Source organism: Micromonospora cabrerizensis (genome assembly GCF_022230955.1).
Lineage (GTDB): Bacteria > Actinomycetota > Actinomycetes > Mycobacteriales > Micromonosporaceae > Micromonospora > Micromonospora cabrerizensis.
Genome location: NZ_JAKKFI010000106.1, coordinates 1 through 56,469, shown reverse-complemented (window position 1 = coordinate 56,469; position 56,469 = coordinate 1). Strand labels below are relative to the sequence as shown.

At 73.4% G+C, this 56,469-nt stretch carries 52 protein-coding genes, 1 pseudogene and 1 riboswitch (1 of these 54 only partly in view); of the genes and pseudogenes, 21 read left to right on the top strand and 32 right to left on the bottom strand.

Going from position 1 to position 56,469, the window contains the following annotated elements; all coding sequences use genetic code 11:
• A protein-coding gene (locus tag LADH09A_RS28110; protein WP_238648689.1) for an AfsR/SARP family transcriptional regulator crosses the window boundary here: on the top strand, positions 1–599 show its 3' portion. 166 nt of this gene lie to the left of the window's left edge; the window shows 599 of its 765 coding nt (coding positions 167–765); the start codon falls outside the window, past its left edge; its stop codon occupies positions 597–599.
• Positions 600–847: 248 nt separating this feature from the next.
• Here LADH09A_RS28110 and LADH09A_RS28105 read toward each other — a convergent pair whose 3' ends face one another.
• The 8 genes from LADH09A_RS28105 to LADH09A_RS28070 all read right to left on the bottom strand — a co-directional run bounded on the left by LADH09A_RS28105 (position 848) and on the right by LADH09A_RS28070 (position 11,722).
• Positions 848–2,341, bottom strand: coding sequence for an FAD-binding oxidoreductase (locus LADH09A_RS28105; RefSeq protein WP_238648688.1), 1,494 nt, complete (start codon positions 2,339–2,341; stop codon positions 848–850).
• Between the two features lie 202 nt (positions 2,342–2,543).
• The gene (locus LADH09A_RS28100) at positions 2,544–3,269 is read right to left on the bottom strand and encodes an HD domain-containing protein (protein ID WP_238648687.1); all 726 of its coding nucleotides are present in this window, start codon (positions 3,267–3,269) and stop codon (positions 2,544–2,546) included.
• An 82-nt stretch (positions 3,270–3,351) separates the two neighbouring features.
• A complete protein-coding gene (locus LADH09A_RS28095; protein WP_238648686.1) occupies positions 3,352–4,707 on the bottom strand; it encodes a pectate lyase family protein in 1,356 nt (451 codons plus the stop codon).
• A gap of 213 nt (positions 4,708–4,920) precedes the next feature.
• Complete coding sequence (locus LADH09A_RS28090) at positions 4,921–6,096, bottom strand: Gfo/Idh/MocA family protein (protein ID WP_238648685.1); 1,176 nt, start codon at positions 6,094–6,096, stop codon at positions 4,921–4,923.
• 54 nt (positions 6,097–6,150) lie between these two features.
• Entirely contained in the window at positions 6,151–7,644 is a 1,494-nt protein-coding gene (locus LADH09A_RS28085; RefSeq protein WP_238648684.1) for a mannitol dehydrogenase family protein, read from the bottom strand.
• Complete coding sequence (locus tag LADH09A_RS28080) at positions 7,635–8,939, bottom strand: enolase C-terminal domain-like protein (protein ID WP_238648683.1); 1,305 nt, start codon at positions 8,937–8,939, stop codon at positions 7,635–7,637. Before LADH09A_RS28080 ends, LADH09A_RS28085 begins: the two co-directional genes overlap by 10 nt.
• On the bottom strand, positions 8,936–10,369 hold the full coding sequence (uxaC, locus tag LADH09A_RS28075) for a glucuronate isomerase (protein WP_238648682.1): 1,434 nt from the start codon (positions 10,367–10,369) through the stop codon (positions 8,936–8,938). Before uxaC ends, LADH09A_RS28080 begins: the two co-directional genes overlap by 4 nt.
• 24 nt (positions 10,370–10,393) lie before the next feature.
• On the bottom strand, positions 10,394–11,722 hold the full coding sequence (locus LADH09A_RS28070; RefSeq protein WP_238648680.1) for a Gfo/Idh/MocA family protein: 1,329 nt from the start codon (positions 11,720–11,722) through the stop codon (positions 10,394–10,396).
• A 237-nt stretch (positions 11,723–11,959) separates the two neighbouring features.
• Between LADH09A_RS28070 and LADH09A_RS28065 the strand changes: the two genes are divergently transcribed.
• The 6 genes from LADH09A_RS28065 to LADH09A_RS28040 all read left to right on the top strand — a co-directional run bounded on the left by LADH09A_RS28065 (position 11,960) and on the right by LADH09A_RS28040 (position 18,074).
• Positions 11,960–13,090 (top strand): LacI family DNA-binding transcriptional regulator, encoded by a 1,131-nt coding sequence (locus LADH09A_RS28065; protein WP_238648679.1) that lies wholly within the window; start codon positions 11,960–11,962, stop codon positions 13,088–13,090.
• Positions 13,091–13,109: 19 nt separating this feature from the next.
• The gene (locus tag LADH09A_RS28060; RefSeq protein WP_238648678.1) at positions 13,110–14,462 is read left to right on the top strand and encodes an ABC transporter substrate-binding protein; all 1,353 of its coding nucleotides are present in this window, start codon (positions 13,110–13,112) and stop codon (positions 14,460–14,462) included.
• 76 nt (positions 14,463–14,538) lie between these two features.
• Entirely contained in the window at positions 14,539–15,522 is a 984-nt protein-coding gene (locus LADH09A_RS28055; protein ID WP_238648700.1) for a carbohydrate ABC transporter permease, read from the top strand.
• Positions 15,522–16,421: a carbohydrate ABC transporter permease gene (locus LADH09A_RS28050; RefSeq protein WP_238648677.1), complete on the top strand. Its 900-nt coding sequence runs from the start codon at positions 15,522–15,524 to the stop codon at positions 16,419–16,421. Before LADH09A_RS28055 ends, LADH09A_RS28050 begins: the two co-directional genes overlap by 1 nt.
• A complete protein-coding gene (locus LADH09A_RS28045) occupies positions 16,405–17,055 on the top strand; it encodes a hypothetical protein (RefSeq protein ID WP_238648676.1) in 651 nt (216 codons plus the stop codon). The genes LADH09A_RS28050 and LADH09A_RS28045 overlap by 17 nt, the downstream gene beginning before the upstream one ends.
• On the top strand, positions 17,052–18,074 hold the full coding sequence (locus LADH09A_RS28040; RefSeq protein ID WP_238648675.1) for a DUF6807 domain-containing protein: 1,023 nt from the start codon (positions 17,052–17,054) through the stop codon (positions 18,072–18,074). Before LADH09A_RS28045 ends, LADH09A_RS28040 begins: the two co-directional genes overlap by 4 nt.
• A 51-nt stretch (positions 18,075–18,125) precedes the next feature.
• On the opposite strand, the gene LADH09A_RS28035 is transcribed toward LADH09A_RS28040, so the two are convergent.
• From LADH09A_RS28035 to LADH09A_RS27960, 16 genes are all read right to left on the bottom strand, one after another.
• Complete coding sequence (locus LADH09A_RS28035) at positions 18,126–18,890, bottom strand: hypothetical protein (RefSeq protein ID WP_238648673.1); 765 nt, start codon at positions 18,888–18,890, stop codon at positions 18,126–18,128.
• A 39-nt stretch (positions 18,891–18,929) separates the two neighbouring features.
• A complete protein-coding gene (locus LADH09A_RS28030) occupies positions 18,930–19,391 on the bottom strand; it encodes a hypothetical protein (RefSeq protein WP_238648671.1) in 462 nt (153 codons plus the stop codon).
• Complete coding sequence (locus LADH09A_RS28025; protein ID WP_238648670.1) at positions 19,388–20,314, bottom strand: carbohydrate-binding protein; 927 nt, start codon at positions 20,312–20,314, stop codon at positions 19,388–19,390. Before LADH09A_RS28025 ends, LADH09A_RS28030 begins: the two co-directional genes overlap by 4 nt.
• Positions 20,311–20,826 carry a phage tail protein gene (locus LADH09A_RS28020; RefSeq protein ID WP_238648669.1) on the bottom strand — a complete coding sequence of 172 codons (516 nt, stop codon included), beginning with the start codon at positions 20,824–20,826 and terminating at the stop codon, positions 20,311–20,313. The genes LADH09A_RS28025 and LADH09A_RS28020 overlap by 4 nt, the downstream gene beginning before the upstream one ends.
• Positions 20,807–23,437, bottom strand: coding sequence for a putative baseplate assembly protein (locus LADH09A_RS28015; protein WP_238648668.1), 2,631 nt, complete (start codon positions 23,435–23,437; stop codon positions 20,807–20,809). Before LADH09A_RS28015 ends, LADH09A_RS28020 begins: the two co-directional genes overlap by 20 nt.
• Positions 23,434–23,868, bottom strand: coding sequence for a GPW/gp25 family protein (locus LADH09A_RS28010; RefSeq protein WP_238648667.1), 435 nt, complete (start codon positions 23,866–23,868; stop codon positions 23,434–23,436). The genes LADH09A_RS28015 and LADH09A_RS28010 overlap by 4 nt, the downstream gene beginning before the upstream one ends.
• Positions 23,865–24,203, bottom strand: a complete 339-nt coding sequence (locus LADH09A_RS28005; protein WP_238648666.1) for a hypothetical protein — start codon at positions 24,201–24,203, stop codon at positions 23,865–23,867. The genes LADH09A_RS28010 and LADH09A_RS28005 overlap by 4 nt, the downstream gene beginning before the upstream one ends.
• Positions 24,203–25,795 (bottom strand): contractile injection system protein, VgrG/Pvc8 family, encoded by a 1,593-nt coding sequence (locus tag LADH09A_RS28000; protein WP_238648665.1) that lies wholly within the window; start codon positions 25,793–25,795, stop codon positions 24,203–24,205. Before LADH09A_RS28000 ends, LADH09A_RS28005 begins: the two co-directional genes overlap by 1 nt.
• Complete coding sequence (locus LADH09A_RS27995) at positions 25,792–26,673, bottom strand: CIS tube protein (RefSeq protein WP_238648664.1); 882 nt, start codon at positions 26,671–26,673, stop codon at positions 25,792–25,794. Before LADH09A_RS27995 ends, LADH09A_RS28000 begins: the two co-directional genes overlap by 4 nt.
• Positions 26,673–28,238 carry a hypothetical protein gene (locus LADH09A_RS27990; protein ID WP_238648662.1) on the bottom strand — a complete coding sequence of 522 codons (1,566 nt, stop codon included), beginning with the start codon at positions 28,236–28,238 and terminating at the stop codon, positions 26,673–26,675. The genes LADH09A_RS27995 and LADH09A_RS27990 overlap by 1 nt, the downstream gene beginning before the upstream one ends.
• On the bottom strand, positions 28,213–28,695 hold the full coding sequence (locus tag LADH09A_RS27985; RefSeq protein WP_179779319.1) for a phage tail protein: 483 nt from the start codon (positions 28,693–28,695) through the stop codon (positions 28,213–28,215). Before LADH09A_RS27985 ends, LADH09A_RS27990 begins: the two co-directional genes overlap by 26 nt.
• 1 nt (position 28,696) lies before the next feature.
• Positions 28,697–29,956 carry a phage tail sheath family protein gene (locus LADH09A_RS27980; RefSeq protein WP_238648660.1) on the bottom strand — a complete coding sequence of 420 codons (1,260 nt, stop codon included), beginning with the start codon at positions 29,954–29,956 and terminating at the stop codon, positions 28,697–28,699.
• 23 nt (positions 29,957–29,979) lie between these two features.
• Entirely contained in the window at positions 29,980–30,678 is a 699-nt protein-coding gene (locus tag LADH09A_RS27975; protein ID WP_238648659.1) for a carboxypeptidase-like regulatory domain-containing protein, read from the bottom strand.
• Entirely contained in the window at positions 30,675–31,283 is a 609-nt protein-coding gene (locus tag LADH09A_RS27970; RefSeq protein WP_238648658.1) for a glycine zipper family protein, read from the bottom strand. The genes LADH09A_RS27975 and LADH09A_RS27970 overlap by 4 nt, the downstream gene beginning before the upstream one ends.
• 13 nt (positions 31,284–31,296) lie before the next feature.
• Entirely contained in the window at positions 31,297–31,632 is a 336-nt protein-coding gene (locus LADH09A_RS27965) for a hypothetical protein (RefSeq protein WP_030327513.1), read from the bottom strand.
• A gap of 146 nt (positions 31,633–31,778) precedes the next feature.
• Positions 31,779–32,567, bottom strand: coding sequence for an LppM family (lipo)protein (locus LADH09A_RS27960; RefSeq protein WP_238648657.1), 789 nt, complete (start codon positions 32,565–32,567; stop codon positions 31,779–31,781).
• A gap of 170 nt (positions 32,568–32,737) precedes the next feature.
• Between LADH09A_RS27960 and LADH09A_RS27955 the strand changes: the two genes are divergently transcribed.
• Complete coding sequence (locus LADH09A_RS27955; RefSeq protein ID WP_238648656.1) at positions 32,738–33,205, top strand: NUDIX hydrolase; 468 nt, start codon at positions 32,738–32,740, stop codon at positions 33,203–33,205.
• Here the strand turns inward: LADH09A_RS27955 and LADH09A_RS27950 are convergent.
• Positions 33,175–34,338 (bottom strand): FAD-dependent monooxygenase, encoded by a 1,164-nt coding sequence (locus LADH09A_RS27950; RefSeq protein WP_238648655.1) that lies wholly within the window; start codon positions 34,336–34,338, stop codon positions 33,175–33,177. The two genes, LADH09A_RS27955 and LADH09A_RS27950, sit on opposite strands and share 31 nt — an antisense overlap.
• Positions 34,339–34,405: 67 nt before the next feature.
• On the opposite strand from LADH09A_RS27950, the gene LADH09A_RS27945 reads away from it, so the two are divergent.
• On the top strand, positions 34,406–35,035 hold the full coding sequence (locus tag LADH09A_RS27945; RefSeq protein ID WP_238648654.1) for a TetR/AcrR family transcriptional regulator: 630 nt from the start codon (positions 34,406–34,408) through the stop codon (positions 35,033–35,035).
• 341 nt (positions 35,036–35,376) lie between these two features.
• Complete coding sequence (locus LADH09A_RS27940) at positions 35,377–36,501, top strand: FUSC family protein (RefSeq protein ID WP_238648653.1); 1,125 nt, start codon at positions 35,377–35,379, stop codon at positions 36,499–36,501.
• Positions 36,502–36,690: 189 nt separating this feature from the next.
• Here the strand turns inward: LADH09A_RS27940 and LADH09A_RS27935 are convergent, their stop codons facing one another.
• Positions 36,691–37,389, bottom strand: coding sequence for an alpha/beta hydrolase (locus LADH09A_RS27935; RefSeq protein WP_238648651.1), 699 nt, complete (start codon positions 37,387–37,389; stop codon positions 36,691–36,693).
• A 100-nt stretch (positions 37,390–37,489) separates the two neighbouring features.
• Positions 37,490–38,476 (bottom strand): LacI family DNA-binding transcriptional regulator, encoded by a 987-nt coding sequence (locus LADH09A_RS27930; protein WP_238648650.1) that lies wholly within the window; start codon positions 38,474–38,476, stop codon positions 37,490–37,492.
• Positions 38,477–38,636: 160 nt separating this feature from the next.
• Between LADH09A_RS27930 and LADH09A_RS27925 the strand changes: the two genes are divergently transcribed.
• Both LADH09A_RS27925 and LADH09A_RS27920 read left to right on the top strand, forming a co-directional pair.
• Positions 38,637–39,866 (top strand): MFS transporter, encoded by a 1,230-nt coding sequence (locus tag LADH09A_RS27925; RefSeq protein ID WP_238648649.1) that lies wholly within the window; start codon positions 38,637–38,639, stop codon positions 39,864–39,866.
• A gap of 127 nt (positions 39,867–39,993) precedes the next feature.
• Entirely contained in the window at positions 39,994–40,890 is an 897-nt protein-coding gene (locus tag LADH09A_RS27920; RefSeq protein WP_238648648.1) for an aldo/keto reductase, read from the top strand.
• A gap of 110 nt (positions 40,891–41,000) precedes the next feature.
• Here the strand turns inward: LADH09A_RS27920 and LADH09A_RS27915 are convergent, their stop codons facing one another.
• Genes LADH09A_RS27915 through LADH09A_RS27900 form a run of 4 tightly spaced genes read right to left on the bottom strand, consistent with a single transcriptional unit; the run spans position 41,001 to position 43,611 of the window.
• Positions 41,001–41,666 (bottom strand): hypothetical protein, encoded by a 666-nt coding sequence (locus LADH09A_RS27915; RefSeq protein WP_238648647.1) that lies wholly within the window; start codon positions 41,664–41,666, stop codon positions 41,001–41,003.
• Between the two features lie 23 nt (positions 41,667–41,689).
• Positions 41,690–42,271, bottom strand: a complete 582-nt coding sequence (locus tag LADH09A_RS27910; RefSeq protein ID WP_238648646.1) for a hypothetical protein — start codon at positions 42,269–42,271, stop codon at positions 41,690–41,692.
• Positions 42,272–42,296: 25 nt separating this feature from the next.
• Positions 42,297–43,007 (bottom strand): hypothetical protein, encoded by a 711-nt coding sequence (locus LADH09A_RS27905; RefSeq protein ID WP_238648645.1) that lies wholly within the window; start codon positions 43,005–43,007, stop codon positions 42,297–42,299.
• A complete protein-coding gene (locus LADH09A_RS27900) occupies positions 43,000–43,611 on the bottom strand; it encodes an RNA polymerase sigma factor (protein WP_372492365.1) in 612 nt (203 codons plus the stop codon). Before LADH09A_RS27900 ends, LADH09A_RS27905 begins: the two co-directional genes overlap by 8 nt.
• A 100-nt stretch (positions 43,612–43,711) precedes the next feature.
• Between LADH09A_RS27900 and LADH09A_RS27895 the strand changes: the two genes are divergently transcribed.
• Positions 43,712–44,047: a hypothetical protein gene (locus LADH09A_RS27895; protein ID WP_238648644.1), complete on the top strand. Its 336-nt coding sequence runs from the start codon at positions 43,712–43,714 to the stop codon at positions 44,045–44,047.
• An 11-nt stretch (positions 44,048–44,058) separates the two neighbouring features.
• Here the strand turns inward: LADH09A_RS27895 and LADH09A_RS27890 are convergent, their stop codons facing one another.
• A complete protein-coding gene (locus LADH09A_RS27890) occupies positions 44,059–44,682 on the bottom strand; it encodes an MBL fold metallo-hydrolase (RefSeq protein WP_238648643.1) in 624 nt (207 codons plus the stop codon).
• Positions 44,683–45,090: 408 nt separating this feature from the next.
• Positions 45,091–45,267: riboswitch (cobalamin riboswitch) on the top strand.
• A 25-nt stretch (positions 45,268–45,292) separates the two neighbouring features.
• On the opposite strand from LADH09A_RS27890, the gene LADH09A_RS27885 reads away from it, so the two are divergent.
• The 8 genes and pseudogenes from LADH09A_RS27885 (at position 45,293) to LADH09A_RS27850 (ending at position 56,332) form a co-directional block, all read left to right on the top strand.
• The gene (locus tag LADH09A_RS27885; protein ID WP_238648641.1) at positions 45,293–45,442 is read left to right on the top strand and encodes a hypothetical protein; all 150 of its coding nucleotides are present in this window, start codon (positions 45,293–45,295) and stop codon (positions 45,440–45,442) included.
• 133 nt (positions 45,443–45,575) lie between these two features.
• Positions 45,576–49,244, top strand: coding sequence for a cobaltochelatase subunit CobN (cobN, locus tag LADH09A_RS27880; RefSeq protein ID WP_238648639.1), 3,669 nt, complete (start codon positions 45,576–45,578; stop codon positions 49,242–49,244).
• Positions 49,241–51,540: pseudogene (locus tag LADH09A_RS27875) on the top strand (VWA domain-containing protein). The gene cobN and the pseudogene LADH09A_RS27875 overlap by 4 nt, the downstream one beginning before the upstream one ends.
• Before the next feature lie 56 nt (positions 51,541–51,596).
• Positions 51,597–52,208, top strand: coding sequence for a cob(I)yrinic acid a,c-diamide adenosyltransferase (cobO, locus tag LADH09A_RS27870; RefSeq protein ID WP_238648638.1), 612 nt, complete (start codon positions 51,597–51,599; stop codon positions 52,206–52,208).
• Positions 52,202–53,566, top strand: a complete 1,365-nt coding sequence (locus tag LADH09A_RS27865; protein WP_238648637.1) for a cobyrinic acid a,c-diamide synthase CobB — start codon at positions 52,202–52,204, stop codon at positions 53,564–53,566. The genes cobO and LADH09A_RS27865 overlap by 7 nt, the downstream gene beginning before the upstream one ends.
• Positions 53,563–54,342, top strand: coding sequence for a precorrin-2 C(20)-methyltransferase (gene cobI / locus LADH09A_RS27860; protein WP_238648636.1), 780 nt, complete (start codon positions 53,563–53,565; stop codon positions 54,340–54,342). Before LADH09A_RS27865 ends, cobI begins: the two co-directional genes overlap by 4 nt.
• On the top strand, positions 54,339–55,184 hold the full coding sequence (gene cobM, locus LADH09A_RS27855) for a precorrin-4 C(11)-methyltransferase (protein WP_238648635.1): 846 nt from the start codon (positions 54,339–54,341) through the stop codon (positions 55,182–55,184). Before cobI ends, cobM begins: the two co-directional genes overlap by 4 nt.
• Positions 55,181–56,332, top strand: a complete 1,152-nt coding sequence (locus tag LADH09A_RS27850) for a cobalt-precorrin-5B (C(1))-methyltransferase (RefSeq protein WP_238648634.1) — start codon at positions 55,181–55,183, stop codon at positions 56,330–56,332. The genes cobM and LADH09A_RS27850 overlap by 4 nt, the downstream gene beginning before the upstream one ends.
• Positions 56,333–56,469 lie beyond the last annotated feature (137 nt).

The following is a 56,469-nucleotide window of genomic DNA, read 5'->3' as shown; positions in this document are numbered from 1 at the left end:
GCGTACGCCAGCGGTGTGCCCGCTCGGAGGCCGCCGGCACGCTCTGGCCCGGCTCGCACGAGGAACGGGCCCGGGCCAACCTGCGCACCATGCTCTGGCGGCTGCACCGGGTGACCCCGGAGCCCCTGGTGGACGAGGACGACCGGCTGGCCCTGGCGGCCGGGGTGACCAGCGACGTGGCGACCCTGGGCGCGGCGGCCACCGCCCTGCTGGCCGGCGGGTCACCGGTCGACGTCGGCCCCGGCGTGCCGGCGCTGGCGACCGGTGAGCTGCTGCCCGGCTGGTACGACGACTGGGTGCTGACCGAGCGGGAACGGTTGCGCCAGACCCAGCTGTACGCGTTGGAGGCGCTCGCCGAGCGGCTCACCACGCAGGGCCGCTACAGCGAGGCGGTGCAGGTGGCGTTGACCGCTGTGCAGTTGGAGCCGCTGCGGGAGAGCGCCACCCGCACGTTGATCGCCGTGCACCTGGCGGAGCGCAACATCAACGAGGCGGTACGGCGGTTCGAGCTGTTCCGCGCCGACCTGGGTCGGGAGCTGGGCGTCGCACCGACCCCCTGGCTGGAGCGTCTGGTTCGCGCCGGCCTGCACCCTGCGTGACCGTCCCCTTCCCGTGACAGGCCGGCCGCAGGGGCCATCCCGGCGTCCTCCCAGGTCACACTCCACCCAGGCCGACCGCACGGCACCCCGGACATCCGTCCTTTGCTCTGCACCCACGGGTGCGACGCTCACGGACTGTAGGCGGTGCGTCCATGGGTGCAGAGCAAAGGGAGTGCCTGGGGTGGGGCGGGGAGAGCCAGCCGAGTGGTTGGTACGCCCCGCGCCGCTGGTCGGGCCGGTCAGATGGGTCAGTGGGTCGCGGGCGGGATGCTCTGCTCGTACTGGAAGACGTTGTAGGGGTCGTACTTCGCCTTGATCTTGCGCAGTCGCGGGAAGTTGCGCCCCCAGTAGGCCTCCTCCCACTCCGCCATTCCGATGTTCGGCACGTTGACGTAGGCGCCGTCCACGTAGGGCCGCAGGGCCTGGCTGAACTCGGCGATCCAGGCCTGGGCGATCGGGGTGATGGCGTCGTCGCTGTCGGGCTCGCCGCGAGTGCCCCAGCCGGTGCCGGGCTCGGAGTAGAAGAGCGCGGACCGGTGCGGGAAGGCCGCGCCGCCGAAGGGCTCCTGTCGTTGGGCTCCGGACCCGAAAGCCTGTGCGAAGAAGTTGGTGTCCGGTGTCGGAGACTTCTCCATGAACTCGCGGACGATACTGATCGCCTTCGCCGGGAACGGCTCCCTGGTGAACTGTGAGAAGAACTTCCACTTCGCCGGCTCTTCGTCGTTCGGGATCTGGAAACCGGCGTACGTCTCGCCCCAGCCGCCGATCTGCACGGTGACCTCGGGTTTGCCGATCGAGAGGAGCGGCTCCAGCAGGCTCCTCGCCTCGGCCTCCGAACCCTCGGCGAGCACCGCGAACAGCAGGATCTCGTCCGGGTGGACCTCGACCTGGGTGCCGAGACGAGGGTCGCTGAACGGTGCGCCGCGCTGCCAGGTGTCGAAGACCTCGTGCAGGTTGTCGAGGCCCGGCCAGGTCACCTGAAGGTAGGCGACGCTCTCCAGCGGGGCCACCTGGTAGGTCAGGGACGTGACGATCCCGAAGTTGCCGTTTCCGGCGCCGCGCAGGGCCCAGAGCAGGTCCGGGTAGTTCCACGGGTCCACCTTGAGCACCTTCGCGCCGTTGGTGCCCGACGCGACGACGATCTCCACACCGATCAGGTTGTCGCAGGCCATGCCGAGGTAGCGGGTGAGGAACCCGAAGCCGCCCCCGAGGGTCGCACCGGACAGGCCGACGGTCCCCTCGCCTCCGGTCGTCGCCGCGAGGTCGTACTCCCCGAGCGCGGCGATCGCTTCGGACTGGGTGAGCCCCGCGCCGAGCTTCGCTGTGCGGGCGGCGGTGTCGATGTGGACGTCCTTCAGCTCACTGACGTCGATCACGATGCCGTTGTCGACGTTCGACCAGCCTTCGAGGCTGTGGCGACCACTGCGCACCCGCAGCGCGACGTCGTGCTGCCGCGCCCAGGTGAGGGCGTTGACCACGTCCTGGGTTTCCTGGGCGAACACGATGACCAGGGGATAGCGCACGAACAGCTCGTCCCAGCCGAGGCTGGCCTCCGCGTAGTTCGGGCTCTGCGGGCGGACGATGCGCCCGGTCAGTTCCGCCGGTGGGTACGTGGCGCCGGAGGACGAGCCGGGACCGTCGGCCGCGATCGCCGAGCTGCCGGCGATCACGCTGGGAAGAGCGACCGCTCCGGCGCCGACGGCCGTCGCCTTGAGCAGGTCGCGACGAGAAAGGTCGCGCATGGTCCGAATCCTCTCGATCGGGGTCACGCCAGAAATCTGGACCAAGAGGGCGGATGCCTCTCATCTGGCGCAAACCCACCGTAATGCGAGAGTCTTCGTCGAAGATCCGAGAACTTGTCGCAGAACCCGGTCGGGTGATGCGACGACCGGCAGCCGGCGCGGACCGTCAGCTCGGGCGGGCCGTCCGCTCGGTGCGGGCCCGTCAGTTCGGTGTGGGTTGGTCCAGGATGGCGCTGAACCGCTCCTCGGCGAGGTCGAGCTGGCCGAAGATGTGCCGCTTCACCGCCGGAGACAGCGGGGTGTCCGGACGGCCGATCAGGTCCCGGAAGAGAGGCACCAGCGGCCGGTACTTCCGGGCCGACGAGACGACCTTCGGCCCGACCGTGTGGATCACTCCCACGCCGTTGTCGGTGAAGTCCGACACCTTGATCACCCGGGCCCAGGGCTCGCGGTCCAGGCTGACCGCCAGGTGCTCCCGGTACTGCGCGTTGCGGTCCCGCTCGGGGTCGTACCGCGGGTTGGTGACGGCGGCGACCAGGGTGGCCACCCGCGGCCCGAACCGCGCGGCGAGCGCGATCAGCGCCGCGCCGGTCGGGTCGGGCCCCGGCTCACCGCCGGCCAGCTCGGCCGGGTGGTCCTCCACCGCGTCGTGCAGCAGGCCGGCGACGATCACCTCCACGTCGCGCACCTGGTAGTGGTGCATCAACCGGATCGCCACCCGCAGCAGGTGGTTCAGGTACGGCTCGCGCACCCGCCGGTCGTCGCGGTGCAGCTCGGCGGCGAGGTCGAGCGCGGCGTTCAGCCGCTCCCGGGCGTCGTCGTCGAACTGCTGGACCTCCAACCGGAAGCGTTCCAGCAGGCCCGGTTCGCCGTGGATCTCGGTGATCGCGTGCATCGGCATGCTGCCCAGGTGCGGCGGGAAGTCCATGCGTCACTTATAGCCGATCTTCACCACATCGATGAGCCCCTACGTCGCCGACCCGACGGTGAGTTGCGGGCACGCCGAGCGGTCAGATCGGCAGCCGGTCGGCGCCGGCGAGAGGGTTCACCAGGAGGGGGACCAGTGGTGCCGGCAGGACGGGGTCGCGGCGCAGGGTGGGCGTCCAGCCCGCGTCGGCGGCCAGGTCCGGGTCATGGGTCGAGTTGTACGCGGCCAGCAGGTCGACCGGCCGGGCCGGCCCGCCGCCGGTGCGGACCCAGGAGCCCCGCTCGGTCAGCGCGGTGCCACCCCAGTCGTAGAGCAGGTCGGCCGGGTCGACCGGCGCGTCCAGGGTGAAGAAGTTGTTCTGCGCGTAGATCGCCGACTGGACACCGACGCCGAGCGCGTACTGGAAGTCGTCCCCACCGAGCCGGTAGTGGTTGTTGTAGATGTCGACCTGCCCGAAGCGCACCCGGGGCAGCCGTTGCAGGACGCCGTCGAAGAGGTTGTGGTGCAGGGTGACCCTCAACCGGCCCACGTCCGGGCCGACCGTGTTGGACGAGCCGATCAGCAGCAGCTTGTCGCGTCCGGTGAAGCGGTTCCACGAGGCGGTGACCAGGCTGGCGGTGTGCGTGACGTCCAGTGACCCGTCGTGCACCTGGTATGGGCGTCCGAAGTGGACGGGCTGGGCGCTGTCCGGGTTGTCGCCGTCGGTGAAGGTGTTGTGGTCGACCCAGACCTTCTCGCTGCGGCGCACCGAGATCTGGTCGTACTGGCTGTTCCAGTTGCCGGCCTCGCCGTCGGTCGGTGACCAGGCGGGAAAGCAGTCCCGGGCGTCGACGAGGGTCAGGTTGCGGATGATGACGTTCGACGCCCGGTCGATCATGAGGGTGAGCCCGGTCAGGCGTGCGCCGCGCAGCCCGACGATGGTGGTGTTCGGGCCGACGTTGATCTGGGTCTGCCGGGTCTGGTTGGTCACCGAGCGCACCCGGGCCTCCTCCAGCGGCCCGCTCGGGGCCACCCGCCCCCACACCGCCGGGTCGTACGCGGCCAGGTAGGCGTCCAACCGGTACGCCGGGTCGGCCAGGTCGGCGCAGCTCAGCGCGGTGCCGTCCGGCCCTTCGAAGCCGTCGATGGCACCGTCGACGTAGATGAGTTTCGGCGTGGCGTCGGTGGCGTTGCTGGCGTTGTCACCGCCCAGGGCGGCGACCAGCTCGGCCCGGCTGTGCACCACCCGGGTCCGTTCGGGGGCGGCCGTCGAACCGCCGGTGGTGCCGGTGCCCTCGGCCGCCCAGCCGTCCCGTTCGGGCAGGGTCTGTCGTCCGAGATGGCCGGCCAACCAGGAGAGCCCGTCGGTGGCCGGGGCGTCGGGGCGGGAAGCGGCGGCGGCCGGGGTGGCACCGAGCAGGAGGGCGATCACCGTAGCGCCGGTGAGGATTCTGCGCATCGACTCTTCCCATTCGCTGGTGGGGTGGGGCAGTCACCAGGAACGGTAGGTTCGCGCGTTTATGCAGGTCAATACGAGTTGTATGCAGGAATGTTGCAGTTGCCGGGTTCAACCGGCATCGCCCCGACCACTACTGGTCGGATATTCGGAGGTCTGTCCGATGTGACCGCCACACGGGCGGGCGATGTTTGCACTCCGGTTGCCGCGGACCCCCTATCCCGTCAACTCGGCGCGGTACGCCGCGGCCGCCCACGGCACCGCCAGCTCGCTCGGGAGCGCCCCCCGCTCGGCCGCCCGACGCAGCACGTCGACCACGCCCCGCAGGTGCCGGACCCGTTCCCCGCCCTCACCGACGACGGTCACCAGGTCGCCGTCGAGCAGCCGGGGCTCGGGGGCGGCCCGCAACGCGTCCAGCAGTGCGGTGAACGGCGCGGTACGGGCCAGCGGCGCGATCAGCGGCACCGCCGTCGGGTCGTCCCGGTGCGCCAGCAGGTTCTCCAGCAACCCCACCCGCCCCGGGACGCGGCGGGTCACCACGTCCCCGGGCAGCCGCAACCGGTCCGTGGGGTACTCCAGCACCGCCTGACCCGCCGTGCCGGTCACCACCACCTCACCCGCCACGAACTCCTCGGCGGCCAGGCTCACCGCCACCAGCACCGGCGGGCCGGCGCGGAACAGGACCCGCAGCACGGCGGTGTCCTCCACCTCGATCGGGCGGACCCGGTAGCGCTCCACCTCGACCGCCACCGGCCAGGGCGTGGCCCCGCCGAGCGTCTCGGCGATCGCCAGGCACTGCATGACCGCGTGCGCGAGCGGGTTGGCCAGCGCGCCGTCCAGCACCGGCCGACCGTTGAGGCTTCGCCGCCCGGCCCAGGGGGAGCGGGCGTAGTAGGCGTCCGGCCGTTGCCACGCGGCGACGGTGGAGATGCCCGTGACCGTGCCCAGCCGGCCGGCCGCCAGCGCGTCGGTCAGCGCGGTCAGGGCCGCCGAGCCGAGCGCCTGGAACCCGACCTGCGCCACCCGGCCGGCGGCGGTCAACGCCCAGGTCAGCTCCTCGTGCTCGGCCAGCGACAACACCGGCGGCTTCTCCAGCAGCAGGTCCGCGCCGGTGGCCAGGGCGTCCCGGGCGATCGCCAGGTGGGTGTGCGGCGGCGTGCAGATCACCACCACCTCCGGCCGCGTGGCGGCGAGCATCGCCCGGTGGTCGGTGAACACCTCGACCCCGGGTGGCACCGGCGCCGCCGGATCGTCCTCCACCGGCTGGACGTCGACAAGGGCGACCAGCCGCAACCGGCCGGCGGCGTGCAACGGGGCGATCACCCGCCGGTGCCACCGGCCGTGCCCGTTCGCCCCGATCACCGCCACCCGGGGCGGCGTCGGCCCGTTCACCGGGCACCGGCCAGTGTCGGCCCGTTCATCGGGCACCGGCCAGTGTCGGCCCGCTCACCGGGCACCGGCCAGTGTGGCCTCGACGCCGTGTCGTTCCAGCGCGGTCAACCAGGCGATCACGTCGGCGCGGACCTCGTCGTCCTCGGCGACCTCGACCGGGATGACCTCGCGCAGCGCGAACAGCGCGTCGACCGCACCCGCCGGGCTCTGCACACCGGCGTCCAGCGCGGCGCGGATCGGCCCGGCCAGGGGGTCCTGGAACGGCAACGGGTGCCCGTCGTCGGCGTACCCCAGAGCGAAGCGCAACCAGGACGCCACGACCAGCGCGCCCCAGCGCGCGGACCGGCCGGCCGCGCGCAGGTCGGCGATGGTGTGCAGGACGCGTTGCGGCAGCTTCTGCGAGCCGTCCAGCGCGACCTGGAGGGTGCGGTGGTGGATCGCCGGGTTACCGAACCGGGCGAGGACCTGCTCGCCGTAGTCGACCACCCGGACACCGTCCGGCGGCGTGAAGCTGGCCGCGACGTCCTCGGCGATGAGCCGCCGCAGCACGTCGGCCAGGTGCGGGATCTCCAGCGCGTCGGCGATGGTCTCCCGACCGGCCAGCGCACCCAGGTACGCGATGGCCGAGTGCACGCCGTTGAGCGTGCGCAGCTTCAGCCGCTCCCACGGGCCGGCGTCGTCGGTGAGCACCGCCCCGGCGTGCTCCCAGCCGGGCCGACCGCCGGGGAAGTCGTCCTCGATGACCCACTGCGCGTACGGTTCGGCGGCGACCGCGGCCAGGTCGGTCACGCCGAGCACCCGGCGTGCCGCCTCGATCGTCTCCGGGGTGCTGGCCGGCACGATCCGGTCCACCATGGTGCCCGGGCAGGTGACGTTGGCGGCCACCCACTCGGCCAGCCCGGCGGGCACCCCGCCGGCACGCGCCACCGCCTGGTCGACCATGCCGCGCAGCCGTCGACCGTTGGCCGGGAGGTTGTCGCAGCTCACCAGCGCCACCGGCCCGGCGTCCGCGGCGGCGCGCGCGGCCAGCCCGCGCAGCAGCAGCCCCGGCACCGTGGTCGGTGGCCGGCCGCCGGCCAGGTCCGCGGCGAGCGCCGAGTCCGGGGACAGCTGGCCGGTCACCGGGTCGAGTTGGTACGCCTTCTCGGTGACGGTCAGGGTCACCACGCGGACCGCCGGGTCGGCGAGCAGCGCCACCACGGCGCCCGGGTCGCGGGGAGCGTGCCGTACGCCGCTCAGGGCGCCCACCACGCGCGTGGCGCTGCCGGCGGCGGAGAGGGTGCTGACGCTGAAGAGGTTGTCCTGCGCGGTGAGCGCGTCGACCATCGCGGTGCTGCGGGGGGCGACGGCCACGATGCCCCAGTCACCGCCGGCCGCGCCGACCGCCGCCTCGGTGTAGACGGCCTGGTGTGCCCGGTGGAACGCGCCGAGGCCCAGGTGCACGACGCCCGTCGGCACGGTGCCCGGCCGGATCAGGGGGCGGGCCTCGGTGGGCAGGTGGCGCAACATGCCCAGGCCCAGCCGGGAGGCGCCGACGGTCACCGCCATGCCGGGCCGTCCGGGAATCGGAACTCGGCGATCGACGCCGGCTTCATCGTGGCGCTGTATCCCGGTCGCTCGGGCAGCAGGTATCGGCCACCGCGGGTGCGGACCGGATCGACGAAGTGCTCGTGCAGGTGGTCGACGTACTCGACCATCCGACCGTCCAGGCCGGTGCCCACCCGCAGGTAATCGAAGATCGCCAGGTGCTGGACGTACTCGCAGAGACCCACGCCACCGGCGTGCGGGCAGACCGGCACCCCGAACTTCGCCGCCAGCAGCAGCTCGGCGAGGACCTCGTTGACGCCGCCGACCCGGCAGGCGTCGATCTGCATCACGCCGATCGCCTCGGCCTGCAACAACTGCTTGAAGATCACCCGGTTGGCGGCCACCTCGCCGGTGGCCACCCGGCACCGGCCGCCGGTCAGCTCGGTCACCGCGCGGGCGATCCGGGCGTGGCCGAGGATGTCGTCGGCGTGGGTGGGCTCCTCGATCCAGTACGGGTCGACCTCGGCCAGCGTGGCCATCGCGGTGATCGCCTCGTCGACGTCCCAGACCTGGTTGGCGTCCATCATCAGCAGCGCGTCCGGGCCGATCTCCTCCCGGATGATCCGGGCCCGCCGCAGGTCGTCGGCGAGCGGGCCGCCGACCTTCATCTTCATCGCCCGCCAACCGTCCTGGTACGCCTGCCGGGTCAGCGCCCGCACCTTGTCGTCGGGGTAGCCGAGCCAGCCGACCGAGGTGGTGTACGAGGGGAAGCCGTCCCGTTCGAGGGTGGCCAACCGGTCGGTCAGGCCGTCGCGCCCCTTGTCGAGGATGGCCGCCGCCTCGTCGGGGGTGATCGCGTCGGTGATGTGTCGGAAGTCGACGCTGGCCACGAGGTCGTCGGTGGGCAGCTCGGCGAGGAACCGCCACATCGGCTTGCCGGCCAGGGTGGCCCGCAGGTCCCACACCGCGTTGACCAGCGCCCCCGTCGCCATGTGGATGACGCCCTTCTCGGGGCCCAGCCAGCGCAGCTGCACGTCGGCGCTGAGCGAGCGCCAGAACGCGACCGGCTCGGCCGTGATCTCCTCGATCGTGCGCCCGCGCACGTGGTGGGCGAGCGCGCGCACGGCCGCGCAGGTGATCTCGTTGCCCCGGCCGTTGGTGAAGGTGAACCCCGCGCCGGTCGGGCCGGCATCGGTGCCCAGCTCCACGTACGTGGCCGAGTAGTCGCCCCGGTTGATCGCGTCGGAGCCGTCGCCCCGCGCGGCGGTCGGGAACCGCACGTCGTTTACCTCGACGGAGGTGATGGTCACCGTCACTGGTCGGCCTTTCCGAAGTTGAAGACCCGCTTGGGCAGCCGGTACGCGAGGTCCACGATGGTCTCGGCGGCCTCGTCCATCGGCAGTCGGTGCTCGGCGACCAGCCGGGCCAGGAAGCCGGCGTCGACCCGGCGGGCGACGTCGTGGCGTACCGGGATGGAGCAGAACGCCCGGGTGTCGTCGACGAACCCGGTGGTGTTGTAGAAGCCGGCGCTCTCGGTGACCGTCTCCCGGAACCGGCGCAGCACCTCGGGGGAGTCCAGGAACCACCAGGGCGCGCCGAGCAGCAGCGCGGCGTAGCCGCCCGCGAGGGGCGCCAGCTCCCGGGTGAAGGTGTCCTCGTCGAGGGTGTAGAGCACCACCCGCAGCCGCGGGTCGTTGCCGTAGCGCTCCAGCAGTGGGGCGAGCGCGTGCACGTACTCGGTGGCCTGGGGGATGTCGCCGCCGACGTCGCGGCCGTGCCGGGCGTGCAGCCACCGGTTGTGGTTGCGCACGGCGCCGGGGTGCAGCTGCATGACCAGGCCGTCATCGAGTGACATCCGGGCGAACTCCACCAGCATGTGCGCCCGGAACGCCTCCGCGTCGGCGGCGTCGGCCTCGCCGCGCCGGCCCCGGTCGTACAGCCGCTCGGCCTCGGCCGGCGTCAGGTCCAGGGTGCGCGCGGTGGGGTGGCCGTGGTCGGAGGACGTCGCGCCGGCGGCGATGAACGCGGCGCGCCGGGCCCGCAGCGCGGCCAGGTAACCGGCGTACGTGCCGGTGTCCTCGCCGGCCCGCTCGGCGAGCCGTTCCACGTTGGTCGACCAGCCGTCGAACTCCATGTCCACCACGTCGTCCGGGCGGAAGGTGGTGACCACCCGGCCGCCCGGCCCGCCCCAGCCGTCGGCGGCGAGTTTGGCGTGCTGGCCGAGGTCGTCCAGTGGTGACTCGGTGGTGGCGAGCACCTCGATGTTGAACCGCTCGAACAACGCCCGGGGGCGGAAGTCCGGTTGGGCGAGCCGGGCCGCGATCTCGTCGTAGAGGGTGTCGGCGGTGGCCGGGCCCAACGGGGTGTGCACGTCGAAGACGGTGCGGAAGGTCTGCTCCAGCCAGAGCCGCGAGGGGGTGCCCCGGAACAGGTGCCAGTGCGCGGCGAAGCGCCGCCAGATCACCCGGCCGTCGGTCTCCACCGGGCTGCCGTCGCGGGTGGGCACACCCAGGTCCGACGGGGGGACGCCCTGACTGAGCAGCATCCGGGTCAGGTAGTGGTCGGGCACGATGAGCAGCTGCGCCGGGTCCGGGAAGGGCCGGTCCTCGGCCAGCAGGGCCGGGTCGACGTGCCCGTGCGGCGAGATGATGGGCTGCTCGGCGGCCAGTGCGTACAGCTCCCGGGCCAGCGCGCGCTGGCCCGGTTCGGGCGGCAGGAGCAGGTCGGTGTGGTCGAACGTCGGCACGGGGATGGGCTCCTCGTCTCCAGGTCAGCGGGGGGTGAGCAGGTCGGCGACCCGGACCGGTTGACCGGTCTCGAAGGAACGGTTGGCCGCCAGGCCGGTGAGCAGGGCCAACGCGCCGTCGTCGGCGGTCGCGGCGCGGTCGAGGGGGTCGGGTTGACCCCCGAAGAGCACCCCGGTCATCCGGGCGTCCGCGCCACCGTGGCCGTGCCGGCTGCGACCCTCGACGGGGATCTGTCGGGGTGGTTGCCAGAACGGGCGCAGGGTGAGCGTGGCACCACCGCCCTCGGCCGGCGCCTCGGTGCCGTGCAGGGCGGCGCCCTTGACCGCGCCGGCGGTGCCCCGGTCGACGAAGTCGTTCTCGGTGACCTCCAGCTCCAGCCGGCCCCGACTGCCGTTGACCATCACCCGGTAACCCTCCCAGGGAGCGTAGGCGGTGAGGTGGTAGGTCATCGTGGCGCCGGTGGAGTAGCGGGCCAGCACCGCCATGTCGTCCTCGATGCTGACGCCGGGGGCGAAGACGTTGCGGTCGCGCTGGTAGCCGTCCTCGGTCTCGGCGTCGAGGTACAGCTCGCGCAGACGGGGGTGGGCGTCGAGTCGCAGCGCGAACGGGTCGTCGGCGGCGGCGGGGGAGCCGTGTGCCCGGTCGTAGTCACGGGCGTAGCCGTGCCGGCGGCCGTCCTCGCCGTAGAAGAAGAGCCGGCCGGCCGCGTACACCTCGACCGGGGTGGCGGCCAGCCACCAGTTGACCAGGTCGAAGTGGTGGCTGGCCTTGTGCACCATCAGCCCGCCGGAGGTGGCCTTGTCGCGGTGCCAGCGGCGGAAGTAGTCGGCGCCGTGGCGTACGTCGAGCAGCCACTCGAAGTGCACCGAACCGATCTCGCCGACCGCGCCCTCGGCGAGCAGCCGGCGGACCTGTTCGTGCAGCGGGTTGTAGCGGTAGTTGAACGCGACCGTCACCCGGCCACCGGTCTCGGTCACCGCGTCCAGGATCCGCCGGCAGCGCGGCGCGTCCACGGTCATGGGCTTCTCGGTGACGACCTCTCGCCCGGCGCGCAGCGCGGCCACCACGTACTCGTCGTGGGTGACGTCCACGCTGGTGACCAGGACGACGTCGACGTGTTCCTTGTCGAGCATCGCCGCGAAGTCGCCGGCCGGGTACGTGGGCACCGGGCGGTGGCCCAGCTCGGCCAGCCAGCGGTTGTGCGCGTCCATCCGGGCCTGGTTGACGTCGGCGAAGGCGACCAGCTCGGTGGTGTCGGCGTGGTCGAGCACCAGGGCGCGGACGAACATCTCCGCCCGGGCGCCGGTGCCCACGACGGCGTACCGGACCCGGCCGTCGACTTTCGGTGACATGCGGTCGCCTCCCCGGTGATCCTGCAAAGGTTTGCAGTGAAGTAATCACGATCGATCCGACTGCGTCAACGACGGTGACGCAATCAGCGGCAAATATCCCTGTTTGTGGGGTGGCAGGTGACCAAGGGGAGTGTGGGTGCAACAAAGCCGTAACCATCCACCGTTGACACTGGCGCAACCGTTTGCATTAATGGCCACACCTACGTGACCACCACCACATCGGACGAAGGGGCCGCCGTGCCAGTCACCATCCGGGACGTCGCTCGGGCGTCCGGTGTGCACATCTCCACCGTGTCCCGCACCTTCTCCGCTCCGCACCTGGTCAACCCGGAGACCCGGGTCCGGGTGCTCGCCTGCGCGGAGGATCTGGGCTACCGGCCGAACCGGGCCGCCCGGGCGCTGATCACCGGGCGTACGCACAACATCGGGCTGATCATCGCGGACATCGCGAACCCGTTCTTCCCACCACTGATCAAGGCGGCGGAGAGTCAGGCCCGCCACCGCGACTACCACGTCTTCGTGGCCGACACCAACGAGGATCCGACCGCCGAGGAGGAGCTGGTCCACGCGCTGGCCAAGCAGGTGGACGGGGTGCTGCTGTGCAGTCCTCGGATGAGCAACAGCCTCATCGAGCAGCTCAGCCGTGAGGTGCCGCTGGTGGTCGTCAACCGACAGGTGACCGGCCTGCCCTGCGTGCTGATGGACGTCGGGCAGGGTGCCCGGGCAGCGATCGAGCACCTCATCGGCCTGGGGCACCGCAGCATCGCGTTGCTCGGTGGCCCGCGCAGCTCGTGGACCAACCGGGAGATGCGCCGCGCCGCCGGCACGGCCGCCCGAGCCGGTGGCGCGGAGCTGACCCTGCTCGGCCCGAACGCACCGACCGAGACCGGCGGCTCCGCCATCGCCGAGCAGGTGCGGCGCAGCGGTGTGTCGGCCGTGCTCGCCTACAACGACCTGATGGCGATCGGCCTCATCGAGGGGCTGGACGCGCTCGGGGTGCGGGTGCCGCAGGAGGTGAGCGTCGTCGGGGTCGACGACATCACCCTGAGCCGGCTCACCCGCCCCAAACTGACGACGGTGGCCACACCCACCGGGGCCGCCGGCCGGACGGCCGTCGACATGCTGCTGCAACAGGACTCCGAGTCACCGCGCGGCGCGCGAGGGCTCGGTGCCGGCACGGCGCTCGGCGTCCGTCGTACCACCGCACAGGTAATGCTCCAGACCGACCTGGTCATCCGCGACTCGACCGGCCCGGGCCCGTACGCCCGACCGGCACGTCCCCTGGCCGCGCCGCGTGGCCCGGACCCGCATTGCCCTGCGGGCCCGGGCATCCCGACCGCGGCCACCGGTGACGCCGTCGCCTCCTAATGCCGAGGAGTGAGCGCACATGCACCCCGCAACGCCCCCCACCACTAACGCGCCTGCCGGGCGCAATCACCGTACCGCGCTGCCTCGGCGGCGCCTGCTGCGCGGCCTGCTCGCCGTGACGGTCGCCGCGCCGCTGATGTTCGGGGCCGCTGCCTGCGGAGACGACGACGGCGGCGGCGCCGCCGACCCGAACGCCCCGGTCAAGCTCTCCATCTTCTGGTGGGGCGGCGACGCCCGGGCCAAGCTGACCGAGGACGCCCTCGCGCTCTACACCAAGAAGCACCCGAACGTGACGTTCGAGAAGACCTGGCAGGCCAACCAGGGCTACTTCGACAAACTGGCCACCCTCACCGCCGGCGGCAACCCACCGGACCTGTTCCAGATCGACGACAACTACCTGGCCGAGTACGCGGCCCGCAACACCACGCTCGATCTGACCTCGTACCAGAAGTCCGGCAAGCTGGACACCTCCAAGTTCCCCGAGAGCCTCCGGCAGTACGGCGTGGTCGACGGCAAGCTCGCCGGGCTGGCCGCCGGGGAGAACACCCAGGGTCTCGTCTACAACAAGACGCTGCTGACCAAGAACAACCTGCCCGAGCCCACCACCGGAATGTCGTGGGAGGAGCACATCGCCTGGGCCGAGCAGGTCACCGCCAAGACCAAGGTGCCCGGCACGCAGGACCCGAGCGCCGACTACAAGGCCTTCTGGGTCTGGCTCCGGCAGCAGGGCAAGGACCTCTACAAGGGCTCCGAGCTGGGCTTCACCGCCGAGGACGTGACCAGGTGGTTCGACCTGTGGAAGGGCGCCCGGGACCGCAAGGCCACCCCCACCGCCGACGTCATCCACGAGGGCAACTCCAGCGACATCACCAAGCAGTTGGTGGTCACCGGCAAGTCGGCGACCTCCTGGGTCTGGGCCAACCAGATGCCGGACCTGAAGAAGAACACCAAGGACGAGTTGGGCGTGGTCGCCTACCCGGGTGACCCGAGCGCGCAGTGGGCCCGGGCCTCGATGTACTGGTCGGTGTTCAAGGGCAGCAAGAACAAGGACGTCGCAGTCGACGTGATCAACTTCCTGAACAACGACCAGGAGGCGGTCAAGCTGCTCGGCACCGATCGAGGGCTGCCGTCCAACCAGGACCTGCGCCGCGTGGTCAGCGACGACACCACCGACCCGGCCATGAAGCAGTCCATCGCCGTCGAGGCCGAGCTGACCCAGAAGTTCGGCAAGTCGCCGCAGGTGCCGATCAAGGGACACAGCAAGGTGCGGTCCGAGCTGATCAAGGCTGCCGAGAACGCGCAGTACGGCAGGGCCACCACCGCCCAGGCCGCGACCCAGTTCATCGAGGCGTGCAAGTCCGCCATCGCCTGACCGCCCCCCGGGGTCCGTGCCGAAGTTCCCGGCCGGGAACTTCGGCACCGACCCGACGCGAGGAGAGGAGCTGTTCGTGGCGTTGACCACGGCGCCCGACCCGACCCGACGCGGCCCCGGATCCGTTCGGGCCCACACCGAGAGGCGTGGGCCCGGGCGCTTCCGGCACAGCGAAGGTCTGGCGGGGTACGTCTTCCTGTCGCCGTGGCTCATCGGCCTGATGGGTGTCACGGCGGTCCCCATGCTGCTGTCGCTCTACCTGAGCTTCACCAACTACGACATCCTCACCCCCTTCTCCGAGGTCCAGTGGGTGGGGTTGGCCAACTACGAACGGATGTTCACCGCCGACCCGTCGTACTGGCACGCGGTGCGGGTGACCCTGACCTTCGCGCTGATCGCGGTGCCGCTGAAGCTGGCCGCCGCGCTCGGTGTGGCGCTGCTGCTCAACCGCGCCTGGCGTGGGGTCGGGGTGTTCCGCGGGCTGTTCTACCTGCCGTCGCTGCTCGGCGGCAGCGTCGCGCTGGCCATCGTCTGGGTCAACATGTTCAACCGCGACGGCGCGTTCAACTCGCTGCTGAGCCTCTTCGGCATCCAGGGCAAGCCGTGGGTCAACGACCCGGACTGGGCCCTCGAAACGTTGATGGTGCTGGCCATCTGGCAGTTCGGCGCACCGATGGTGATCTTCCTGGCGGGTCTGAAGCAGGTGCCCACCGAGCTGTACGAGGCCGCCTCCGTCGACGGCGCCGGCCGGTTCCGGCAGTTCCGCAACGTCACCCTGCCGATGCTCTCTCCGGTGATCTTCTTCAACCTGGTGCTGGAGACCATCAACGGCTTCCAGGGCTTCACCGCGGCGTTCGTGCTCAGCAACGGCACCGGCGGCCCGGTCGACTCCACCCTGATGTACACGCTGAACCTCTACATCACCGGCTTCACCGAGCTCGACATGGGCTACGCCTCGGCGATGGCCTGGGTGTTCCTGCTGGCCATCGCGGTGATCACCGCGATCTTCTTCAGCACCGGGCGGTTCTGGGTGCACTACTCCGACGGGGAGGACCGGTGATGGTGACGGTGACCCCGACCGACGTGGCGCCGACCGCAGCGCCGCCGAACGCGCGCCGACGGCCCGGCGGCCGTCCGGTGCTGCGACTGCTCATCCTGGTGGCGATCGTCGCCGTGGTGCTCTACCCGCTGTTCTGGATGATCGGGACCTCGGTGAAGTCCCAGGAGGAGATCGTCAACAACCTCGGGCTGCTGCCCGAGCGGTTCACCCCGGGCAACTACACCGCCGGGTGGTCCAACTTCGACGTCAGCTTCGGGCGGTTCTTCCTCAACAGCGCGATGGTCAGCCTGCTCACCGTCGTCGGCAACGGGCTCTCCTGCCTGCTGGCCGCGTACGCCTTCGCGCGGCTGCGGTTCCGGCTGCGCGGCATGTGGTTCGCCGTCATGATCGGCACGCTGCTGCTGCCCCAGCACGTCCTGATCGTGCCGCAGTACATCCTGTTCCGGACGTTGGGGCTGGTCGGCGGCGACTGGCCGTACCTGCCCCTGCTCATCCCGCAGTTCCTGGCCACCGAGGCGTTCTTCGTCTTCCTGATGGTGCAGTTCATGCGCGGCGTGCCGCGCGAGCTGGACGAGGCGGCCCGGATCGACGGCGCCGGCCCGTACGGCATCTTCCGGCACATCATCCTGCCGCTGAGCCGCCCGGCGCTGGTCACCACCGCGATCTTCTCGTTCATCTGGACCTGGAACGACTTCTTCCGCCAACTGGTCTTCCTGTCCCAACTGGAGGACTACACCGTGCCGGTCGCGTTGACGCTGTTCATCGACTCGACCAGCCAGAGCGCGGTGGGGCCGATGTTCGCCATGTCGGTGCTGTCGCTGTTGCCGGTCTTCCTGTTCTTCGTCGCGTTCCAGCGGATGCTCGTCGAGGGGATCAACACCAGTGGCATCAAGGGTTGAACCCGAGGAGGCCGGCGAGCGGCGGGACTGGCGCGACGTCGCCCGCGACGCCGCCGACCTGGCGCTGCTCGGCATCCTGCTGGTGCTGGCGGCGGTTCCGCTGGTCACGGCGGCGGCGGCGGTCGGCACGGCCAGCGCGGCGGTGCACACCTGGACGCGGACCGGCAGCTGGCCGTCGGCGCGGACGACAGCGCGCCGGTTCGGGCGATCGGTTCTGCCCGGCGTGCCGGTCAGCCTGCTCGCGCTCACCGTGGCCGGGCTGCTGGCCGCCGACCTGGCGGCGCTGGCCACCGGCCGGGTGCCGGGCGGTCCGGTGGCGCTGCTGGTGACGGCACTGGTCGCGGCCGGCCTGGCCGGGTACGCCGGGTTGGTCGTGGTCGAGGTGGGCGGCAACGGGGGCGGGCGGTGGCGGGCGGCGGCCCGCTCCGCCGCCCGCGCCTGCCTCGACGCGCCCACCCGCTGGGCCGCGCTCACCGGCGTCACCGCGTTGGCCGGGCTGCTGGCGGTGCTGGTCACCCCGGTCGCGGTGCCGATCCTCGCCGGTTACACCGTGGCCGCCCTGCACGCCGTCGCCGGCCGCCAGCGGTTCGCGACGGGCGCCGCGCCGATCCCCGCCCACCCGGAGCTGCCGTGACCGCCGACCGTCCGGCCCGGGCCGCCGGGCCCGGCGCGGCCACCACGACCAACGAGCCCGACGTGGCCACCACGACCGACGAGCCCGACGTGGCCACCACGACCGACGAGCCCGACGCGGCCACCACGACCGACGAGCCCGACGCGGCCACCACGACCGACGAGCCCGTCCGCCTGCTGGTGGGCGGGACGGAGGTGGCCCGGTACGTGCTCGACCCGGCGTTGGACGCCCGGCACGGGCCTCGGCCGTACCTGCACCCGGTGCGCACCCTGGGCGGCACGGTGGTCACCGACGCGCTCCCCGCCGACCACGTGTGGCACCTCGGGGCCTCCCTGGCCGTGCAGGACGTCAACGGCACCAACCTCTGGGGTGGGCGCACCTACGTGCGCGACGTCGGCTACACCTGGCGCGACGACCACGGGCGGATCGCGCACGTCGGCGACGTCGAGCGGTCCCCGGGCCGGTACACGCACGACCTCCGGTGGCGCGACCCGGCCGGTCGGGTGCTGCTCACCGAGCACCGCCAGCTGGCCGCCGTTGCGCTGACCACCCAGGGGCCGGCCGGGGAGGTGTCGGCCTGGCGGCTGGACGTGGACTACACGCTGAGCGCCCCGGCCGGGCAGGACGTGCGGCTGGGCAGCCCGGCCACCAACGGCCGCCCCGGCGGCGCCGGCTACGGCGGGTTCTTCTGGCGGGCGGTCTCGGCCGAACCGGCGTCGGTGTTCAGCGCCTCGGCGACGGGGGAGGAGGCGGTCAACGGCTCCACCGAGCCCTGGGTCGCGCTGCGCGGCACCGGGCCGGGCGGTCGGGCGTACACCCTGGTTTTCAGCGGTCTCGGGACCGGCGACCGGTGGTTCACACGGGCCGCGATGTATCCCGGTGTGGGGGTGGCTTTCGCGTTCGAGCGGCCGGTCACCATCGCGGCCGGCACCAAGCGCCGAGGTCGTCACGCGGTGGTGATCGCCGACGGCGCCCTCGACCGCGCCACCGCCGCGACCCTGGCCCTCGAAACGCGTTGATCATGAAGTTGTTGCCCTGACACGCCGCTGCGAGTGGCAACAACTTCATGGTCAACGCGGTGTGCGGGCCGGCAGGGCGGCGGTCACCCGGATGGCCTTGACGATCGCCGGGATCGAGCCGATCAGCAGCACCAGCCCCCAGATGATCGCGATGACCGCGAAGACCAGCGCCGCCACGTCGTCGACGATGCTGACCAGGATCACCGGCACGAGGTTGTGCAGGAACTCCAGCACGACCGTGCACAGCAGGGTGGTGAGGATCAGCAGGACGAGACCCTTGTTCTGCAGGAAGCGCGGCTGGGCCAGCACCAGCAGCCCGGCCCACACGAGCTTGAGCAGCAGCACCAGCCCGAGCAGCACCGCCGCCTCGCCGACCGGGAAGAACCCCCACAGGGCCAGGTACGCCAGGGTGCCGAACGGGACGGCCAGGAACAGCGACACCATGATCATCAGCTCGACGAACGCGATGACCAGCGCGACCAGCCCGACGATGATCAGGATGATCGAGAAGATCAGGCCGGCGACGCCCTGTACCCGGCCCTGGACGCGTTCGGGCAGGAGCAGGCCCAGGCAGAACAGGGCGGTGCTCCAGACCGCCACCGCGTCGATCAACGCGAGATAGCCGGTGCCCCGACCGGACGGCTCGCTGACCCCGGACACGTCGTCGAGTTCCACGTCCAGCGCTCCGGCGCTGTCCGCCAGGGCCGCCCCGGCGTCGGCGCCGCCGAGCAGCAGCCCGGCACCCAACTCCACGCTGATCGCCAGGACGATGGCGAGCATGGCCAGCAGCAGGAACGGCTTGCGCAGGTCACCCACGGCGGCACTCCTCTCGATTTCGGGCCCCGACGAACCGGGTCAGGACGTGGCCACGACGACCGTGCAGGAACCGAGCCCGGGACAGCGCACACCGACCTCGGTGGCCTGGTCGACGGCGACCTTCGCGACCGCGCCGGTGCCGTCCGGTGCCGGCTCGACCTCGTCGCGGATGGTCAGGTCGGCGTCCCCCGGCGCCGGTGCGACGACGGTGAACCGGGCCGTGCTGCGCAGCACGAGGGTGCGCAACCCGCCGGGGTCGGCGACCCGCAGCACGCAGCCGCCGGAGAAGACCAGCCGGCCGGGCTCCGCAAGGCAGTCGGCGCTGACCGTGGCCGGGTCCACCGCGGCCCGCTCGGCGCCCAGAGCACCCAACCGGTCGACCAACCCGTGCCGGGCACCCGGGTCACCCCGGTCGCCGCGGCCCGCGCCGACCGCGACCACGAACAACGCCACCAGCGCGACGGCCAGCAGCCCCAGCAGCGCCTTCTGCCGGCCGCTCATCGCGTCACGGCCTGCGCCACGACCTCGCTGAACCGGATCGTGTCGACACCGGCGAAGTAACGGTTGGTGCCCTGCGTCTTGCCGACCACCAGCAGCGTGACCTGGTGCGGTCCCCTGGTGAGCCGGACCGTGCCGACGTCCAGGAACTCCGTCTTCTGCACCTTCGGCGTGAAGCCGAGGAACGTGCCGCCGACCTGGTTGCCGTCGATGGTGAAGACGGTGTTGGCGTAGTCGAAGGAGGTGGTGCGGACGGTGGCGAACCGCCAGGTGCCGTCGGCCGGGATCTGCACCGTCACCGTCACCTTGTCGCCGATGGCCAACCCCTGGAAGAAGAGTTGCCTGTCCCCGGACCAGACCACCGCGCAGCAGTTGGCCTGAGCGGCAACCGTCGCGCCGCTCTTCGCCGGTGACTCGACCGTCGCCCCGTCCACCAGGCTCTCCGCCTCGACGGTGACCACCCGCGGCTCACCCGGGGCCGAGTCGTCCCGGGTCAGCAGGACGACCCCCACGGTCACCACCACCAGCACCAACGCCACCGCCGCGGCGATCCACAACCACGGCGTACGCCGTGGCGGCGCGACCGCCCGTACCTCGTAGGTGACCCGGCCGCTGGAGCGGGAGCTCTCCTCCGGCGCGGTGTTCGCCGAGTACGCGAACCCGGTCATGTCGTAGCGCCGGGGCGGGGTGCCGGCGGGTACGGCGAGCGTGACCAGGAACGACACCGAGCCCTGCCCGGGGACCACCCGCTGCGGCTCGGCCACGGTGAACCACGACCGCTGGGAGCCGTCACCGGGGGCCACGTCGAACACCACGGTGTCCGGTGCGGTGCCCGGGTTGGAGACGGTGAACGTCAGCTCGCCGCTGTTGCGCGGGTCGAGGGTGAACTGCTCGGCGGCGGCGACGACCGCCCACTCGGTGGTCATGACGACTCCTCTTCGAGAACGATCTCGACGGTGGTCGAGGCGGGTTTCTCCGCCTCGACGATGCGGGTGATCACGGTCAGCTGGCCGGCGGCGGCGGCCGGCACCCGTACCACGACGTGGAAGGGCCTGTCGTCGGGTTCGTCGATGGCGAAGCCCGGCAACCCGGTGGCCAGTTCGAGAGCGCGTCGCATCCCGTACGGGGTGCCGCGCCAGCGGGCCAGCAGCGCGGCGTTGGCCACCAGGTCACGTAGTCGACCCACCGGCAGCGGCAGGGGGGTGTCCGGTCGGGGCGAGGCCACCACGTGGTCCATCGCCACCCAGCGCGTCAGGCGCACGACCAGCCCGTCCGGCGCCCGGTACGGGTCGAACAGCGCGTCCACCTCGGCGAGGATCGCCTCGTCCGGGGCGTGCAGCGCCTCCATCACGTCCAGCAGCGTCCAGAGCACGCTGCCGGGCACGCAGGCCCGCTGGTAGGCGGCGGGCAGCAGCCGTTCAATCGCCGAGCGTCGCATCCTGGCGCACCACCTCGATGTCGTGCTCGCCGGAGCAGAGCAGCCAGGTATCCGGGACGGTCACCACGTCGGCGGTGGCCTGGTTGGCGCTGGGCGTCCAGTCGACCGCCCCGGCGCTGCGGAACACGCCGCGCTCGCCGCCGGCCAGGATCAGCCGCTCGGCCGCACCGGGCCCACCGGCCGCGCCGCCGGCCGTCGGCCCGCTCACGGCGATGGCGTCGACCGGCACGAAACGGGTCCGGTCGCGCAGCGGCAGGCCGCAGTTGACCGACACCGCCTGCCACTGCGGCTGCGCGGCCAGGGTGTCCAGCCGCAGCACCCCGCCGCTCTGCGTGGCCGCCACCGCCAGCGGCCCGGCGAACGCCACGTCCCGGCAGGTGCCGCCGAACCAGCCGGCCTGCATCGTCTGCCACTTCACGTCGGACTCGAACAGCCGCGTGCGGTGGCAGCCCTGGCCGGGCTTCTTCGGGTCCGGCTCACCGGCGCCGCTCCACAGCAGGGTGGCCGGGCCGTCGTACTGCACGGCGAGGACCCGGTTGTCCACGTTGGACAAGCCGACGTGGGTGAAGGTGCCAGGTCTGCCGCCGGAGGTCGACAGGTAGACCCCGAATCCGGCCTGCGCGGCCACCGCCACACCCGGCGCGCCACGCTCCGAGACGAACGCGCGCACCGCGTAGAAGCCCCGGTCGGCGTCCGACGGGTCGACCAGGATCTGCAACGGCACCGCCCCGGGCAGCAACGACACCTCGTACAGGCCGGTGTCGGTGGCCACCAGCAGCGCCCCCGCGCCGTCGCGGTCCAGCCAGGCCAGGTCGGAGATCCGCGCGTCCAGGTCGGTGAGCAGCGACCACGTCTCGCCCAGGTCGGTGCTCAGGTGCACCCGGGAGCCGCCGGAGGCGCGCAGCGTCACCACGGCCACCGAGCCGGGGCGCGCGACGATGCCCGGCCGCACCGGCGCGGGCGCGGGCGCCACCCGCAGCACCGTCTCGCCGTCGAACCGGCCGGCCGGCTCCCACCCCGCGCCGCCGTTGCTGGAGCGGAACAGCACCGGGCCGCGGCCGGCATACCAGGTGCGGGGCTGGTACTGGTCGACGGCGAGGGCGCGGACCTCCCCGTCGGGCGCCTCGTCGACCACGAACCGCACCGACTCGACGTAGCGCACCCCCGGCTCGGCGTGCTCCAAGAGCCGGTACACGTTGGACGCCCGCAGCGGCTCGCCGAACGGCCAGCCGGTCGGGTTGAGCGCGGTCGGCAGCGGGCTCAACGTCTGGTGCAGCCGGTCGTGGATCCGGCTGCGGACCGCGTCCACGTCCTCCTCGCGCCGGACCACCACCCGGGCTCGCACCGACACCGCCTTGAAGCGGGCCCAGGTCGCCCGGGACCGGATGCCGACCATTCGGCGTTCCTCCAGGTCAGCCTCGACCCGACGGCGCGCCTCGGGCACCTCGTGCTCGCGCAGCACCGCCACCGGCAGCCGGCCGCCGGGGCGGGCCGTCGGCGGCACGTACGGGACCAGCACCACCTCGACCTCGCCGGGCCGGGCGAAGCTGTACACCGCCGCGCGGGTGAACGCCCGGGCCCTCGCCACCGCTCCGGAGCTGGTGGCGAGCACCTCGAAGTCGCGCGCGGTGACCGCCCGCTGCTGCGCGAAGAACTCGTACGGGCCGCGCAGCAGCACCGACTCCAGCGCCTCCATCTCCCGGCCGCCGGCAGCCGGCGCCGGGTTGTCGACGCGTACGCCGGGCAGGGGGTCGCGCAGGCTGGTCAGGGTGCCCGCCGCCACGTTGCCGGTGGGCCCGCCACCGGCGCGGTACCAGAGCCGGATCTGCCGGCCGGCCGGCGGCACGGCCGCGACGGTCACCGCCGCCGGCCCGCTCGCCGGGGCCTCGGGGGGTCGCAGGTCGAGGGCGGGGGCGAAGGTGACGGTCCCCGAGCAGCGGTCCACCAGGTACGCCTTGGACTGTGGCCCGAGCCCGGCGAAGCTGTCCACCGGTCGCCAGATCTCGAAGGTGCGGCCGTCGTACTCGCGGGCCGCCGCGCCCAGCTCCACCGTGCCGGCCGGCACCTCAACGCCGAGCAGCAGGTCCAGCGCCTCGGCGGTGTGCGTCAGCGGGGCGTGGGCGGCCCGCAGCACCTGACCCGGCTGGCCGGTGCCCACGCCGAGCAACTCCGCGTCGACCGGCTCACAGTGGTGCATCCGTACCGTCACCGACTCCTCGCCGGCGCTCAGCAGCGCCGGTTCGGTGGTGACGAACACGACCGGCCGGGGGTCGGCGCCCCGGGCCGCCGCGACCCGCAGACCGGCCGGGACCCGGAGCGCGCCGCGGTCGGTGCCGCTGCGGGTGAACCGGACGTCCGCCCAGGCCGCGGTGGGCGCGTGCCGGGAGACCCCGAGCAGATTCAGAAACGAGACGTACGCCTTCTCCGGCAACTGGTTCAGCCGGTAGATCATCACCTCGGTGAGGTGCGCGAACGCCTCCACCAGTGCCATGCCGGGGTCGTGCGCCGACAGGTCGGTCCATTCCGGGCAGGACTGCCGGATCCGTTCCCGGGCCTCGGTGACCAGGTCGAGAAAGCCGCGGTCGTCCAGATGCGGCACGGGCAGCGTCATGAGGGTCCCTCCTGCGCGGGTTCGTCGACCGGGAGCAGGTCCACGGAGAAGACCAGCTGCCCGGGTGTCAGGCTGGCCCGCACCCGGTAGTCGAGCCGGATCACCAGCCGCCACGCGTCGTCCGCGTCCGGCCCGGCGTCCACGTCGATCACCTCGACCCGCGGCTCCCAGCGGGCGATGGCCTGCCGGACGTAGTGGATGGCCAGGCCGGCCGTGGTGTCGTCGTTGGGCGCGAAGACCAACCGGTGCAACCGGGAGCCGTACCCGGGTCGCATCAGCCGTTCGCCGGGCGTGGTCGACAGGAGCAGGAACAACGCCTGCCGTACGCTCTCGTCGCCCTCGGTCATCGCCAGGCCGCCGGCCGCGGTGAGCGCCAACCCGCCCCCACGGCCGGCGTCGAAGCCGGCGCCGACGAAGCGGAAGGCCCTCACCGGTCCGCCCCCAGGAACCGCTGGCGCGGGTCCCGCACCGTGTGGTGGACCAGCCCCGGCGGTGTGCCGTCGGTGAACCCCTCCAGGTGCGACAGCACCACCCGGTGCCCGTCGATCCGCAGCCAGTCGCTGTAGCCGACCCGGACGTTCACCGTCTTGCCGCACGGCTTGATCGTCGGACCGTAGTTGGGGCAGGCCTTGATGTCGCGGCCCTCCGGGTCGTCGTCCACCAGCACGGGTACGGCGGTGACCGTCACCCACTGCTGCGAGGGCCGGTTCTCGACCCGCCCGTCGTGGTCGCAGGTGATCACGGAGTCACGGTGGATCCAGCGCATCAGCCGCCTCCTTCGTGGTGGGCGCGGGCCAGGGACCGGGCCTGCCGCGCGGCGGTCGTCGGGTCCTCGGTCGACTCGGCGTGCAGGAAGTCCACGCTGCGGGCGCGCACCACCATGGCCCGGCCGGGCGCCGAGATCACCAGGTCGGACGCCGCGTGCAGCGTCGCCAGGTCCGGGGTCAGTTCCAGATAGCTGCCGCCCTCGGTGGCCAGCCGCAGGCTGCGGTGCACGTCGTCGACGACGATCGACTGCCCGCCGGCGGTGCGCAGCGTCCAGCGCCGCGCCCGCCCGTCGTCGATGCCCGCGTCGTACGGCTCGACCGCGCCGAACAGCGAACCCAGCACGATGCCCGAGGCCGGCTCACCGCCGGGCAGCACCACCAGCACGGTGTCCTCCGGGTCCGGGAGCGCCACCAGGCCCTTGCCCCGCCCCGCGCCGGGGCAGAGCACGGCGAGCCAGCCGGCGTCCAGGTCCCCGTACGCCGGCAGGGTCAGGCGGACCCGGCCCAACCCGTCCGGGTCACCGACGTCGGTGACCGTGCCCAGGGTGACCACCGCACCGCCGGCCGGGGTCGGTGGGGCGACCGGCGGCACTGTGGAGAACCGGGTCAGGTGCCCGTTGCCGTCCACGGTGTGCACCACCTCGGTCAGCACGTACGCCCCGGCGACCGGGTCGGGCACACCGTCCAGGACGATCCGCCGGCCCGGCCGCAGCGCCGGGTCGCCCTCGGCCACCCCCTCGGCGGTGACCAGCGCCGCCGCCCGGGTGTCCAGTCGTGCCTGGGCCAGCGCCGCCAACTCGTCGTCGCTGCGGCCGGGCTGGTCGACGGCGGTGCGCACCCCGTCGGCGCCCACGTCGGCCGGATCCGGGCGGTCGCCGGCGGGTCGACCGCAGCGCGCGTCGTCGGCCTGCTGGCTGATCACCTCGGCCCGCTGCGGGTGCCAGCCCAGGGCCACGCTGGCACCGCTGGCCTGGTCGGCGTTGGTGGACAGCCGCAGGGTGTGCACGCCCGCGCCGAGGGTCAACGCGACCGGCTCTCCGTAACCGGCGAGGGTGACCAGCCGGACACCGTCGCCGTCGGCGGCCAGGTGCAGCCCGGCCCGACCGGCGACCTCGCGCAGCAGCTCCAGGTCGCTGTGCCGGTGCTGCAACAGCCGTTCCAGCCGTGGACCGTCGACCTCGGCCGTCACCTCCAGCCCCACGTCGCCGCACAGCTCGCGGGCCAGCTCGACGGCGGTCACCGAGGTGAAGACCCGCAACCCCTGCCGCTTGCGCAGCCGGTGCAACGGGTCGTACGCCCGCAGCCGCAGCACCGCTGCGCCGTCGGCGGCGTACTCGACCTCCACGGCGGTGACCTCCCCGCCGAACAGAGCGTCGGCATGATCGGCCAGCCGTACGTCGAGGGTCGTCCCGGGGCGCGCCGCCGGGTCGAACGCGCCGGTGCCGGCGCTGGTGGCGAGCACCAGCTCGGCCTGGGTGGGTTGGTCGAGCCGCGCGGCCACCCGCAGCGAGCGGACCCGCTGACGGGCCGCGCCGGCCAGCTCGACGCCGTCGAGCAGGACGACCAACGCCCGGGGCGCGGTGCTCGTCATGGCGTACCCCCGGGGTTGGTGCTGGTGGCGGCGGGGCCCGACGGACCCCAGGCGGCGGGCGCGGTGGCGACCGACGCTCCGACGAACGACGCGCCGGAGCCCACCGCGCCGGCCAGCGCCCGCGCGGCGCCCGTCACCGCACCCACCACCGATCCGCCGCCCGGGGCGCCGGGTGGTGGGACGGCGAGTGTGGTGCCGGCCGGCACCGCGAGGGGGTCGGTGATCCGGTTGTGTTCGGCCAGCAGTCGCCAGCGCAGGGGCGAGCCGAGCGCGTCGGTGGCCAGCAGGTCGAAGCGCACGCCGGAACGACCCGGCTCGGCCGCGCCGTCGCCGGCGGCGATCACCGCGCTGCCCGGCGCGGCGGTCGGGGTGCTCGCCGCGGCCAGCTCCTCGGCGAAGCCGGCCTCCGCCTGGTCGGCCGTCTCGGCGGCCCGGACCAGCTTCAGTCGCAGCCAGGAGCGTCGGGGTGACCCGGTGCCGGTGAACGCGTCGAACCGCTCCGCCACCGCGATGATCACCCCGGGGACGTTCCAGGTCTTGCCCCAGACCAGGCGGACCAGCGGTGGTCGCAGCCACCCGTGCTCGGCGGTGGAGTTCTCCGCCAGCATCCACAGCGGACGGGTCAGCACCCGCACGTCGGCGGGCCGGACCTGGGCCTGGACGAAGTCGACGTCGAACAGCAGGTCGAGCACCAGCTCGGTGCGACCGCCTCCGGTGAAGACCAACGGGTCGTCGGCCAGCCCGGACCCGGTGAGCTGCCCGCCGGCGACACCCCGATGGCGTACGCCGGCCAGCCGGGTCACCTGCACGGTCTCCGGGTTGAGCAGGCAGTCCACCCGCTCGCCGGAGGAGTCGATGAGGAAGGCGACGCGTTCCATCAGTCGCCCGCCTGTTCCCGGTCCAGTCGGCCGAGCTGGGCTGCGTCCAGAGCGTCGCCGGGCACCGTCCACACCGTCCCGTCGTCGGGCAGCGCCGGCCACGGGTCCGAGGTCCGCGCCTGCCGCTCGGGCGGCGGGAACGCCCTGCTCACCGGCCATCCTCCGCTGCCCGGGTCGCACGTCGTCCCGCCGATCCAGGGCCCGACCCTTCCGACGTCGCCGTTCCGCCATCCGACCGGGTGCCCGGCGCGCTGGTCGCGGTCGTGGCCGGTGTGCTGTCCGAGGCGTGAGCCGGCGTGCCGTTCGGGCCAGTTCCCTTCGCCGGGCAGGGCCGGCCACGGACCGGAACCGGCGACCTCGACCGCCGCGAGCCCACCCCGCGCCGCGCCGTCGACGGCGCTGGTGGGGTGGGAACCGGAGGGGTCGGGCTCGTCCGGGGACTCCTCAACGGACAGGGAAAAGGGCAGTCCGTCTCCGCCTACGGCAGGGGTGTCGCCCCGTAGCGCCGGTCCGAACGGTCCGACCGACCCGGTCGTCGCGCCTCGTCGAAACCGCGAGCCGAGACGCCAACCGTCCCGCAGCCGACCCGGCACCCGCCGACCCGGCGGCGCGAAGGCGTTCCCCCCGCCGTGTCCTGAGGTCCGGGCGGCGGCAGAGGCGCCGCCGCTGCCGAGTGCACCGCCGCTGTCGAACGGACCGCCGCTGCCGAGTGCACCGCTGCTGTCGAACGCCGAGCCGCCCGATCGCACGGTCCCGCCCGTTGACCACGACCGGTCCGGCGCCCCGTCCTCCGTGCGCGGCCCACCGAGGCCACCCGACGTGCCGTCGGTGCCGCGGGCCCTGCCACCGGTGGGTGCTGGGCCGCCGCCGCCGTGCGCGGTGCCGTGCTGGCCCGCGGTGCCGTGCTGGCCTTGCGTGTCGTGTCTGCCCGCTGTCCCGGGACTGCCGGCCGCTGAGCGGTCGCCCAGCACTCCGGAGTCGCCGGTGGGTTCTCCGTCGCCCGCCGAGGTGGTGCCGTCCGGGAGGACGAGACTGCCCGGCGTACCGGATGACCGCAGGCCACGACCGCCCGCCGGGCTGAGCGCGTCGGTCCGGCGAAGGTCGGCGGTGTCGCCGGTCCCGCCGGCGCGCAGGCCGCCGAACCCGCTGCCGGCGGCGGCGCGCAGGCCGCCCGTGCCGGCGGGGCGTCGGGTGGCCTCCCCGACCGGAGGGCCGGGTCGATCCGCCGTGAACCACCGGGTCGGCCCGTCCGGCGGGGTCGGCCCCACGCCGGGTGTCGCTCGGCCGCCCTGCTGGTCGTCGCGGCCATGGGCCTGCCCCACGTCGGTGGGGGATGCGTCCAGGTCCAGGTCGCGCAGCAGGCCGGGAGCGTGAGCGGCCACCAGGTCCAGCCAGTGCCGCGGAGGTTCCCCGAAGCGGCGTGGCGTAGCCGCCGGTGCGTCCGAGGACGGCCGTTGCGGGAGGTGGCCGGTGGGCTCGACTCGTCCGGCGAGGCGCTGCACCGCCCCGGCGGCCGAGCGCAGCCGGCCGGCCAGCCAGCTACGCGGGTGCCGGCGCGGTGGCACCGCCGGTCTCCAGCTCCAGGCCCTCGTAGCGCAGGGTCAACGAGGCGATGGCGATCTCGTGGCTGAGGGTGTTGAGGTGCGCGCCGCGCCACCGGGTGGGCCAGGCGTCGATCAGGTTCCAGCGCAGCACCTCCGCGGTGCCGACCGAGTCGAGCAGCACCACCGAGACGTTGCGCCGGTTGAGGGTGCCCTGCGCGGTGGCGTTCACCCAGTCCCACAGCTCGCGGGAGGCGGTGAGCCCGAAGTGCAACGTCACCGGCTCGTACTCGGCCTGGCCGGGCACCATCCGCATCCGGCCGAGGCCGTGCTCCCGGTACGGCTGCCCGGGAATGTTCACCTCCAGCCCGGTCATCTCGGTGAAGTGGCCGTTGGTGACGCCGTTGATGAGTAACCGGAAGTTGTACGCCCGGTACGGGTCGACCGGGGCGCCGGGCTGCGGGGTGGCGGTGGTGGGCATGTCAGCCTCCGATCGTCTCGGTCTCGGTGCCGCCGGCCCACTGGCTCAGCTTGAACACCACGAACTCGGCGGGCTTGACGACGGCGATGCCGATGTGGGCGATCACCATGCCGGCGTCGCGGACGTCCGGCGGGTTGGTCTCCTCGTCGCACTTGACGAAGAACGCCTCCTCTGGGCTGCGCCCGAGCAGTGCGCCGTCGCGCCACACCCGGGTGAGGAACGCCCCGATGTCGCGCCGGATCGAGCGCCAGAGGGTGAAGTCGTTGGGCTCGAACACCATCCACCGGGTGCCGTTGGCGATGGCCTGCTCGATGGCGATGCTGAGTCGCCGCACGTTGAGGTAGCGCCACTCGCTGGCCTCGGCGGCGAGCGTACGGGCGCCCCAGACCCGGATGCCCTCACCGGCGAAGTAGCGGATCACGTTGACGCCCTTGGGGTTGAGCACGTCGTGTTCCGGTCGGGTGACCAGGTAGCCCAGGTCGACGGCGCCGCGTACGGGTTCGTTGGCCGGTGCCTTGTGCACCCCGCGCAGGGCGTCGGTGCGGGCCCAGATGCCCGCCAGGTGCCCGCTCGGCGGGGTGAGTTCCAACTCGCCGCTGATCGGGTCGCGGACCCGCAGCCAGGGGTAGTAGAAGGCCCCGAACTCGGACTGCCGCGGCCGGTAGGCCGCCCCCTCGTGCCCACCGGAGCCGCCCGGCTGGGCCGAGCCGCCGCCGGGGCCGCCCGAGCCGCCGCCCGTACCCTCGGCGGGCTTGGGGGGTTTCCCGGTGGACGGCGTGGCGACCCGGGTCAACGCGGAGATGTCCTCGATGTCCGGTGCCGGGTCGCAGATGGCGACCATGGTGCGGGTGCGCTCGGCCATGCTGAGCAGCGCCTCGTGCGACACCACGTCGTGGAAACCGGGTGCCGCGATGATGGAGATCTCGTCGACGGCCTCCAGCAGTTGCAGACCGCCGCGGCGTTGCCCGCTGCCGGTGATCGCGCCGCCCTCACCCACGTTGACCACCCAGCAGCGGGCGCCCCCGTTGTCCAGGAAGCCGAAGACCGCCCGGGCCAGCGGGGTGCTCTCCACCCGCTCACCGCCGGCGAAGAGCCGCAGGAACTCCGTCCAGTTGTTGACCGGCACCGCCCTGCCCAGGTGGGCGGAGCGGTCCGGTGCGATGCCGACGAAGGCGGCGATGCTGGTGCTCGCCGGGCCGATCGGTCGGGCGCCGCTCGGGACCTCCTCGACATAGATGCCGGGGGAGAAGTAGCTGGGCATCGGTCCTCCTGTGCGGGTGGGCGTCAGTGGGTCGGTGGCGCGCAGACGATGACGATCTCGGGTTCGGTGGGGTCGACGTCGGCGGTGAGGACGAGCCCGCGCCCGGTCAGCCTCAGCCGGACCGGACCCGGGTGCTCGGGGTCGTGCGGGACGCCGACGATCAGGAACCGGCCGTCCGGGTCGGTGCGGGTGGCGGACCCGGTGCCGGGTAGCTCGACCCGCATCGCCGCCAGCGGCTGGTCCTCGGGACCGACCACCCGGCCGGTGAGGGCGCGTACCCCGAGTTGCCGCAGGCGCAACGGTTGCAGGACCGGCGGCGCGGCCGGGGTCGGGTGGTCCACCTGCGCGGGTACGTCGATCAGCAGCGCCGGGCGAGGTGCCGAGCCGAACGCCGTCCACAGTGGGGGCTCGTCAGCCTCCAGGACGACCGGATAGCTGCCGTCGCCGGTCGCGGCGGTGAGCACCCGGTCCAGCCGGGGCAACCCCGCCGGCCCGGTGACGCAGAGCAGGAAGCGGACCGTGAACCGGTACGGCTCGCGGACCGCGCCGCTGGAGCGGGTCTGCCGGGCGGGGCGCAGCGCCAGCGGCCAGAGGGTGAGCCCGGCGGCGTCGCCGTCGGTGCGGGGCGGGCCGATCGGGACGGTTTCCCCCGCCGCGCTGGTCAGCCAGGCGACCAACTCGGCGGTGGCCGTCTCGATCGGTCCGCGCCCGTCGGTGGTCATCGCGGCGGCGTCCCCTGGATCCGGTACGCGATGGCCTCGTTCCACACGTGCGGGTAGACGCCGATCTCGAAGTACCGGGTGAACCGGTTGATCGGGGCGTTGGTGTGGTCGTGGTAGAGCAGCCACACCGGCGCGATGGTGAACAGGACGTAGTTCGCCAGCACCAGCGGGATGTAGAGCGGCCCCAGCAGGCGACCCTGGAAGATGTGCACGTCCTCGTGCCGCTGGATGCCGGAGCTGGAGCCGGCGCAGACCGTGCCGATGGTGGTGGCGTAACGGGGCGAGACCCCCTCCACCACGCTGACCCGCCCGCTGCCCTGCGAGGTGGGCCGGTCCAGCGAGTGCCCGAAGACCAGGTGAACGGCCAGGTAGATGGCACCGACGACCGTGTTGAGCAGGCTCCAGGTGTGGTCGACGACGAAGAGGAAGATGCCGCGCGCGTCCGGCGCGTACACCCCGGCGGAGGTCACCGCCCAGCCGAAGACCGCGCCGACCAGCAGGCCCACGACGGCGCCCACCATCAACCCGATCGGGCCGCCGGCGAGGAAACCGAACAGGGCGCCGACACCGACCTGAACTGCCGCGCTGATGATTCCGAAGACCATGACGTCATCCCCCTCAGACCCAGGAACGGAAGACTCGGGGCTCGCGACCGCTCGCGACCTGGGTCGGCGTCGCCTGCCGGTTGCCGGGCGGGAACTGGTTGACGCCGAGCGCGGCGGAGAAGATGACCAGGGCGTTGAAGAACGCGATGACCCACTTCTCGCCGCCGGCGTCGTCGGCGAACGCCGCCGTCACGTAGGACAGCAGCAGCGCGATGGCGATGGCGATCCACTTGCGGAGCTTGTCGCCGCTCGGGCCGATCAGCCCGCCGATGACGTTGGTGGCCAGCAGGGTCGCGGCGCTCGCGCCGGCGATGGTCCCCAGGGCTGCCCAGGTGAAGAGATCGTTCATGGCGATCCCCCTTTTCTGCGATGGTGCGACCGGGATGTGGTGGTGGTGAGGTTCGGTGCTCCTGGTGGGGAACACCGGGGCCGGTCGCCGTCGTCTCGGGGGCGGCCGGGGCCGGGCGTGGCCGGCGGAGCCGGCCACCGGGTGGATCAACCGGGCCCCGGGGCGCCGACGGGCGGGCCCGGCGGCGTCGGGCCAGGCGGCGTCGGACCGGGCGCAGCCGGCGTCGCGGGCTGACGGCGACGCACCAGGAGTACGCCCACCGCGGCGAGGAGCAGCAGCAGGAGCGCGCCGCCTCCGACCAGCAGCCACGGGAACCCGCCGCCCTCCGCGCTGGCGGCCGCCGAGGCGGACGGTCGGGGTGGCGCCTCGGCGACGGCCCGCAGCTCGCTCGGCTTGTCCTGGTTGGAGTCGACCCGCCAGCTGACCGAGCGGCCGTTCACCGTGCCATTGCTGTCGATCACCCGGCCGGGAAATGTCACCGAGATCTCGAAGGACATGAGCTTCATGAAGGCCTGCTGCTGTTGCGGATTTTGCTGCGCAACCTTTCCGCCGTATTTCTTCGGGTCGAGCGGCAATGTGAAGCGATACAGGTCGCCGTCGCGGACCAGTTTCACGCTCTCCGTGTCGAAACCCGCCAGCGGTGCCTTGCGGTAACTGATCTGGGAGCCGAAGAGTTTGCTGTCCTCGTACCCGGTCTCCTCGCCGGCCGGCAGGGCCGGAATGTTCTGCCGCAGCTCCGCGAAGGCCGCCGGGATGTTCTTGTTCCGGACGCTGAGCACGGACTTCTCGGCCGTCAGCAGCAGCTGCCCGTCGACCGTGTCGTCGGCGTTGACGGTGAGACCCATGTTGAGTTGCATACAACTGCTCAGGGCGGCGAGAAGGACGAGGCACACCGCGACGCGGAGTGCCTTACCGCGGTTGACTCTCCTGTTCATGGGCTCAGTGTGTGTGATCGCTTTCACCATCAGCAGTCAGCGATCGGTCACAAGGCGGTCGCCGATTGTACCGGCGTGCTGTCACATTTGTTTGAGCCCGACGACGGTCCGAATGACTATTCTGGAGCTTTGGGGCGTCAACGGTTGTTCGGCGGCCGTACGCTGACCCGGTGATCATTGTCGCGTGTGTGCTTCTGGTGGATCCCGACGGACGGCTGTTGCTGCAACTGCGCGATGGCAATGCGGAGCACCACCCGAACGTCTGGGGTCTGCCCGGCGGCCACGGCGAGCCGGGGGAGACGCCGGAGCAGGCCGCCGAGCGGGAGCTGTGGGAGGAGACCGGCCTGCGCGCCGACGGGCCGCTGCGCCCGGTCGCCGTGCAACCGGCGCCCGAGCTGGGCCGGGTGAAGCACTACTTCCTCGGCCACACCCGCGCCCGGCAGGAGGACGTGGTGCTCGGTGAGGGCGCGGCGATGGTCTTCGTGCCCGGCGACGAGGTGCTCGACGGTCGTCCCTGGACACCGGGCGCCGCCGAGGTGCTGACCCAGTTCTTCGCCTCACCCGAGTACGCCGCGGTGACGGCCGGCCGGACGGCCACGGGGCCGGCTCAACCCGCCGGAGGGCTCCAGTCCGCATAGCGGGCCATGCTGCGCAGGGCCACCCGGGCCGGGATGAGCCGCAACGCGGCGGTCCGCATCGTGAAGGCGATCGGGTTGTGCAGCTGCTGCCCGAACCGCCCGGCGACGTAGGAGGCTCGGGCGACGGCCTGACTGCGTGGTCGGCGCTGCGCGTCGTACGCGGCCAGGGCGGCGGGCACCCCCTCGGCGCCACCGGCGCAGACGGCGCCGAGCACCACCGCGTCCTCGATCGCCTGCCCGGCGCCCTGCCCGAGGTTGGGCGTCATCGGGTGGGCGGCGTCGCCGAGCAGCGCCACCCGTCCCCGCACGTACGAGGGCAGCGGCACGGCCAGGTGGTGGATGTCGTTGCGCAGGACGGCTGCCGGTGGAGTTGCCGCGAGAAGCGCCGGGATGGGGGCGTGCCAGTCACCGAAGTGCTCCCGCAGGGCCGCCAGCTCGTCGGGGGCGCGGCCGCCGGGCGGGGCGTTCAGCGCCGCGTACCAGTAGAGCTGGCCGTCACCGATGGGCACCATGCCGAACTCGGCTCCCGGTCCCCAGGTGATGGCGGCCGGGACCGGGTCGGGAAACGCGATGGCCGCCCGCCACGCCGTCGAGCCCGCATACACCGGGCCGGGGTGTTGTGGCCAGAGCTGGGCGCGGACCTGGCTGCGCAGGCCGTCGGCGCCGACCACCAGGTCGGCGTCGAGGGTGTGCGAGCCGTCGGGCCCCCGGTAGCGCACCTCGGCACGGTCCGGGCCGGACTCCACGTGTTCCACCTTGGCGTTGGTGTGCAGGGACGACGCCGGCAGGGCCTCGCGCAGGGTGCGGTGCAGCGTGGCCCGGTGTACGCCGAGCGCCGTGGTGCCCAGCTGCCGGACCATCTCCGTGGCGTCCACCCGGGACAGCCACCGCCCGTGCCGGTTGCGGACGCCGCCGGGTGCCTCGCCGTGTCCACCCCGGCGCAGAGCCGGGCCCAGGCCGAGGCTGTCCACCCCGCGCACGGCGTTGGCCATCAGGCTCAGGCCGGCGCCGACCTCGCGCAGCTCGGCGGCGCGCTCCAGCACGGTGACCCGCCACCCGTGCCGGTGCAGGGCGAGCGCCGCGCTCAGCCCGCCGATTCCCCCGCCCACCACGATTGCGTGTGCGTCATCCATGTCGACCACCTTTCTACACCTGTAGAAGAGTGATACTACCTGCGGACCACCGAGAAGGGGGAGTGCCGTGACGGCCCGGACGAACCGGATCGCGTTGCTGACCGACGCGGCCATCGAGTTGATCGCCGACGGTGGCATGCGGGCGCTGACCCACCGGGCGGTCGACAGCCGCGCCGGGATGCCACCCGGCACCACCTCCGCGTACCTGCGGACCCGGCAGGCGTTGATCGAGGCGGTGGTGGGACGGCTCGCCGAGCGGGACCGCGGCGACCTCGAGGCACACGACCTGCCCACCGGGCCGCCGCCCCCGACCCCCGCCCCTCGGCTCGACGCCGACGACCTCGACGCGCTCGCCACCGGCGTCGCCGAGGTGCTCGACCGGTGGTTGAGCGCCGGTCGCAGCCGGACCCTGGCCCGCTACGCCTGTCTGCTGGAAGCGGTGCACCGGCCCGAGCTGCGCGGGATCCTGCAACACGGCACCGGCCTGCGGGTGCAGGCCCGGGACCTGCTGACCCGGGCCGGGGCCACCGACCCGGACCGGCAGGGCGACCAGTTCGTCGCGTTCGTGGACGGGCTGCTCTTCGACCGGCTGGTCGGCGCGGGCGCGCTCACCGCCCCACCGCCCGGCAGCGCGGCCAGCCGGGCCGACCTCGGCGCCGCGGTCCGTACGCTGCTGCGCGCCCTGACCGGACGCTGACCGGACGCTGACCGGGCCGGCTCCGGCCGGTGATCAGTGGTCAGTCGCGTGATGGGAGACGATCCGTCGGTGCCGTCGGTTGCGCGACGTACCGCGGTGGGCTGGCGCTATGGAGCTGAATCGCTTGCGACATCGCTCCTGCGATGCGTTGACGACATCAGCTCCAAAGGACGTGCGGGAGGCGCGGTGCGGCGGGCTGCCGGCGGGCGCGGCGGGTCGGTGGTGGGCGTCCTCGCGTGATGGCGGGCGTCGTAGGTTGGCGGCGGGGCGCCGTGGGTAGGCAGCCGGGTACCGGGTCCGGTTGCGGCTGGTCCGGTCGATGCGGGGGAGAAGGTTCGGTGATGGTGCGGTTCAGCGGCCTGCGGACGGCTGGCGGGCGGGTGCGGCACGGCTGGCGACCGGTGGTGGAGGCAACCGTCGCTGCCACGGTCGCCTGGCTGCTGGCGACCCGGTTGCTCGGGCATCCGCAGCCCTTCTTCGCGCCGGCCGCAGCGCTGATCGTTCTCGGTCAGGCGCGGGGGCAGCGCATCCGCCGGGCCGTCGAGGTCGTCCTCGGGGTCGCCGCCGGGGTGCTCGTCGCGGACCTGGTGGTGCAGGCGCTCGGCCCCGGCAGCACCTGGACGGTGTTCACCGTCATCCTGCTCACCGTGCTCCTCGCGGTGGCCTTCGGCGCCACCGGCGTGACACTGGTGCAGGCCGCGGTGTCCGCGCTCTACCTGGTGGTGGTCGCACCACCGGACGGCACACTGGTGCCGTTCCGCTTCGTCGACGCGCTGATCGGTGGCGCGGTCGCGCTCGCGGTGAGTCTGCTGGTCGACGCCCGTCACCCTCTCGCGCCGCTGGTCGCCGAGGTCCGCCGCACCTTCGACGAGCTGGCCGGGCTGTTGGGCGGGATCGCCGACGCGCTGGACCACCGCGACGAGGCCGCGGCGGTCGCCGCGCTCACGCAGGCCCGGGGGATGGACGCCCGGGTGGACGGCCTGCGCGACGGAGTGCTGGCCGCCGGCGAGGCGCTGCGGCTCAACGTCCGCCGCCGCCGCCACATCGGTCGGCTGAAGTCGGTCGACGAGTCGATCCGGCAGATCGATTACGCGGTACGCAACGTCCGGGTGCTGGCCCGCGCCGGCGTGACACTGAGCCGGATGCACGCCCCGGCGCCACCCGAGCTGGGCGCGGCCCTGCGGTCGCTGGCCGAGGCGGTCCGCGAGGCCGGTGCCGCCCTCGCCGCCGACCTGACGGGACAGGACGAGACCGCCGACCAGCACGCCGCCCGGGCCGACGAGTCGGCGTTGACCGCCGTGCACACCGCCGGGCTGCTCTTCGGCTCGACGCAGACCCTCCCCCTGGCGATGATCATCGGTCAGGTTCGGGCCACGGCCATCGACCTGCTCCGCGGCGTCAACCCCGAGGACGACGCCGCCGTCCTCGCCCGCGTCGACGAGGCCCTCGGCCTTCCCGCAATCTAACGCCCGCCCCGCCCCCGCCCCCCCCGCCCCCCGCGCCCCCCGCCCGGGTCGATCATGGACTTGTGGTGCCTTACAAAAGCCACGTGTCACCCTCAATTGCCCACCACAACTCCATGATCGACCGGGGACCGGGGACCGGGGACCGGGGACACGGGGCGACCGGGGGCCGGGGGCAGGGTTGGGGTTGGGTCAGGTGGTCAGCCAGGCGGTTGCGGTGTCGCGGATCGGGGTGGTGACCTCGTGACCGCCGGGGAACTCCTCGTACGTGACGTCGTAGCCGCGGTCGCGCAGCTGCGGGACGAGCCGGCGGCTGCACACGTCGATGGGCAGCACCCGGTCGTCGACGCCGTGCGAGATGAAGATCCGTGGGTGGCCGTGGGTGACCGGCGGCGCGGCGAAGCCGGGGGAGAAGGCCAGCACCGCGTCGACCAGGTCGCCGTTGGCCAGACCCAGCGACAGCGCGTACGAGGCGCCGTCGGAGAAGCCGCCGAACGTGACGTCCTGGACCGGGTAGCGGTCGAAGACGTTCGCCAGCAGCCCGTCGATGCGCGCCACGTCCGCGCCGAAGCCGCCGGCGATCAGGTCCCAGCTGGCCGCCGACGACTGCGGGGCGACCAGCAGCAGGTGACGCGTGTCCGCGACGGGCAGCAGCAGGTCCAGCCCCTGCCGCGCCGAGCCGCCCGCACCGTGCAGGAGCAGCACCAGCCGGTACACCGATCCGTCGGCGGCCGGCTCCGGGGCGTACACCATCGCCAGCTGGTCGCCGTCGGGGCCTTTCATGGGCACGAGCCCGGTCGGCCCCGGCACCACCGGCGGGTGGCGGCGGGCGGTCAACCGGCCGTGCCGGGGATCCTGCGGGCTCCGGTACGGCGGCGCGGAGTCGGGCACGGGCCACCACCTGTCGCGGTCCACGAAACGGTCGACGAAACGTCCGACGCGGTTACCCGACCCGTCCGGGGTTAACCGTCGGCAACCGTCACCGCCACCGTCAGGCGCTGGCCCGGGCCACCAGGGCGGACGGGAAGAGGGTCACCGGTGCTGCCGGACGTCCGTCCAGCAGGGCGGTGGCCGCGGCGGCGGCGATGCGCCCAACCGGGTGGCTCGCCGTGGTCAGCGCCGGAGCCGTCAGCCCGGCCAGCGGGATGTCGTCGAAGCCGGCCACCGCGACGTCGCCGGGCACCTGCACACCTGCGTCACGCAGGCCCGCGATCACCCCGAGCGCGGTGTCGTCGCTGATCGAGTAGATGGCGTCGAGGTCCGGCCACTGACGCAGCGCCTCGCCGGCCGCCGCCCGACCGCGCGCCGCCGTGAAGTCTCCGGGTAGCACCCGCTCCGGCAGCCCGGCCTGGCGCATGAGTCGGCGGTACGTCTGCACGGGGCGCTGCGCGCAGGGCAGCCACCGGGGGCCGGTCACCATGGCGATCCGCCGGCGACCCGTCGCGTACAGGTGGCGCAGCACCGCCTCGGAGCCGGCGCCGTTGTCGACGTCGAACGACGGGACGGTCGCGGAGCCGACGCCGATCGAGACCACCCGGCCGTGCAGCGAGCGGGGCACCGACTCCAGCAGGGCCTCGGTGGTGTTGACCAGGATCACCCCGCACACGCTGCGATCGTCGAGCTGGTCGAGGCCGCGTGGGTCGCCGAGCGGCAGCCAGTGCAGCGCCACCCCGACCCCGGCGGGAGTGCACACCCGGGCGACCGAACCCACCACCTGGTGCACGTACGGGTCCTCCAGCACCGCCGCGCTGGTGCCCAGGACAGCCACGACCATTCGTACGCCGCCGCCGCGGACCAGCGCCCGGGCGGCCGGGTTGGGGATGTAGCCGAGCTGGTCGACGGCCGCCGTGACCAGTTCCCGGGCAGCCGGCGAGGCGAAGCCCGTGCCGGCGATCACCCGGGACGCCGTTGACCGGGACACCCCGGCGACGCGCGCTACGTCCTCGAGAGTGGCCGGTCGGTGTGCCGCTGCCGTCATCGTCGCCTCCCACGGCGGCCCGTCAGGTGAGACGAACGCCAGCTCACATCATGCCCCGGCCGGTCCCGGGACGGTAAGGGGCGGTTGCCGGTTGTGGTGGTAGCGCTCTCAGGTGTGCGATCGTGCCAGCAGATCACCCCGAGGAAGAGGACCTGACCCCGTGAGCGCCCCCACCAGCCGTCCCGCAGCCCCGGCCACCGCACCACCCCCGACACGGGCGGTGCTGCTCGCCCGCAACGGCGTGGCGGTCACCTTCACCCTCAACGGGCTGGCCGTCGGCAGTTGGTTCTCCCGGGTGCCGGCGGTCCGCGAGGCGTTGGACCTCTCCGCCGGCCGGCTCGGGTTGCTGCTGCTGGCGATGAGCGTCGGCGCGCTGCTGGCCATGCCCACCTCCGGCCTGCTCGCCCAGCGGTTCGGTGCGGCCCGCACCGTCACGATGGCCACCGTGGTGGTTGCGGTCGGCCTGACCGTGGCGGGGTTGGGCGCCACGATGACCGGGTCGTTCGCCATCGTCGCCCTGGGACTGGTCGCCCTCGGTTACGGCTCCGGCGCCTGCGACGTGGCGATGAACGTCGAGGGCGCGGCGGTGGAACGGCGGCTGGGCCGTACGATCATGCCCCGTTTCCACGCCGGGTGGAGCCTCGGGTCGGTGGCCGGTGCGGCGCTCGGCGCCGGGGCGGCCCGGTTCGACGTGTCGGTCGGCGCGCATCTCGTCGCGGTGGCGGTGGTCGTGTTGACCGGCACCGCGCTCGCCGCCCGGACGTTCCTGCCGGTGGGCAGCGATCACACCGGCGACCCGGCGGACGCCACACCGGCGGCCCGTCGGCGGGCGCAACTCGCCGCCTGGCGGGAGCCGCGCACCCTGCTGATCGGGCTGTTCGTGCTGGTGGCGGCTTTCACCGAGGGTGCCGCCAACGACTGGCTGGCCGTCGCGTTCGTGGACGGTCGGGACCTGAGCGAGGCCGCCGGCGCGGCGGTCTTCGGTGTCTTCGTCGTGGGCATGACCATCGGGCGCACCGCGGGCACCGTCGCGCTGGACCGGTGGGGTCGGGTGCCGGTGCTCAGCGGCACCATCGGGCTCGCCGTGGTCGGTGCCACCCTGGCCGTTCTGGCTGGCTCCGGCCCGGTGGCCATCGTCGGCGTCGCGCTCTGGGGCCTGGGCGCGTCGCTGGGCTTCCCGGTGGGCATGAGCGCGGCGGCCGACGAGGAGGCACACGCGCCGGTGCGGGTGAGTGTGGTCGCGGTGATCGGCTACACCGCGTTCCTGGGTGGGCCGCCGTTGCTGGGGCTGCTCGGCGACGAGGTCGGCACCCTGCGCGCGCTGCTGGTGGTGCCGCTGCTGCTGCTGCCGACCCTGCTGTTGGTGCGGGTGCTGCGCCCGCCGAGCTGACCGTGGCGGAGCTGCCACACCGTCGAACCGGCTCCGTCAGCACACAAAATCTAACCCACGGTGCCGCCGAGTGGTATCGGGTGCGCGGCCGACTGCGCCGCGTACCCGGGCTGGCTATGGTCGCCCGATGCCAACCGACGAGATCACCGCCGCCGCGGCGGGCACCTGGACCCTGGGCGACCGCACCGTGCGCCGGATGGGCTTCGGCTCCATGCGGATCACCGCGAACCCCGACACCGGCCGGGCTGTCGCCCTGCTGCGCCGTGCCGTGGAGCTGGGCGTCAACCACATCGACACGGCCGCGTTCTACGTCTCGCCCGGCGGCACCCTGCGGGTCGGCGACGGCCCGGCCCGCTACGCCACCGAGCTGATCCGCGCGGCGCTCGCCCCGTACCCGCAGGACCTGGTCATCGCCACCAAGGTCGGTTTCGGGTACGACCCGGAGACGGGCTTCACCGAGGCGCTCACTCCGGCCCAGTTGCGCGACCAGGTGGAGGAGAACCTGCGTCGGCTCGGCCGCGACCAGCTCGACGTGGTGAACCTGCGCCTGGGTCGAGGGCCGGGTGCGGTGCCGCTGGCCGACCGATTCGGCGCGCTCGCCGACCTGCGTGCCGCCGGGCTGATCCGGCACCTCGGGCTGTCCAACGTCCGGCCCGAGCAGCTGGACGACGTGGCGGGCATCGCACCGGTGGTCTGCGTGCAGAACAACTACGGCGTGGACGCCTACCGCGAGCAGGACGCGTTCGTCCGGGCCTGCGGTGAACGGGGTATCGCGTACGTGCCGTTCTTCGCGCTGGCCGGCACCGGCCGGGAGGCGGGCGCGAGCGCCGCGCAGAGCGAGGCCGTGGAGGCCGTCGCCCGCGCCCACGGCGTCACCGGGCACCAGGTACGCCTGGCCTGGACCCTGCACCAGGGCGCACACGTCCTGGCCATCCCCGGCACCGCAGACCCGACGCACCTGGAGCAGAACATGGCGGCGGGCGCCCTGACCCTGACCCCCGAAGATCTGAAAAACCTGACCTGACCCCACCCCCCCCGGCCCCGCCCTTCCCTGTTGATCATGAAGTTAGTGGCGCGACACGCCGGTGCGGAGGTCGCTAACTTCATGATCAACGGGGCAGGAGGAGGGGCCGGTTAGGGGTTCAGCCAGACTGTGAGGGGGCCTGTCGGGAGGAAGCCTGCTTGTCGGGCCGGGGGTAGGTCCGGGGTCTCCTCGTAGCCGACCAGGGATGCGGTGGGCAGGGTGGCGCACACCGCGCGCCAGATGGCCTCGGGGTCGTCGGTGCTGGTGAACAGGTTGGAGACGCCGTACCCACCGTCGCCGCCACTGAGCACCGCGCCGCCGGTGATCACGCCGCTGTCGTCGTGGCGGGCAAGCACCCGTACCCGGGGGTCGGTCAGGAGCGCGGGGCGGAACAGGTCCCCACCACCGTGTGCCGCTGCCCAGGCCGCCAGCTCGTCCGGGGTGCTGACCGGGGTGAGCGGCGCGTCGACCGGTGGAGGCGACGGAGGGCGGTGGATCCACTGGGCGTCGAAGAGCACCCGGAATCCGTACCCGGACAGGTCGAGGTCGGCGAAGCTGTCCTTCACCGACGCGCCGGCCCCCGCGTCGATCCGCGCCAGCAGGGCCTCGGCGTCGACGCCCGGCCGCAGGGTGACCGCGTCCGGGTACCACGGTGGCGAGCGGCGGGGGACCGACCAGGCCTCGGCGTCGGTACGGCCGGTCAGCCCGTGGCTGGCGCAGACGATGTCGCACCATTCGGCGTTGTTGCGGGCCGCCGCCCGCGCGTCGTTCAGCACGCCCGGCAGCCTAGGGCGCGACGTCAGGGGGCGTAGACCAGGTCCATCGTGTCGGTGTGCCCGGACCAGCGCAGGTCGAGGCGCCAGCAACCGGGCTGGGGCAGGTCGATGACCGACGGACCCGGCCCACCCGGGACCTCCCGGATCACCCGCGTGTCGGTGCCGTCGAGCGTCGCGGTGATCACCAGGGTCGCCGGTGCGGTCGGGTCGGGCGAGGTCGTGGCCGCCTGGGCCACCCACAGGATCTTGTTGTTCGACCCGTCCTTGCGGTGGTGCCGTAGCGGATGGGCGAACAGCACCGCCACGATGTCACCCTTCGCGCCGAAGACGTGCGGGACCCGGGCGTCCCCACTGAACCCGGCGTCCGCCCAGTCCGGCAGCGACCCCGTCTCGACCCGCGCCGCGCAGCCGGCCGTGGCGCTCGCCGTGACGGCCGTGGCGCTCGCCGTGGTGGGGGCGGCGCTCGTCGGTGCGGCTGACCCGCCGCTGGTCGTGGTCGTGCACCCCGCGAACAGGACCACCGATGATGCCAGCACCCATCTGCCCCAGGAACCCATCTCGCCCCTTCCGGTACGCGTCGACAACTCGTCGTACCGTGCTGACACCGGCCGGGCCCGCCAGGTTCCCGGCCTAGCGCAGCGAACGGGCGATCTCGATCGCCTCGGCCCTGCCCACGGCCCCCTCCAGCCGGTAACTGACGTCGCCCATCTGCCAGATCAGGGTCGAGGCGGCCAGTCGGGCGGTCTCCTGGCGAACCTCGCCCGCGCGGTCCACGTACGACAGTGCGTGTGGCCCGTCGACCCAGATGGCGAAGTCACCGTCGACCTGGACCCAGGCTGCCCCGGGCGGCATGACCTCCTTGTGGAAGGCCAGATTGAGACGACCGTCGAACGCGTCGATGCGCAGCGCGCCCCCGTCGTAGAGCAACGTCGCCACCCGGCAGGTGCCCGTTGCGTCGGGGTCGGCGACCAGCACCCGCTCGGGTGGGCCCAGCTGCGCCGGTTGACGGATCGGGAACCGGACCGCCCGTTGGGCCTCGTCCAGGGCGAGGGTCCGCTGGCCGGGCAACGGCGACGGCGTGTCGCCGGGCAGGGTCGGGGTGGGCGTGGTGGCGATGCTGACCCCGGCGAAGCGCAGCAGCCCCGTGACGGCGTCGGCGACCGCCGCACGGGTCGGCGGTACCACCGCCACGACCACGGCGACGAGCGCCGCCGCGGCGAGCGGGCGCCACCGGCGGGCCGGCCTGGTGAGGCGTACGCGGACGCTAGCGGTCACGTCCGGAGCGTCGGGGGTCTCCAGCCAGGCGGAGAGGTCGCGCAGCTCCCGTTCGAGGTCATCCATGCCGGACCTCCTCGCGGTCGAGCAGGCCGCGAAGCTTCGCCAGCGCCCGGGACGTACGCGACTTGACCGTGCCCCGAGGCCAGCCCAGCGCCGCCACCGTCTCCTCCTCGCTCAGGTCGAGGAAGAACCGGCAGACGATCACCTCGCGGTCCCGTACCGGAAGTTGACGCAGGGCCTCGACCAGCGAGGCGCGGCGCTCCCCGGCGAGGACCGCGCTGACCGCCCCGTCCTCGGCGATCTCGGACGTCGGGTCCGCCGCCGCGGCCCGCAGGACCAGCCCGTCGCGTCGGCCCCGGGACCGGTGCAGGTTGCGGGTCTCGTTGGCGACGATCGCGAGCAACCACGACCGGAAGGACGACTCGCCCCGGTAACGGGACAGCTTGCGGTACGCCTTCACGAACGCCTCCTGGATGACGTCCTCGGAGTCCGACCCCGCGCCGAGCAGCACCGCCGTCCGGTGTGCGGACGCGGTGTGCCGGGCGACCAGGAGGTCGTACGCCTCCAGGTCACCGGCCCGGGCGCGGGTGACGAGAGCGTCGTCGTCCAGGGGGAGGCCTCCGTTCGGATCACACTCATGACACCGCCCGCGCGTCGGTGGTTCCACCCGTCTCTTTCGGCGCGGGTCAGCTCTCTCCCATCCGGCGTGCAGCGTATTGCCAGGATTCGGTGCTGCACTGGAGGGGCGTCGAGGAGAGGGGCTGGTCATGAGCTGGTTCAACCGACGGTCGCGGGGCACCGAGGCGACCCCGACGAAGCTGGACCGGGAGGCGACCCGCGAGGACCTCGCGGCGCTGGTGGAGTTCGTCGCCAGCCGGCGGGGGGTGGAGTTCTACCTGGAGCCGGAGACCACCGCGACGGACACCACAGTGGTGGCGATCGCCCACGACGGCGAGTGGATCCGTCGTCGTACCGGCACGCCACGGGCGGCGGGGTCCATCGCCCGCAAGCACGCGGTGCCGTTGTACGAGGCGGCGCGCACCGGATATCCGGAACGGATGCGCACGTGGAGCCGGGCCCACCCGGAACGGCACGCCCGCTGAGGCTCGTCTGTTCAGGCAGCCTCGGCGGCGGAGCGGGCCTGCTCAAGCGTCATCGGCTCGGCGTGGCTGGACACGTACCAGTGGTAGGCGCCGTCGAGCAGTCGCCGGACCAGGCCCAGGTCGAGGCCGTCCTCGGGTTGGCGCAGGTGCGCTGGTGGTGGGTAGAAGCAGTCGCCCAGCAGCATGACGCCCGAGTCGGGCACCAGCACGACTGTCGAGTCCGGTGCGTGCCCGCCGCCGACGTGGCGTAGCCCCACCCCGACCGGCAACTCGTCCAGATCGGCGAAGACGCGGGTCGGCGGCAGGATGGCGAAATCCGCCCAGGACCCCACCGCACGTGCCCGGGCCCGGAAGCTCGGGCCGAGGCGGGGATTGGCGCGTATTTGCTCGTCCAGGTAGTCGTGACTCCACGGTCGGGCGGCCTCGGCGCGCAGCAGCGGCACGGCCGTCTCGTGCCCGACGATCTCCACCCCGGGCCAGGCGCAGGCGCCCCAGACGTGGTCCCAGTGGTGGTGGGTGTAGACGAGCCAGCGCGGCTGCGGCAGCCCGGCGGCAGTCAGCGCGGCCTGGATCTCGCGGGCGTGGGCGGGGCTCTGCCCGGCGTCGATCATCACACTGCCGCGCTCGTCGGCCACGACGGCGACGCCGGCCTGGACCGCCTCCGGGTCCGGGTCGCCCGGGCAGAGCCAGACACGGCCCGCCAGGTGGCTGAACTGCGGGGCGACGATGGTGATCGACCTCCGATATCGAGCGCGGACGCTGTCGTGGCGTTCGCCGATCCTAGGTGACGGTGCCGAGTACCACCGCCCCGCCGGGTGATCGGCGCAGGCCAGGGCAGGTGCGCGCAGCCTTTGCTCTGCATACCTGTAGGCGACGGGTGCCGACGTCACCGGTGCGCACAGGTATGCAGAGCAAAGGTCGTCGCGCATTGACCCGGGGCATTGCGACCCGCGGGTTCGGGGCCCAGCAATCGGTGAAGATTGATGATTGGCACCCGCTTGGCGGCGCCGGGGTCGGCGTTGACCGGCGGCGCGGCGGTGTGGCAGCATTCGCGGCCTGACGGCAGTGAAGGAAGTCGGTGCGATTCCGACGCGGTCCCGCCACTGTCACCGGGGAGCGATCCCCCCTCGTGAGTCACGGCCGTGTGTCTGCGGTTGGAAGGCCGGGGGAGAGCGTCGATCCGGAAGCCAGGATACTTCGGCCGTCGGGACGTACCCCAGGGCGTGGACACCCGAGGAGGACCCGATGACGCACGGCGTCTCATTCATCGACGAGCATCGTCATGACCCGCACGGCGGACGCCGCACCGCACCCACGACCGGTCGGGCCCGCATGTCCCGGGCCGGCCTCGTCGGCGTGCACCAGGTCGCCCGCGTCGGCCACCGGTCGCGCTGAGCTGAGCGCCCGGCGCCGACCGGCCCCGACGCCCGCGTCGGCGAGCCGGCCGCGCCGTCGTACCGGCTGACGCCGCACCCACCCGCCTCGTCCAGGTCACCTCCGGCCAGGGCGTCACTCTCCGGAGCCTGCCGTGCGCATCCTGCTGCTCTCCACCGCCGACACCGACCTGCTGGCCGCCCGCGCCAGCGGCGCGGACTACCGGCTGGCCAACCCCGCCCGGGTCGCCGCCGACGAGGTGCCCGCCAGGCTCGACGGGGTCGACCTCGTCGTCGTACGCCTGCTCGGCGGCCGACAGGCCTGGCCGGACGGCCTCACCGCGGTGCTCGCCACCGGCGTGCCGACGGTCGTGCTGGGCGGCGAGGCGCTGCCCGACGCGGAGCTGATGGCCATCTCCACAGTGCCGTCCGGGGTCGTCACCCAGGCGCTGGCATACCTGGTCGAGGGTGGGCCGGACAACCTGGCGCAGCTGGCCCGGTTCCTCTCCGACACGGTGCTGCTCACCGGCGAGGGGTTCGCCCCGCCCGCACCGACCCCGGCGTACGGCGTGCACGGCGAGCACCCGACCGACCCGCAGCGGCCCACCGTGGGGATCGTCTTCTACCGGGCGCACGCGCTGGCCGGCAACACCGGGTTCGTCGACGTCCTCGCGGACGCGGTCCACAGAGCCGGCGGCAACCCCCTGCCGATCTTCTGCGGCTCGCTGCGGGGCCTGACCACGGGCGCGGGCCCGCTCGGGCTCTTCGCCCGCTGCGACGCGCTGCTGGTCACCGTGCTCGCCGCCGGTGGGGCGGTCGCCGCGGACGCCTCCGGGGGCGGCGACGAGGACGCCTGGGACGTCGGCGCGCTGGCCGCCCTGGACGTGCCGATCATCCAGGCGCTCTGCCTGACCAGCACCCGCGAGCAGTGGGCCGGCAGCGACGCCGGGCTGTCCCCGTTGGACGCGGCGATGCAGGTGGCCATCCCCGAGTTCGACGGCCGGATCGTCAGCGTGCCGTTCTCGTTCAAGCAGATCGACGCCGACGGGCTGTCGGTCTACGCGGCCGACGCCGACCGCGCCGCCCGGGTCGCCGGGATCGCCATGCGCCACGCCCGGCTGCGGTACGTGCCCAACGCCGACAAACGGGTCGCCGTGGTGCTCAGCTCCTACCCCACCAAGCACTCCCGGGTCGGCAACGCCGTCGGGCTGGACACCCCGGTCTCGGCGGTCCGGCTGCTGGCCGCGCTCACCGAGGCCGGCTACCACCTGGGCGACGCGCCGGTGCCCGACGACGGCGACGCGCTGATCCACGCGCTGATCGCCGCCGGTGGTCACGACGTGGAATGGCTCACCCCGGAGCAGCTGGCCGCCGCCGAGGCCCGGATACCGGGGCAGACGTACCGGCGGTGGTTCGACCAGGTCCCGGCCGAGCTGCGCGAGCGGATGCGGGAACACTGGGGTGAGCCGCCCGGCCAGCTCTACACCGAGGGCGGGGACATCGTGCTCGCCGGGCTGCGCTTCGGCAACGTGGTGCTGCTGATCCAGCCGCCCCGCGGCTTCGGGGAGAACCCGATCGCCATCTACCACGACCCGGACCTGCCACCGAGTCACCACTACCTGGCCGCGTACCGCTGGCTGGCCTCGCCGAGCGCGGACGGTGGCTTCGGCGCGGACGCCGTGGTGCACCTGGGCAAGCACGGCACCCTGGAGTGGCTGCCCGGCAAGGGCCTCGGCCTGGCCGCCGACTGCGCGCCCGACGCGGTCCTCGGTGACCTGCCGCTGGTCTACCCGTTCATCGTCAATGACCCCGGCGAGGGCACCCAGGCCAAGCGTCGGGCGCACGCCGTGGTGATCGACCACCTGGTGCCGCCGATGGCCCGCGCCGAAACCTACGGCGACATGGCCAAACTGGAGCAACTGCTCGACGAGTACGCCACCGTGCAGGCCCTCGACCCGGCCAAGGTGCCGACCGTGCGGGCGCAGATCTGGGACCTGGTGCGCGCGGCGGAGCTGCACCACGACCTGCACGCCGAGGCGATGCCCGACGCGGACGACTTCGACGAGTTCGTCCTGCACCTCGACGGGTACCTCTGCGAGGTCAAGGACGTGCAGATCCGCGACGGGCTGCACATCCTCGCCGACGCGCCGACCGCTGAGCCCCGGGTCAACCTGGTCCTCGCGGTGTTGCGCGCACCCCAGATCTGGGGTGGCGCCCGCGCGCTGCCCGGCCTGCGGCAGGCGCTCGCCGTCGCGTACTCCCTCGACGAGCAGGCGCTGCTCGCGGCACCGGGAGAGCGACTGGCGGTGCCCACGGCGCTGACCGACGTGGTGGACGGGCCGGCCGCCACCGCCGCCGACGCCGTCGACCTGATCGAGGCGCTCGCCCGGCGGTTGGTCATCGGGATGGAGACGCTCGGCTGGGATGCCGAGGCCGTCGACGCGGTGGTCGTGGAGGTGACCGGCCAGTCGATCCCCGACGTCGCCGCCGTGCTGCACTTCGCCGCCACCGAGCTGGTGCCCCGGCTGGACCGCACCACCGACGAGCTGACCAACACCCTCGGCGCGCTCGACGGCCGGTTCGTGCCGCCCGGCCCGTCCGGTTCACCCACCCGGGGTCTGGTCAACGTGCTGCCCACCGGCCGCAACTTCTACTCCGTCGACCCCAAGGCCATCCCCAGCCGCAACGCCTGGGACGTCGGGGTGGCCCTCGCGGACTCGCTGCTGGCCCGGCACCTCGCCGACACTGGGGCGTACCCCCGCTCGGTGGGGTTGACCGTGTGGGGCACCAGCGCGATGCGCACCCAGGGCGACGACATCGCCGAGGTGCTCGCGCTGCTGGGTTGCCGGCCGGTGTGGGACGAGCGGTCCCGGCGGGTCACCGGCATCGAGGTGGTGCCGACCGCCGAGCTGGGCCGGCCGCGCGTCGACGTGACGGTGCGCATCTCCGGGTTCTTCCGCGACGCGTTCCCGCACGTGGTGGCGCTGATCGACGATGCCGTGCGGCGGGTCGCCGCCCTGGACGAGCCGGACGAGGACAACTTCCTGCGGGCGCACGTCACCGCCGACCTCGCCGAGCACGGTGACGAGCGGCGGGCCACCGCGCGGATCTTCGGCTCGAAGCCCGGGGCGTACGGCGCGGGCCTGTTGCCGCTGATCGACGCGCGGACCTGGCGCAGCGACGCCGACCTGGCCGAGGTGTACGCGGTGTGGGGCGGCTACGCGTACGGCCGGGGCCTGGACGGGCGGGAGGCGCGTGCCGACATGGAACGCTCCTTCGCCCGGATCGCGGTGGCGGTGAAGAACCAGGACACCCGCGAGCACGACATCGTCGACTCGGACGACTACTTCCAGTACCACGGCGGGATGGTGGCGATGGTCCGTCACCTCACCGGCACGTCACCGCAGGCGTACGTGGGTGACTCGGCGATGCCGCACGACGTGCGCACCCGCACGTTGGGTGAGGAGACCCGGCGGGTGTTCCGGGCCCGGGTGGTCAACCCGAAGTGGATCGCCGCGATGCGTCGGCACGGCTACAAGGGCGCGTTCGAGTTGGCCGCCACCGTGGACTACCTGTTCGGCTACGACGCCACCGCCGGTGTGGTCGACGACTGGATGTACGAGCACCTGGCCGCCGCGTACCTCTTCGACGACACCACCCGCGAGTTCCTGGAGAAGTCCAACCCGTGGGCGCTGCGCGGCATCACCGAGCGCCTGTTGGAGGCCGCCGACCGGGGGCTGTGGGCCAAGCCCGAGCCGGCCACCCTGGACCGGCTCCGTGACACGTACCTGGCCAGCGAGGGTGACCTGGAGGACCGGGTGTGAGCGCGAGGAGTGAGCCGGTTTTGCGAGCCCCGCAGTCGCGAACGAAGGAAGCACAGTGACGATCTACCCGTTCAGTGCGGTGCTCGGCATGGCCGACATGCGGCTGGCGTTGCTGCTCAACGCGGTGTCCCCGGCGATCGGCGGTGTGCTGGTCCGCGGTGAGAAGGGGACCGCCAAGTCCACCGCCGTCCGGGCGCTCGCCGCGCTGCTGCCCCCGGTCCGCCGGGTCGCCGGCTGCCGCTTCGGTTGTGACCCGGCCGAGCCGGACCCGGCCTGCCCGGACGGCCCGCATCCGGCCGGCGCCGCCGCCGAGACGCGTCCCGCCCGGTTGGTGGAGCTGCCGGTCGGTGCCGCCGAGGACCGGGTGGTCGGCTCGCTGGACCTGGAGAAGGCCCTCGGCGAGGGCGTACGCGCCTTCGAGCCGGGTCTGCTGGCCGCCGCCCACCGGGGGGTGCTCTACGTCGACGAGGTCAACCTGTTGCACGACCACCTCGTGGACCTGCTGCTGGACGCGGCGGCGATGGGTCGCAGCCACGTGGAGCGGGAGGGCGTCTCGGTCAGTCACGCGGCCCGGTTCCTGCTGGTCGGCACGATGAACCCGGAGGAGGGGGAACTGCGTCCGCAGTTGCTCGACCGGTTCGGGCTGACCGTCGAGGTGGGTGCCAGCCGGGACCCGGAGGTTCGCGTCGAGGTGGTTCGCCGCCGGCTGGCCGCCGACGCCGACCCGGCCGGGTTCGCCGCCCGGTGGGCCGACGCGGACGCGGAGATCGCCGCCCAGGTGGCCGCCGCCCGAGATCGGCTGCCCGGGGTACGGCTTCCGGACGCCGCGTTGCGGCAGATCGCCGAGGTGTGCGCGGCGTTCGACGTGGACGGGATGCGCGCCGACATCGTCACCGCCCGTACCGCCCTGGCCCACGCTGCCTGGCACGGCCGGGACCGGGTGACCATCGACGACGTCCGGGTGGCCGCCCGGCTGGCCCTGCCGCACCGCCGCCGCCGCGACCCGTTCGACACACCGGGGCTGGACGAGAAGCGCCTGGACGAGGCGTTGCAGCGCGCCCAGGACGCGCACCCCGACGAACCGGACGACGGCGGCCCCGACGACGGCGGCCCGCAGGGTGGTGGCCCGGCCGGCGGTGGTGGCCCGGCCGGTGGCGGCGGTCCGAACGGTGGTGGTGGTCCGAACGGGAGCGGCCCGCAGGGCGGTGACGGCAGTGACGACCGTGCCGACCAGGGCGAACCCGAGCCGGCCGGGCACTCACCGGCACGTGACGGCGCTGGCCCGGACGGGCACGCCGACGCGCCGGACGACGCCGACGGCTGGCCGCACCGCGAGACGGGTGCGGGGGGCGACGACGGCCGGTCGCAGCGCTCAGCGGACGACCGGGGCGGTGACGGCGAGAACGTGCGCCCGCGCGGTGGCCGGGAATCGGCGGCGGGTGACGACGACGACCCGACCCGGGGCGGCGCGGACGGGCAGCCGGTGGCCGTACCCCGGGGTGGTCTGACGGCCCGGGTGCTCACCGCGCCCGGCGTGGGTGACGGGGTGCCGGGCCGGCGCTCACGGGCCCGCACCGGGCGGGGGCGCACCACCGGGGCCCGGGTGCCGACGGGCCGGGTCGGGGCGCTGCACCTGCCGGCGACGGTGCGCGCCGCCGCGCCGCACCAGGCGTCCCGGGGACGGTTGACCGGACCGCTGCGGTTGCGCCCGGACGACGTGCGGGAGGCGGTCCGGGAGGGGCGTGAGGGCAACCTCGTGCTGTTCGTGGTGGACGCCAGCGGCTCGATGGGTGCCCGGCAGCGGATGACCGCCGTGAAGGACGCGGTGCTCGCCCTGCTCACCGACGCCTATCAGCGGCGGGACAAGGTCGCGGTGATCGCCTTCCGGGGCGCTGACGCGCGGACGTTGCTGCCGGCCACCTCGTCGGTGCTGGCCGCCTCGACCCGGCTGGCCGAGTTGCCCACCGGTGGGCGTACGCCGCTGGCCGAGGGGCTGCTGGCGGCCGCCGACCTGCTGCGGGTGGAGCGCCTGCGCGACCCGAGGAGGCGTCCGCTCGTCCTCGTCGTCACCGACGGCCGGGCCACGGCGGGCACCCGCCCGCTGGACCGCGCCGCGGCAGGCGCGGCAGTGCTCGCGGCGACCGGCGCGGCCTGTGTCGTCGTCGACTGCGAGACCGGCCCGGTGCGGCTGAACCTGGCACGTCGACTGGCCACCCAGTTGGGCGCCCCCCATCACCCGCTGGCCGCCCTCACCCACCCCGACGCCCGCGACACCGCGCTTCCCGTCGCGGCGTGACGACGGGCACCGATGACCGACCGCAGGCGCAGAATCGCGCGAAGGGAAGAGTGCTGATGCCGCAGGGACAGCCGAGCGTGGTGCCCGCCGACGGGTTGACGACCCGGCAGCGGCGGCACCGACCGCTGCTCATCGTCCACACCGGACGGATGAAGGGAAAGTCGACCGCCGCCTTCGGGCTGGCGTTGCGGGCCTGGACGGCCGGTCTGCCGATCGGCGTGTTCCAGTTCGTCAAGAGCGCCAAGTGGCGGGTGGGGGAGGAGAACGCCTTCCGGGCACTGGGCGAGGTGCACGAGCGCACCGGTCAGGGCGCACCGGTGGCCTGGCACAAGATGGGTGAGGGCTGGTCCTGGATCCAGCGCGGCGGCGACGCCGACCACGCCGCCGACGCCCTGGAGGGCTGGCGGCAGATCCAGCGTGACCTGGCCGCCGAGCGGTACGGGCTGTACGTGCTCGACGAGTTCACCTACCCGATGAAGTGGGGCTGGGTGGACGTCGACGAGGTGGTCGCCACCCTGGCCGACCGGCCAGGCTTCCAGCACGTCGTCATCACCGGCCGCGACGCCGACCCGCGCCTGGTCGCCGCCGCCGACCTGGTGGCCGAGCTGACCAAGGTCAAGCACCCGATGGACGCCGGCCAGAAGGGCCAGAAGGGCATCGAGTGGTGACCACGACCGCCGACCCGTGGCCGCTGCCCCGGGTCGTCGTCGCCGCACCGGCCAGCGGCCACGGCAAGACGACCATCGCCACCGGGCTGCTGGCCGCGCTGCGCCGTCGCGGCCTGACGGTCAGCCCGCACAAGGTCGGCCCCGACTACATCGACCCCGGCTACCACGCCCTCGCCGCCGGCCGGCCCGGGCGCAACCTCGACCCGTTCCTGGTCGGCGTCGAGCGGATCGCCGGTCTGCTGCGCCACGGCGCGAGCGTGCCCACGCCCGCCGACATCGCCGTGGTGGAGGGCGTCATGGGCCTGCACGACGGCGCCGTCGGCCGCCGCGACTACGCCTCCACCGCACACGTCGCCCGGCTGATCGGGGCACCCGTGCTGCTGGTGCTGGACACCACGGCGCAGGGCCGCTCGGCCGCCGCGCTGACGCTGGGCATGGCCGCCTTCGACCCGGCCGTCCGCATCGGCGGGGTGATCCTCAACCGGGTCGGCTCGCCCCGGCACGAGACCCTGCTGCGCGACGCACTGGCCGAGGTGGGCGTACCGGTGCTCGGGGCCGTCACCCGCGCCGCCGAGGTGGCCGCGCCGGCCCGGCACCTCGGGCTGGTCCCGGTCGCCGAGCGGGCCCCCGAGTCCCTGGCGATCGTCACCGCACTCGCCGAGCTGGTCGAGGCCACCGTGGACCTCGACGCCGTGCTCGACCTGGCCCGCACCGCCGCACCGCTGACCACCCCCGCCTGGGACCCGGTCGCCGCCGTCGGCGGGCCGGCTGGCGCCGAGCGACCAGTCGTCGCGCTCGCCGGTGGCCCGGCCTTCACCTTCTCGTACGCGGAGACCGCAGAGCTGCTCACCGCCGCCGGCGCGGACGTGCGCACCGTCGACCCGCTGCGCGACCCGGCACTGCCCGCCGGCACCCGCGCGGTGGTCATCGGCGGCGGCTTCCCCGAGGCGTACGCCCAGGCGCTGGCCGGCAACACCACGCTCCGCGCCGAGCTGGCCGACTTCGACGGGCCGGTCGTTGCCGAGTGCGCCGGGCTGCTCTACCTCGGGCGGTCCCTGGACGACGTACCGATGTGCGGGCGGCTGGACCTGACCGCCCGGATGACCGGCCGGCTCACCCTCGGCTACCGCGAGGCCGTGGCGGTCAGCGACTCCCCGGTGGCCCGCGCCGGCGAGCCGGTACGCGGTCACGAGTTCCACCGCACCACCACCGACCCGGGGCACGGCGACCGGCCGGCGTGGCGCTGGGACGACGCGCGGCACGGTTTCGTGAGCGGTCGGGTGCATGCCTCCTACCTGCACACCCACTGGGCCGGTCATCCCGACGCGGCCCGCCGGCTCGTCGAGGCGTGCCGATGAGCGCCGACACCACGCTGACCGGGGTGGGCGTCGGCCCCGGCGACCCGGAACTGCTCACCGTCAAGGCGGTGCGGGTGCTGCGCGAGGCCGACGTCGTCTTCGTACCCGTGATGGCCGACCGGGTGGAACCCACGGTGACCGCCGCCGCGACGCCAGCGGGTGCGGACGCCGGGCGGGCCGAGGCGACCGTGCGGTCCTATGTCGCGGTGGACCGGCTGCGCCGGCTGCCGTTCGCCCTGGACGACCGGGGTGGGGTGACCGCCCGCCGGGCAGCCGCCTGGGACGAGGCGGCGCGAGCGGTGGTCGAGACGATCGACGCCGGGGCGCGGTCGTTGGCGTTCGCCACCATCGGTGACCCGAACGTCTACTCCACCTTCGGCTACCTGGCGCAGAGCGTCCGCGCCCTGCGCCCGGCCGTGCGGGTGACGACCGTTCCGGGGGTCACCGCCATGCAGGAACTGGCGGCGCGCAGCGGCACCCCGCTCTGCGAGGGACGCGAACCGCTGACCCTGCTGCCGGCCACCGCGGGCCTGGCGCTCTTCGCCGACGCCCTGGCCGGGCCGGGCACCGTGGTCGCCTACAAGGGCTGGCGGCGGCACCCGGAACTGCTGGCCGAACTGCGCCGACAGGACCGGCTCTCCGACGCGGTGCTCGGGCGCAGCCTCGGGCTGCCCGGTGAACGGGTCGGCCCGGTCGACGACGCCGAGCACGACCTGCCGTACCTGTCGACGCTGCTGGTGCCGGCCCGCCGCGACCACCGAGGAGGAAAGCTGTGACCAGCGACGGCAAGGTGTGGTTCGTCGGTGCCGGGCCGGGGGCGGCGGACCTGCTGACCCTGCGGGCCGCCCGGGTCATCGCCGAGGCGGACATCGTGATCTGGGCGGCCAGCCTGGTGCACGCCGACGTGCTCGACCATGCCCGCCCCGACGCGGAGATCATCGACTCGTCGCAGCTGCCCATCGAGGGCGTGCTGCCGCTCTACCAGCGGGCCGCCGAGCAGGGGCTGACCGTGGCGCGGATCCACTCCGGCGACCCGGCGCTGTGGGGCGCGGTGCAGGAGCAACTGGAGCTGTGCCGGGCACTCGGCCTGGCCGTCGAGATCGTGCCCGGGGTCTCCTCGTTCACCGCCGTCGCGGCGATCGTCGGGCGGGAGCTGACCGTGCCCGAGGTGGCCCAGTCGGTGATCCTCACCCGCCTGGAGGGTGGCAAGACCCCGATGCCGCCCGGCGAGCGGGTCCGGGACTTCGCCCGGCACGGCACCACGATGGCGCTGTTCCTCTCCGCCGCCCGCTCCGGGCAGGTGCAGGCCGAGCTGCTGGCCGGCGGCTACCCGGAGGACACCCCGGCCGTGGTCGCGTACCAGGCCACCTGGCCCGACGAGCTGGTGGTGCGCTGCACGGTCGGCACCCTGGAGGCGACGGTCAAGCAGCACAAGCTGTGGAAGCACACCCTCTTCCTCGTCGGGCCGGCCCTCGCCGCCGAGGGCACCCGCTCGCACCTGTACCACCCCGGGCACTTCCACACCTTCCGGCGGGCTGAGCCGGCCGCCCGTGCCGAGCTGCGCCGCCAGGCCGGCGCCCGCACCGGGGGGACAGCCACACCGGGGCACACACCATGACGTACGCCGAGCCGCCCCTGCGCGAGCCGGACCTGCCACGGACCGCGAGGGTGCGGCCCACCGCGCTGCGTACCGGGTGGACCACCGGCGCCTGCGCGACGGCGGCGGCCAAGGCCGCGATCACCGCGCTGGTCACCGGCACGACCCAACAGGAGGTGGAGATCGGGCTGCCCGCCGGACGCCGGGTGCGTTTCCCGGTGGAACGCTGCGAGGTGACCGGCACCCCACCGGTGCGCGCCGAGGCGGTGGTGGTCAAGGACGCCGGGGACGACCCGGACGTCACCCACGGGGCCGAGCTGACCGCCACCGTGGACTGGACCGACGTCCCCGGTCTGCGGCTCGCCGGTGGTGCCGGCGTCGGCACGGTCACCAAGCCCGGTCTCGGGCTCGCGGTCGGCGGCCCGGCGATCAACGACACCCCCCGCCGGATGATCGGCGACGCGGTGGCCGAGGTGGTCGACCTCAGCGAGGTCGGCGTACGCGTGGTGATCAGCGTGCCCCGGGGCGAGATCATGGCCCGCAAGACCACCAACCGGCGGCTTGGCATCCTCGGTGGGATCTCGATCCTCGGCACCACCGGCATCGTGCGCCCGTTCTCCACCGCGTCGTGGCGGGCCAGCGTCGTGCAGGCCGTGCACGTGATGGCCGCCCAGGGCGAGCCGACCGTGGTGCTCTGCACCGGTGGGCGTACCGAGCGGGCCGCCCGCGCGCTGCTGCCCGACCTGCCCGAGGTCTGCTTCGTCGAGGTCGGCGACTTCACCGGGGCCGCGGTGACCGCCGCGGTGGGTGACGGAATGACCGGCGTCGTCTTCGTCGGCATGGCCGGCAAGCTGGCCAAACTCGCCGCCGGAGTGCTGATGACGCACTACACGCGCTCCAAGGTGGACCTGTCCCTGCTCGGGGCCGTGACCGCCGAGGCCGGTGGCGACGAATCGCTCGTCGCCGCCGTGACCGAGGCCAACACCGGGCGGCACGCGTACGAGCTGTGGGAGGCCGCCGGGCTGCTCGCCCCGGCCGGGGACCTGCTCTGCCAGCGGGTCCGCCAGGTGCTGCGGCGCTTCGCCGGGCCCACGGTCACCGTGGACGTGGCGATGGTCGACTTCGCCGGCTCGCACGTCGTCGCCTCATCCGGCCGGTGGCCCCGATGACGCGGGCGACATCGGTGGGCCCGATGACGCCGGCGACGCTGGCGACCGGCGTGACCGTGGTCGGGCTGGACGCCACCGGCAGCCCACCGCACCCGGCGCTCGCGCCGGTGCTGGCCGCCGCCGGGCTGGTCGTCGGG

What these genes read in the sequence shown, in the direction of transcription:
- LADH09A_RS27965 (WP_030327513.1), bottom strand. Translation starts at nt 31,632, where the DNA reads ATGAACGATCTCTTCACCTGGGCAGCCCTGGGGACCATCGCCGGCGCG.
- LADH09A_RS28095 (WP_238648686.1), bottom strand. Translation starts at nt 4,707, where the DNA reads ATGCGCAGAATCCTCACCGGCGCTACGGTGATCGCCCTCCTGCTCGGT.
- LADH09A_RS27920 (WP_238648648.1), top strand. Translation starts at nt 39,994, where the DNA reads ATGCCAACCGACGAGATCACCGCCGCCGCGGCGGGCACCTGGACCCTG.
- cobI (WP_238648636.1), top strand. Translation starts at nt 53,563, where the DNA reads ATGAGCGCCGACACCACGCTGACCGGGGTGGGCGTCGGCCCCGGCGAC.
- LADH09A_RS28015 (WP_238648668.1), bottom strand. Translation starts at nt 23,437, where the DNA reads ATGACGCTGCCCGTGCCGCATCTGGACGACCGCGGCTTTCTCGACCTG.
- LADH09A_RS27975 (WP_238648659.1), bottom strand. Translation starts at nt 30,678, where the DNA reads ATGACCACCGACGGGCGCGGACCGATCGAGACGGCCACCGCCGAGTTG.
- LADH09A_RS28060 (WP_238648678.1), top strand. Translation starts at nt 13,110, where the DNA reads ATGCACCCCGCAACGCCCCCCACCACTAACGCGCCTGCCGGGCGCAAT.
- LADH09A_RS27995 (WP_238648664.1), bottom strand. Translation starts at nt 26,673, where the DNA reads ATGGAACGCGTCGCCTTCCTCATCGACTCCTCCGGCGAGCGGGTGGAC.
- LADH09A_RS28030 (WP_238648671.1), bottom strand. Translation starts at nt 19,391, where the DNA reads ATGAGCGGCCGGCAGAAGGCGCTGCTGGGGCTGCTGGCCGTCGCGCTG.
- LADH09A_RS27950 (WP_238648655.1), bottom strand. Translation starts at nt 34,338, where the DNA reads ATGGATGACGCACACGCAATCGTGGTGGGCGGGGGAATCGGCGGGCTG.
- LADH09A_RS28020 (WP_238648669.1), bottom strand. Translation starts at nt 20,826, where the DNA reads ATGCGACGCTCGGCGATTGAACGGCTGCTGCCCGCCGCCTACCAGCGG.
- LADH09A_RS28100 (WP_238648687.1), bottom strand. Translation starts at nt 3,269, where the DNA reads ATGGACTTCCCGCCGCACCTGGGCAGCATGCCGATGCACGCGATCACC.
- LADH09A_RS27960 (WP_238648657.1), bottom strand. Translation starts at nt 32,567, where the DNA reads ATGAACAGGAGAGTCAACCGCGGTAAGGCACTCCGCGTCGCGGTGTGC.
- LADH09A_RS27940 (WP_238648653.1), top strand. Translation starts at nt 35,377, where the DNA reads ATGGTGCGGTTCAGCGGCCTGCGGACGGCTGGCGGGCGGGTGCGGCAC.
- cobO (WP_238648638.1), top strand. Translation starts at nt 51,597, where the DNA reads ATGCCGCAGGGACAGCCGAGCGTGGTGCCCGCCGACGGGTTGACGACC.
- LADH09A_RS28085 (WP_238648684.1), bottom strand. Translation starts at nt 7,644, where the DNA reads ATGGCGGTGACCGTCGGCGCCTCCCGGCTGGGCCTGGGCATGTTGCGC.
- LADH09A_RS27885 (WP_238648641.1), top strand. Translation starts at nt 45,293, where the DNA reads ATGACGCACGGCGTCTCATTCATCGACGAGCATCGTCATGACCCGCAC.
- LADH09A_RS27895 (WP_238648644.1), top strand. Translation starts at nt 43,712, where the DNA reads ATGAGCTGGTTCAACCGACGGTCGCGGGGCACCGAGGCGACCCCGACG.
- LADH09A_RS27980 (WP_238648660.1), bottom strand. Translation starts at nt 29,956, where the DNA reads ATGCCCAGCTACTTCTCCCCCGGCATCTATGTCGAGGAGGTCCCGAGC.
- LADH09A_RS28025 (WP_238648670.1), bottom strand. Translation starts at nt 20,314, where the DNA reads ATGACCACCGAGTGGGCGGTCGTCGCCGCCGCCGAGCAGTTCACCCTC.
- LADH09A_RS28070 (WP_238648680.1), bottom strand. Translation starts at nt 11,722, where the DNA reads ATGTCACCGAAAGTCGACGGCCGGGTCCGGTACGCCGTCGTGGGCACC.
- LADH09A_RS28050 (WP_238648677.1), top strand. Translation starts at nt 15,522, where the DNA reads ATGGTGACGGTGACCCCGACCGACGTGGCGCCGACCGCAGCGCCGCCG.
- LADH09A_RS28000 (WP_238648665.1), bottom strand. Translation starts at nt 25,795, where the DNA reads ATGACGAGCACCGCGCCCCGGGCGTTGGTCGTCCTGCTCGACGGCGTC.
- LADH09A_RS27905 (WP_238648645.1), bottom strand. Translation starts at nt 43,007, where the DNA reads ATGGATGACCTCGAACGGGAGCTGCGCGACCTCTCCGCCTGGCTGGAG.
- LADH09A_RS28105 (WP_238648688.1), bottom strand. Translation starts at nt 2,341, where the DNA reads ATGCGCGACCTTTCTCGTCGCGACCTGCTCAAGGCGACGGCCGTCGGC.
- LADH09A_RS27850 (WP_238648634.1), top strand. Translation starts at nt 55,181, where the DNA reads ATGACGTACGCCGAGCCGCCCCTGCGCGAGCCGGACCTGCCACGGACC.
- LADH09A_RS27985 (WP_179779319.1), bottom strand. Translation starts at nt 28,695, where the DNA reads ATGCCCACCACCGCCACCCCGCAGCCCGGCGCCCCGGTCGACCCGTAC.
- LADH09A_RS27970 (WP_238648658.1), bottom strand. Translation starts at nt 31,283, where the DNA reads ATGGTCTTCGGAATCATCAGCGCGGCAGTTCAGGTCGGTGTCGGCGCC.
- LADH09A_RS27930 (WP_238648650.1), bottom strand. Translation starts at nt 38,476, where the DNA reads ATGACGGCAGCGGCACACCGACCGGCCACTCTCGAGGACGTAGCGCGC.
- LADH09A_RS28005 (WP_238648666.1), bottom strand. Translation starts at nt 24,203, where the DNA reads ATGCGCTGGATCCACCGTGACTCCGTGATCACCTGCGACCACGACGGG.